At 55.6% G+C, this 55,398-nt stretch carries 60 protein-coding genes and 3 pseudogenes (2 of these 63 running past the window's edge); 15 read left to right on the top strand and 48 right to left on the bottom strand.

Annotated features, from left to right (window positions below; translation table 11 throughout):
• Nucleotides 1-125, top strand: the 3' portion of a protein-coding gene (locus C816_RS08460) for a helix-turn-helix domain-containing protein (RefSeq protein WP_016321970.1). 103 nt of this gene lie to the left of the window's left edge; only the last 125 of its 228 coding nucleotides appear in the window; the start codon falls outside the window, past its left edge; it ends in the stop codon at nucleotides 123-125.
• Between the two features lie 63 nt (nucleotides 126-188).
• On the opposite strand, the gene C816_RS22625 is transcribed toward C816_RS08460, so the two are convergent.
• The 5 genes from C816_RS22625 to C816_RS08435 form a co-directional block, all read right to left on the bottom strand.
• Nucleotides 189-2,363 (bottom strand): CHAP domain-containing protein, encoded by a 2,175-nt coding sequence (locus C816_RS22625; RefSeq protein ID WP_016321969.1) that lies wholly within the window; start codon nucleotides 2,361-2,363, stop codon nucleotides 189-191.
• Nucleotides 2,360-2,818, bottom strand: coding sequence for an XF1762 family protein (locus C816_RS08450; protein ID WP_016321968.1), 459 nt, complete (start codon nucleotides 2,816-2,818; stop codon nucleotides 2,360-2,362). The genes C816_RS22625 and C816_RS08450 overlap by 4 nt, the downstream gene beginning before the upstream one ends.
• Nucleotides 2,819-2,885: 67 nt before the next feature.
• A complete protein-coding gene (locus C816_RS08445) occupies nucleotides 2,886-3,794 on the bottom strand; it encodes a radical SAM protein (RefSeq protein ID WP_016321967.1) in 909 nt (302 codons plus the stop codon).
• Nucleotides 3,791-6,124: a VirB4-like conjugal transfer ATPase, CD1110 family gene (locus C816_RS08440; protein WP_016321966.1), complete on the bottom strand. Its 2,334-nt coding sequence runs from the start codon at nucleotides 6,122-6,124 to the stop codon at nucleotides 3,791-3,793. Before C816_RS08440 ends, C816_RS08445 begins: the two co-directional genes overlap by 4 nt.
• Nucleotides 6,117-6,482 carry a PrgI family protein gene (locus C816_RS08435; protein WP_016321965.1) on the bottom strand — a complete coding sequence of 122 codons (366 nt, stop codon included), beginning with the start codon at nucleotides 6,480-6,482 and terminating at the stop codon, nucleotides 6,117-6,119. Before C816_RS08435 ends, C816_RS08440 begins: the two co-directional genes overlap by 8 nt.
• Before the next feature lie 121 nt (nucleotides 6,483-6,603).
• Here C816_RS08435 and C816_RS08430 point away from each other — a divergent pair, with 121 nt between their 5' ends.
• The gene (locus C816_RS08430; protein WP_016321964.1) at nucleotides 6,604-6,858 is read left to right on the top strand and encodes an AbrB/MazE/SpoVT family DNA-binding domain-containing protein; all 255 of its coding nucleotides are present in this window, start codon (nucleotides 6,604-6,606) and stop codon (nucleotides 6,856-6,858) included.
• Between the two features lie 5 nt (nucleotides 6,859-6,863).
• Entirely contained in the window at nucleotides 6,864-7,262 is a 399-nt protein-coding gene (locus tag C816_RS08425) for a putative toxin-antitoxin system toxin component, PIN family (protein ID WP_016321963.1), read from the top strand.
• A 14-nt stretch (nucleotides 7,263-7,276) separates the two neighbouring features.
• Here the strand turns inward: C816_RS08425 and C816_RS08420 are convergent.
• The 8 genes and pseudogenes from C816_RS08420 to C816_RS08385 form a co-directional block, all read right to left on the bottom strand.
• Nucleotides 7,277-7,897 (bottom strand): annotated as a pseudogene (locus C816_RS08420) (hypothetical protein); the annotation flags it as partial.
• A 58-nt stretch (nucleotides 7,898-7,955) separates the two neighbouring features.
• Entirely contained in the window at nucleotides 7,956-8,432 is a 477-nt protein-coding gene (locus C816_RS08415) for an RNA polymerase sigma factor (RefSeq protein ID WP_016321961.1), read from the bottom strand.
• Nucleotides 8,433-8,513: 81 nt separating this feature from the next.
• Nucleotides 8,514-8,942 (bottom strand): hypothetical protein, encoded by a 429-nt coding sequence (locus C816_RS08410; protein WP_016321960.1) that lies wholly within the window; start codon nucleotides 8,940-8,942, stop codon nucleotides 8,514-8,516.
• A gap of 365 nt (nucleotides 8,943-9,307) precedes the next feature.
• Complete coding sequence (locus tag C816_RS08405; RefSeq protein ID WP_016321959.1) at nucleotides 9,308-9,571, bottom strand: hypothetical protein; 264 nt, start codon at nucleotides 9,569-9,571, stop codon at nucleotides 9,308-9,310.
• Nucleotides 9,571-10,206 (bottom strand): ABC transporter ATP-binding protein, encoded by a 636-nt coding sequence (locus tag C816_RS08400; protein ID WP_016321958.1) that lies wholly within the window; start codon nucleotides 10,204-10,206, stop codon nucleotides 9,571-9,573. Before C816_RS08400 ends, C816_RS08405 begins: the two co-directional genes overlap by 1 nt.
• Before the next feature lie 13 nt (nucleotides 10,207-10,219).
• Nucleotides 10,220-11,656 (bottom strand): ABC transporter permease, encoded by a 1,437-nt coding sequence (locus C816_RS08395; RefSeq protein ID WP_016321957.1) that lies wholly within the window; start codon nucleotides 11,654-11,656, stop codon nucleotides 10,220-10,222.
• A gap of 135 nt (nucleotides 11,657-11,791) precedes the next feature.
• Entirely contained in the window at nucleotides 11,792-12,889 is a 1,098-nt protein-coding gene (locus C816_RS08390) for a sensor histidine kinase (protein WP_016321956.1), read from the bottom strand.
• Nucleotides 12,886-13,551 carry a response regulator transcription factor gene (locus C816_RS08385; RefSeq protein WP_016321955.1) on the bottom strand — a complete coding sequence of 222 codons (666 nt, stop codon included), beginning with the start codon at nucleotides 13,549-13,551 and terminating at the stop codon, nucleotides 12,886-12,888. The genes C816_RS08390 and C816_RS08385 overlap by 4 nt, the downstream gene beginning before the upstream one ends.
• A 200-nt stretch (nucleotides 13,552-13,751) precedes the next feature.
• Here C816_RS08385 and C816_RS08380 point away from each other — a divergent pair, with 200 nt between their 5' ends.
• Nucleotides 13,752-14,123 carry a helix-turn-helix transcriptional regulator gene (locus C816_RS08380; protein ID WP_040655298.1) on the top strand — a complete coding sequence of 124 codons (372 nt, stop codon included), beginning with the start codon at nucleotides 13,752-13,754 and terminating at the stop codon, nucleotides 14,121-14,123.
• A 26-nt stretch (nucleotides 14,124-14,149) separates the two neighbouring features.
• Here the strand turns inward: C816_RS08380 and C816_RS08375 are convergent, their stop codons facing one another.
• Genes C816_RS08375 through C816_RS08365 form a run of 4 tightly spaced genes read right to left on the bottom strand, consistent with a single transcriptional unit; the run spans nucleotide 14,150 to nucleotide 16,554 of the window.
• On the bottom strand, nucleotides 14,150-14,449 hold the full coding sequence (locus C816_RS08375; RefSeq protein ID WP_016321953.1) for a hypothetical protein: 300 nt from the start codon (nucleotides 14,447-14,449) through the stop codon (nucleotides 14,150-14,152).
• A gap of 11 nt (nucleotides 14,450-14,460) precedes the next feature.
• Nucleotides 14,461-14,832, bottom strand: coding sequence for a TnpV protein (locus C816_RS08370; protein WP_016321952.1), 372 nt, complete (start codon nucleotides 14,830-14,832; stop codon nucleotides 14,461-14,463).
• Nucleotides 14,833-14,849: 17 nt separating this feature from the next.
• Nucleotides 14,850-15,008 (bottom strand): hypothetical protein, encoded by a 159-nt coding sequence (locus C816_RS24240; RefSeq protein ID WP_016321951.1) that lies wholly within the window; start codon nucleotides 15,006-15,008, stop codon nucleotides 14,850-14,852.
• Nucleotides 14,983-16,554, bottom strand: coding sequence for a recombinase family protein (locus C816_RS08365; RefSeq protein WP_081646299.1), 1,572 nt, complete (start codon nucleotides 16,552-16,554; stop codon nucleotides 14,983-14,985). The genes C816_RS24240 and C816_RS08365 overlap by 26 nt, the downstream gene beginning before the upstream one ends.
• A gap of 80 nt (nucleotides 16,555-16,634) precedes the next feature.
• Here C816_RS08365 and C816_RS25585 point away from each other — a divergent pair.
• A pseudogene (locus C816_RS25585) lies at nucleotides 16,635-17,167 on the top strand (helix-turn-helix domain-containing protein); the annotation flags it as partial.
• Between the two features lie 942 nt (nucleotides 17,168-18,109).
• Here C816_RS25585 and C816_RS08350 read toward each other — a convergent pair.
• The 4 genes from C816_RS08350 to C816_RS08335 all read right to left on the bottom strand — a co-directional run bounded on the left by C816_RS08350 (nucleotide 18,110) and on the right by C816_RS08335 (nucleotide 21,884).
• Entirely contained in the window at nucleotides 18,110-19,483 is a 1,374-nt protein-coding gene (locus tag C816_RS08350) for a sensor histidine kinase (RefSeq protein ID WP_040655130.1), read from the bottom strand.
• Between the two features lie 23 nt (nucleotides 19,484-19,506).
• Nucleotides 19,507-20,370, bottom strand: a complete 864-nt coding sequence (locus tag C816_RS08345) for a metallophosphoesterase (RefSeq protein ID WP_016321947.1) — start codon at nucleotides 20,368-20,370, stop codon at nucleotides 19,507-19,509.
• Between the two features lie 23 nt (nucleotides 20,371-20,393).
• Nucleotides 20,394-21,095: a response regulator transcription factor gene (locus C816_RS08340; protein WP_016321946.1), complete on the bottom strand. Its 702-nt coding sequence runs from the start codon at nucleotides 21,093-21,095 to the stop codon at nucleotides 20,394-20,396.
• 84 nt (nucleotides 21,096-21,179) lie between these two features.
• Nucleotides 21,180-21,884 carry a hypothetical protein gene (locus C816_RS08335; RefSeq protein WP_016321945.1) on the bottom strand — a complete coding sequence of 235 codons (705 nt, stop codon included), beginning with the start codon at nucleotides 21,882-21,884 and terminating at the stop codon, nucleotides 21,180-21,182.
• A 169-nt stretch (nucleotides 21,885-22,053) separates the two neighbouring features.
• Between C816_RS08335 and C816_RS08330 the strand changes: the two genes are divergently transcribed.
• The 8 genes from C816_RS08330 (at nucleotide 22,054) to C816_RS08295 (ending at nucleotide 27,823) form a co-directional block, all read left to right on the top strand.
• Complete coding sequence (locus C816_RS08330) at nucleotides 22,054-22,818, top strand: ABC transporter ATP-binding protein (RefSeq protein ID WP_016321944.1); 765 nt, start codon at nucleotides 22,054-22,056, stop codon at nucleotides 22,816-22,818.
• On the top strand, nucleotides 22,815-23,540 hold the full coding sequence (locus C816_RS08325; RefSeq protein ID WP_016321943.1) for an ABC transporter permease: 726 nt from the start codon (nucleotides 22,815-22,817) through the stop codon (nucleotides 23,538-23,540). Before C816_RS08330 ends, C816_RS08325 begins: the two co-directional genes overlap by 4 nt.
• 12 nt (nucleotides 23,541-23,552) lie before the next feature.
• Nucleotides 23,553-24,317, top strand: a complete 765-nt coding sequence (locus C816_RS08320) for an ABC transporter permease (protein ID WP_016321942.1) — start codon at nucleotides 23,553-23,555, stop codon at nucleotides 24,315-24,317.
• A 4-nt stretch (nucleotides 24,318-24,321) separates the two neighbouring features.
• Nucleotides 24,322-24,621, top strand: coding sequence for a hypothetical protein (locus C816_RS08315; protein ID WP_016321941.1), 300 nt, complete (start codon nucleotides 24,322-24,324; stop codon nucleotides 24,619-24,621).
• A gap of 512 nt (nucleotides 24,622-25,133) precedes the next feature.
• Nucleotides 25,134-25,559 carry an RNA polymerase sigma factor gene (locus C816_RS08310; protein WP_016321940.1) on the top strand — a complete coding sequence of 142 codons (426 nt, stop codon included), beginning with the start codon at nucleotides 25,134-25,136 and terminating at the stop codon, nucleotides 25,557-25,559.
• A gap of 4 nt (nucleotides 25,560-25,563) precedes the next feature.
• A complete protein-coding gene (locus tag C816_RS08305; RefSeq protein WP_016321939.1) occupies nucleotides 25,564-25,800 on the top strand; it encodes a helix-turn-helix domain-containing protein in 237 nt (78 codons plus the stop codon).
• 91 nt (nucleotides 25,801-25,891) lie between these two features.
• A complete protein-coding gene (locus tag C816_RS08300) occupies nucleotides 25,892-26,059 on the top strand; it encodes a transposon-encoded TnpW family protein (protein WP_016321938.1) in 168 nt (55 codons plus the stop codon).
• Nucleotides 26,060-26,146: 87 nt separating this feature from the next.
• Complete coding sequence (locus C816_RS08295; RefSeq protein WP_016321937.1) at nucleotides 26,147-27,823, top strand: recombinase family protein; 1,677 nt, start codon at nucleotides 26,147-26,149, stop codon at nucleotides 27,821-27,823.
• 48 nt (nucleotides 27,824-27,871) lie between these two features.
• On the opposite strand, the gene C816_RS08290 is transcribed toward C816_RS08295, so the two are convergent.
• The 14 genes and pseudogenes from C816_RS08290 to C816_RS08225 all read right to left on the bottom strand — a co-directional run bounded on the left by C816_RS08290 (nucleotide 27,872) and on the right by C816_RS08225 (nucleotide 38,274).
• Nucleotides 27,872-28,057: a recombinase family protein gene (locus tag C816_RS08290; protein ID WP_016321936.1), complete on the bottom strand. Its 186-nt coding sequence runs from the start codon at nucleotides 28,055-28,057 to the stop codon at nucleotides 27,872-27,874.
• Nucleotides 28,058-28,249, bottom strand: a complete 192-nt coding sequence (locus C816_RS08285; RefSeq protein WP_016321935.1) for a hypothetical protein — start codon at nucleotides 28,247-28,249, stop codon at nucleotides 28,058-28,060.
• Between the two features lie 63 nt (nucleotides 28,250-28,312).
• A complete protein-coding gene (locus C816_RS08280; protein WP_016321934.1) occupies nucleotides 28,313-28,537 on the bottom strand; it encodes a YdbC family protein in 225 nt (74 codons plus the stop codon).
• Between the two features lie 20 nt (nucleotides 28,538-28,557).
• A complete protein-coding gene (locus tag C816_RS08275; RefSeq protein ID WP_016321933.1) occupies nucleotides 28,558-29,412 on the bottom strand; it encodes a ParB/RepB/Spo0J family partition protein in 855 nt (284 codons plus the stop codon).
• Between the two features lie 5 nt (nucleotides 29,413-29,417).
• Entirely contained in the window at nucleotides 29,418-30,383 is a 966-nt protein-coding gene (gene mobV / locus C816_RS08270; RefSeq protein WP_016321932.1) for a MobV family relaxase, read from the bottom strand.
• A 328-nt stretch (nucleotides 30,384-30,711) separates the two neighbouring features.
• Complete coding sequence (locus C816_RS08265) at nucleotides 30,712-31,749, bottom strand: AAA family ATPase (protein WP_016321931.1); 1,038 nt, start codon at nucleotides 31,747-31,749, stop codon at nucleotides 30,712-30,714.
• Nucleotides 31,750-32,137: 388 nt separating this feature from the next.
• Nucleotides 32,138-32,371: pseudogene (locus C816_RS08260) on the bottom strand (hypothetical protein); the annotation flags it as partial.
• A 70-nt stretch (nucleotides 32,372-32,441) separates the two neighbouring features.
• Nucleotides 32,442-32,813 (bottom strand): hypothetical protein, encoded by a 372-nt coding sequence (locus C816_RS08255; protein ID WP_016321929.1) that lies wholly within the window; start codon nucleotides 32,811-32,813, stop codon nucleotides 32,442-32,444.
• On the bottom strand, nucleotides 32,810-34,630 hold the full coding sequence (locus C816_RS08250; protein ID WP_016321928.1) for a VirD4-like conjugal transfer protein, CD1115 family: 1,821 nt from the start codon (nucleotides 34,628-34,630) through the stop codon (nucleotides 32,810-32,812). The genes C816_RS08255 and C816_RS08250 overlap by 4 nt, the downstream gene beginning before the upstream one ends.
• Nucleotides 34,617-34,808: a hypothetical protein gene (locus C816_RS08245; RefSeq protein WP_016321927.1), complete on the bottom strand. Its 192-nt coding sequence runs from the start codon at nucleotides 34,806-34,808 to the stop codon at nucleotides 34,617-34,619. Before C816_RS08245 ends, C816_RS08250 begins: the two co-directional genes overlap by 14 nt.
• Nucleotides 34,809-34,820: 12 nt before the next feature.
• Nucleotides 34,821-35,705 carry a hypothetical protein gene (locus C816_RS08240; RefSeq protein WP_016321926.1) on the bottom strand — a complete coding sequence of 295 codons (885 nt, stop codon included), beginning with the start codon at nucleotides 35,703-35,705 and terminating at the stop codon, nucleotides 34,821-34,823.
• 2 nt (nucleotides 35,706-35,707) lie between these two features.
• The gene (locus tag C816_RS08235; protein ID WP_016321925.1) at nucleotides 35,708-36,583 is read right to left on the bottom strand and encodes a PcfB family protein; all 876 of its coding nucleotides are present in this window, start codon (nucleotides 36,581-36,583) and stop codon (nucleotides 35,708-35,710) included.
• A complete protein-coding gene (locus tag C816_RS08230; RefSeq protein ID WP_242832162.1) occupies nucleotides 36,525-37,913 on the bottom strand; it encodes a relaxase/mobilization nuclease domain-containing protein in 1,389 nt (462 codons plus the stop codon). Before C816_RS08230 ends, C816_RS08235 begins: the two co-directional genes overlap by 59 nt.
• Before the next feature lie 37 nt (nucleotides 37,914-37,950).
• A complete protein-coding gene (locus tag C816_RS08225; protein ID WP_016321923.1) occupies nucleotides 37,951-38,274 on the bottom strand; it encodes a plasmid mobilization protein in 324 nt (107 codons plus the stop codon).
• A gap of 27 nt (nucleotides 38,275-38,301) precedes the next feature.
• Here C816_RS08225 and C816_RS08220 point away from each other — a divergent pair, with 27 nt between their 5' ends.
• The gene (locus tag C816_RS08220) at nucleotides 38,302-38,565 is read left to right on the top strand and encodes an antitoxin VbhA family protein (protein ID WP_242832161.1); all 264 of its coding nucleotides are present in this window, start codon (nucleotides 38,302-38,304) and stop codon (nucleotides 38,563-38,565) included.
• Entirely contained in the window at nucleotides 38,558-38,992 is a 435-nt protein-coding gene (locus C816_RS08215) for a Fic/DOC family protein (RefSeq protein WP_016321922.1), read from the top strand. The genes C816_RS08220 and C816_RS08215 overlap by 8 nt, the downstream gene beginning before the upstream one ends.
• Nucleotides 38,993-39,051: 59 nt before the next feature.
• On the opposite strand, the gene istB is transcribed toward C816_RS08215, so the two are convergent.
• From istB to C816_RS08150, 13 genes are all read right to left on the bottom strand, one after another.
• Nucleotides 39,052-39,849 carry an IS21-like element helper ATPase IstB gene (gene istB / locus C816_RS08210; RefSeq protein WP_016320839.1) on the bottom strand — a complete coding sequence of 266 codons (798 nt, stop codon included), beginning with the start codon at nucleotides 39,847-39,849 and terminating at the stop codon, nucleotides 39,052-39,054.
• Complete coding sequence (istA, locus tag C816_RS23590; protein WP_016320838.1) at nucleotides 39,842-41,047, bottom strand: IS21 family transposase; 1,206 nt, start codon at nucleotides 41,045-41,047, stop codon at nucleotides 39,842-39,844. The genes istB and istA overlap by 8 nt, the downstream gene beginning before the upstream one ends.
• Nucleotides 41,048-41,109: 62 nt before the next feature.
• Entirely contained in the window at nucleotides 41,110-42,105 is a 996-nt protein-coding gene (locus tag C816_RS08200) for a hypothetical protein (protein ID WP_016321921.1), read from the bottom strand.
• A gap of 15 nt (nucleotides 42,106-42,120) precedes the next feature.
• Complete coding sequence (locus C816_RS21735; protein WP_016321920.1) at nucleotides 42,121-43,584, bottom strand: DNA cytosine methyltransferase; 1,464 nt, start codon at nucleotides 43,582-43,584, stop codon at nucleotides 42,121-42,123.
• A complete protein-coding gene (locus tag C816_RS08185; RefSeq protein ID WP_016321919.1) occupies nucleotides 43,581-44,171 on the bottom strand; it encodes a hypothetical protein in 591 nt (196 codons plus the stop codon). The genes C816_RS21735 and C816_RS08185 overlap by 4 nt, the downstream gene beginning before the upstream one ends.
• 5 nt (nucleotides 44,172-44,176) lie before the next feature.
• Nucleotides 44,177-44,356 (bottom strand): hypothetical protein, encoded by a 180-nt coding sequence (locus C816_RS08180; protein WP_016321918.1) that lies wholly within the window; start codon nucleotides 44,354-44,356, stop codon nucleotides 44,177-44,179.
• Nucleotides 44,357-44,358: 2 nt separating this feature from the next.
• Nucleotides 44,359-45,162 (bottom strand): phosphoadenosine phosphosulfate reductase domain-containing protein, encoded by an 804-nt coding sequence (locus tag C816_RS08175; RefSeq protein ID WP_016321917.1) that lies wholly within the window; start codon nucleotides 45,160-45,162, stop codon nucleotides 44,359-44,361.
• A 158-nt stretch (nucleotides 45,163-45,320) separates the two neighbouring features.
• Nucleotides 45,321-45,473, bottom strand: coding sequence for a hypothetical protein (locus C816_RS24235; RefSeq protein ID WP_016321916.1), 153 nt, complete (start codon nucleotides 45,471-45,473; stop codon nucleotides 45,321-45,323).
• A 106-nt stretch (nucleotides 45,474-45,579) separates the two neighbouring features.
• A complete protein-coding gene (locus C816_RS08170) occupies nucleotides 45,580-52,062 on the bottom strand; it encodes a SpaA isopeptide-forming pilin-related protein (protein ID WP_016321915.1) in 6,483 nt (2,160 codons plus the stop codon).
• 79 nt (nucleotides 52,063-52,141) lie between these two features.
• Nucleotides 52,142-52,978: a transglutaminase domain-containing protein gene (locus C816_RS08165; RefSeq protein WP_016321914.1), complete on the bottom strand. Its 837-nt coding sequence runs from the start codon at nucleotides 52,976-52,978 to the stop codon at nucleotides 52,142-52,144.
• 100 nt (nucleotides 52,979-53,078) lie between these two features.
• Nucleotides 53,079-53,903: a sortase gene (locus C816_RS08160; protein ID WP_016321913.1), complete on the bottom strand. Its 825-nt coding sequence runs from the start codon at nucleotides 53,901-53,903 to the stop codon at nucleotides 53,079-53,081.
• 6 nt (nucleotides 53,904-53,909) lie between these two features.
• On the bottom strand, nucleotides 53,910-54,845 hold the full coding sequence (locus tag C816_RS08155; RefSeq protein ID WP_016321912.1) for an LPXTG cell wall anchor domain-containing protein: 936 nt from the start codon (nucleotides 54,843-54,845) through the stop codon (nucleotides 53,910-53,912).
• Between the two features lie 90 nt (nucleotides 54,846-54,935).
• On the bottom strand, nucleotides 54,936-55,398 hold the 3' portion of the coding sequence (locus tag C816_RS08150; RefSeq protein WP_016321911.1) for a hypothetical protein. Its footprint extends 197 nt past the window's final position; 463 of the gene's 660 nt are visible here — the last part of the coding sequence; its start codon lies beyond the right edge, outside the window; its stop codon occupies nucleotides 54,936-54,938.

The raw sequence follows: 55,398 nt of genomic DNA, 5'->3' as shown, positions 1-55,398 counted from the left end.
GGCGGTCATGGTCGTATGTCTCTAAAATTGAAAGCCCCACGCGGGTCTTTGGCGTGTCGTTGGAAACGCTGTTTAAGATCGCGGATGTACTGGAAGTTCCCGTTTCAAAGCTGTTTGAGGAATGAAAAAAGCCGCCCTGGACGAACTGTTTCCAGTCAGTCCAGGGCGAAAATTATACGTCTGCGGGGTCAGTAGGCAGGTGTGCCGTATCCATAAATTTCATAATGGCCTATGGCGTAGCGGTTCTCCCGGCAGCTATCGCCGGAGTTGCCCTCCACGGTGTAGACAAGACCGTTCTCCACCTTCTCCACAATGCCCACATGGTCGGCAAGGCCGTCCTGGGGGCCAGAGTTGCCCTTGTTGTCCCAATCAAAGTAGATGATGTCACCGGGACGGGGTTCATAGCTGTTGTCCTGCCAGAGTCCCCGGTCTTTGAACCAATCAGAGCCGGAGATACAGCCCGCTGTCCTGGGGATCACGCCAGCGTCCAGATACCCGCACTCGTTGGCGCACCAACTGACAAAGCAGGCGCACCACTCCACGCGGGAGTTGAAGCCGTACCATGACCAATAGGGCTGGCCCCCCACGTTGCCGAGTTGGGAGAGAGCCACCACCACGATCTCTCCATCGCCTACGCCGATACCGTATAGGGCGCTGCTCCACATACTGCGGTTTTCTTCAGCCAGTAATTCCGCAAGCTGCGCCCGCTGGTCGGCAGTGAAGTTGTAGGCGTCCGCCATTTCATCGGCGGTCTTGTGGGTCACGGTGATATAGAGGGTCGTTGTCGTTACCTCAACTTCTTCCTCAATGATGTTGCCCGCCCCATCGTCGGTTTCCACGGTTTGGGTGGTGGTGGCGGTTTCGGTGCGGCTACTTATCTCGTTCATAGCCCAAAATATCTCTTTCAACAGCTCTTTTTTGCTGTCGTCCATCGTGGCGACTTCCTGGGGGTTGTTCGGGTCGGTGGTGGTCTTAACGGCGTATATTGCCAGCACCTCCGGCCAGACGGCGCGGGAGCCGGACATTTCAAGCGTGTCATGGGCGGTGCTGTTCTTGATCTCGTCCAGCTTGCCCTCATACTCTTGATTGATCTCCCGGACAACGGCGGGCATGGTCTGTCCCGTGCCGCTGTCCTCTCCCGAAAAGAAGATACCGAAGCAGGAGCCGACGATCAGGCCAATCAAGCAGATAATCACGATAGCAAGGATGGCAACCCAGCCCCCAGCGGCAATAGCGGCCACAAGTGCCTTGACGGATGCGATCATGGCTTTTACCGTAGCGGAAACGCCCTTTGCGGCGGCTTTCGCGGTGGCGGCGGCGGTCTTGGCCGTGGCACGGGCGGCGTGGGCGGTCATTTTCGCCGCCTTTGCGGTGGCCTGGGCCGTTTTCTGTGCCGCCTTTGCCGTATGGTCTGCGGTCTTGATGGCGGTTTTAGACGTATGCTGGGCGGTTTTCACGGTGCCCTTTGCGGTACGCTGTGCCGTCTTTACCGTCCGCTGGGCGCTCTTAACAGTGCCCTTTGCGCCCCTGCCGGTGGCCTTTGCGGTCTGCCCCATAGCCTGGGCGGGCCGTTTCGCCGTTTTTATGGGCGTTTCCAGGTTATTGACCGCTGTTTCCACCTGATGGGGCGCTTTGGCGGCGTCCTGGGGCTTTACCTGCGGTGGCCGGTCAGGCTGGACAGGCCGGTTTTTCACCTGCCGTTTCCGCTCGGCCCACTTTGCGGCCTGCTTCTTGGCAAAGGCCCGCCCACGCTCCACAATGGAGTTTGCGGTATCAACAGGGCGCTCAATGTCAGCGCGGGCCGGGGGCCGCTCCGCTGTGCGCTCATACCGTGGGAGGTGCTGACGCTCCGGGGCTGTCCCGGTTCGCTGGCGTGGGAGCCGTCTGTCCTGGGCGGAGCCGGTGCCCTGCCGGGGGCGCTGCCCATCCCTGGGCGGGTCGGTGCGCTGACGCGGGAGCCGTCCCTCCGGGGCTGTCCCGCTGTGCCGCTGCGGGGGCTGGCCCTCCGGGGCCGTACCCTGGGACGGTTCGGGGGCGGGAGCCTGTTCCGTGGGGGCGGTGTTTTCCCGGCGCTTCTCCGCCGCCCGTTTCTCCCGCTGGCGCTGGAACAGCTTTCGCCCCTGGCGTGCTGCCGTTTTCGTGCCAGACACCGCCACATTCGCCGTATCATGGGCCAGATCATCGGCAGCAAACTCCACCTTATCCTCGGCGTATTCGCTGGGAGTAGCCTGCCGGTCATCCATCAGCGCCGCCGCGTTCCGCTTGGAGCGGATAAAGGCGTTTTTCATGCGCTGGCCCACGACAGCGGATTTATCCAACACCTTAATGTCCTTACCCTTTTCACGGGTCTTGATCTTGCTCATGGCCGCTCACCTGCCCGTCTTTTCATCCAGCGGTGTTTCAGTTCGGCGGGGGCCACATAGTAGTCCCTGCGGCGCTGGCCTGTCCACTCCCGGCCCCCGGCCTCGCCGTCAAAGGCAAAGCCAGCGGCCCGCAAAGATGCTCCGTTCTCGGATGCCAGCGTATAGGTGACGATTCGCTCATAGCCCATCTCAAACCCAATGCGGCAGCAGGCCCCGTAGAGCTTGGAACAGGCGTTGTCCGTCCCATCCGTACAGCAGCGCAGGATTTCCAGGGTCAGCCCATCGTCCAGATACCGGGCGACGGGACGGCCACAAATGGCGACGCCGCACAGGTTGTCCCCATCATAACAGGCCACGGCGAACTTGCCGCCCACGGGCGGGATGCTGTGCCGGTGATACCGGCCCACATACTCCCTCGCGGCCCGCAGGTGGCAGGGCTTGATTTTCAATGGCATTTTCATCCCTCCATTCAAAGGGAGAGGGACAGGCTTCAAGCCTGTCCCCCTCCGGGTCTTATCCTGTTCACGGTCTGGCGCTCTTTTTGTTGGGATTGGGGATATAGTCGGCAAAATTCGGGACAACACGGAATATCCGCTTGTTGTTCACCCACCGGGCAAGCTGGCAGGTGATGGGCGGGGCGCTGGGTCGCTCGTAGATCATCACAAAGGGGTCGTAGCCCATGTCCCGCAGGGTTTCCACCCGGTAAAGGTCTTGTTCATGGGTGCTGCCATAGTTGGTCAGGACATACACACGCCGCCGCCGAAAGTCCCGGATGGAGGTCAGCTCCGAAAACCGCCTGAAACAGCCCGTCAAGTCCGTGTTGGGGTCGTCCCACGCGAAATGGAGCATTTTTGTCTTTACCCGGTTCAGCAGGGAAACATTGTCCGGGGTAATCAGGCGCACATCCAGCCCTTGGGTAAAGTCCACCCACGCCCCGCTTTCCGCAAGCTGCAAAATCAGCCTTTCATGGTCAGGACAGGCCAGCAGGTTCGCGTCCAACAGCTTGACCTCCTTTTGCCCGTCCCAAAATTCGGACAGGTCAGCGATGTGGGTACTGCGCCGCCCCTCTTTCTTGGACACAATGCAAAATCCGCAGTTCCGGGGACAGCCACGGGTCATAAAGCCGTAGGCCGTGCCGGAAAACTGCGGATATAAGGCGTAGTCCGGGCGGGTGTGTTCCACCTCGTCGGGCAGGTTGGGGCCGGGGCCATAGCCGGTGCCGCCCTTAATGACTTCACCGGCGTTGTCAACCGTGATCGTGTCTTTGGAATAGGTGTCCGTAAACACCCGGCTCTTATACACCCGGTCATAGCGGCCCTCCGGCATCCACCACTCAACATCATCCCCATGCGCTTTGTGGTAGGCAGACAGTTTCATCAGGCAAAGGTTGGGCCAGTTATGCCCGTCCACATCTATCAGGCCGATCTTCATGCCTGTCCCCCCGCAAAGCGGCCCTCACCGGGCCGGGTGGTCATCAAGCGGTACAGTTCGGTGTTAGAGGGGAAGCGGTTGACGAAGGGCACCAGGGCCGAGCCGTACTTGATAAGCCCGCACCCGGCGGGGGCGTTGGTGATGTGGCCCATCTGTTCCTCGGAGATATTCAGCAGGCGGGCCAACTTCTCCCGGTCGCTTGCCGCCTGGTTCAGCATGACAATAAACTCGGAGTTGGACAGCATGGTACTGGCCTGCACGGAGTCCAGAAGATACTCTACGTTCTGCGTGATGGCGGTGGGGTAGGCGTTACGCTTGCGGAACTGCCGCCACGCGGAGTTGAAAAAGGCGGCGGAAAACTCGTTCTCAAACATGACATGGAACTCGTCGATAAAGACGTGGGTGCGCTTGCCCTTCTTCCAGTTCAGGGTGACGCGGTTGAGCATGGTGTCGGTGATAACAAGGTGGCCGATGGGCTTCAACTGTTCGCCCAGGCCGTGGATGTCGAACACCACCACCCGCTTGTCCAGGTCAACGGTGCTTTCATGGCCGAAAATGTCAAGGGAGCCGGTGGTGAACAGTTCCAGGGCCAGGGCGATCCCCCTTGCCTCGCTCTCCGGCTGTTCCAGCAGCATTTCCCGGAGGGCTGTCAGCGTGGGAGCGGGGCCACCGTGTTTTGCGTTCTCGTACAAATCCCCCGTACAGCGGTCGATAATGGAGTTGTGCTGGGGGCCTACACCCTTGGGGTCAATGCGTTCCACCAGGGACATGATAAACTGCGATTTCACCACGATGGGGTTGTTCTCACCGTAGCCGTCCACCATATACATGGCGTTCAAGCGGTCTTTGCCGCCAGCGGCCACCCGGACAACGCTGCCCAGGCCATCCATCGCTTCAATGAGGGGGGCGTACTCGCCCTCCGGGTCTGCTATGAGAATATCATCGTCCGTGTTAAGGATCAGGAACGCGATTTCCTCTTTCACACTGAACGATTTGCCGGAGCCGGGGACGCCCAGCCGGAAGGACGACTGATTGAGCAGGTTCGCCTTGTTGCACATGATAAGGTTATGGGAAATGGCGTTCTCCCCGAAGTAGATGCCGCCCCTGTCCATGATCTCCTGCACCTTAAAGGGCATGAATACGGCAAGCGATTCCGTGGTCAGCGTGCGGAAAGCGTCGATCTTCCGGGTGCCGATGGGCAGGACGGTATTCAGGCCGTCAAGCTGCTGGTATTTTAGCACCGCCAACTGGCACCGCCCGGACAGGGAGCGCACCTTTTCCGTGTCGCTGTCAAGCTGCTGTTTGCTGTCGGCGGTGATGACAAGGGTGAGGACGGCCTGCATCATCCGCTGGTCGCGGGTGGTGAGGTCGGCCAAAAACTCCTTGCTCTCCTTGCGCTGCAACTCCATGTCGTAGGGGACGATGGCGGAGAAGTTGTTGTTCTGATTCTGGCGGCGCTGCCAGTTTGTGATATTGGTTTCAACCCCCAGCAGACGGTTCTCCACCTCCCGCACGGCCTCGTCGGTGGGCACGGAGAGGATGTCAATGGACAACATCATATTGCGGTTCAGGTCGGTCAAGTCCGCCACGATCTCGTCCTGGATATAGTTGGCGTAGTCCTTCAGGAACAGTATCCGGCAATAGCGGTCGCCCAGCTTCAAATAGTCGCTGTGCTTCTCAATACCATCCGGGCAGATATAGTCCTTGAAGTCGTGGCCCTTCCGGGCCATATCCGCCATATCGAAGTGAAAACTGCCCTCGTCCCCGGCCCGGTAGAAGTCGTGGAGGATACGCAGACGGTCAGCGGCGTCCAGCTCCACGCACTTGGAGCCGAGGGCGGCAAAGCGGGCGGTCAGGTCGGCCCCGATCCGGGTGAAGTAGGCGCGGGCGTCCTCAATATCCCGCTTGTAGACGGTCACGGTGACAAGTTTCTCCTGGATGATGCCGTTGGCCCCGGTCGCCTTGTCAATGAGCATTTGGTTGTACTCCTGGCGGTACTTGTCCAGGCCGTCCCCCCGCATAGCCATAAGGACAGACTGCTCAAAGTCCGCTTGGCTCTGGCGGCGGTTGCAAATAGTCAGCTTGGTGGTGGCGGCGCTGTCCAGGCCGTTCAACAGCTCCGAGTAGGCCAGGAACATGGTTTCCTTGTCCTCCCGGCTTGCCACCTTGTAATTGATGTCGGTGAAACGGTAGGTCTTGGAGAACTTGATGCCCACCTTAAAAATGCCGTCCGGCCAGACGCATTGAATGGGTATCACGTCCTGCACCCTGCGGGGGACGCGGTACGGCTCCCGATCCTGCCGCATGATGGTCTTGATGCTCTTAATCATGGCGCTTGTATTCCTCCTTTTCACGCTTTTCCATGCTGGACTTCAAAAGGTCGTAGTACAGCGTGGACGATTCAAAGCGCAGTTCCCTGGGTTCCAGCACCTCCGAGCGCAGCCACGCCCAAATGAACTGCTCCGCCGTCATGCCGTGGTAGGTGAAGAAGCCCAGGGCGGCAAAGGGGGCCGCGCCCACAATGCACATCCAGGACACGGTTTCCGTGCCGACGCAGGGTTTCAGCAGAAAGTACAGCCCCACAGCCACGGCCACCGCCAGGGCAGAAAAAACGAGCTGCCGCAGGGACAGCCCGAAAAACATACTCTCCGTGTAGTTGCGGATTTCTCGGTTAATTTTGACTTCCAAAATTTAGACCTCCTGACGTGATAAAATCAATGCGAAAATGGTTTACTTTTTCCTCTGTACCGCGTATAATAGATATGACTAAAGAATTCTTTAGATTTCAAGGACAGAAAGGATGGCAGTTATGAATTTAGCCAAACTCTCCGCCAATGGACAGATCACGGTTCCCGCAGAGATTCGCCGCCTACTCGGTTTGAAGTCGGGGGATAAGATTTTGTTCTTTCAAAATCAGGGCGGCGAGGTTGTTCTAAGCAACGCCTCCGCAACCGCTATCCGCAAGGCCCAGGCCGCGTTCGCCGGACTTGCGGAAGAACTTGGCGTGGCTAACGAGGACGATGTGCAGGCTCTTGTAGATGAAGTCCGCTATGGGAAGGAATAGGTGCGATGCGGATTTTAGTTGATACGAACATCCTGTTTTCCGCTTTGTTGTTTCCTCATTCCAAACCGGCGCAGGCCCTCTTGTATGCGGTCGATCACCATGAGATTGTACTTTGCGACCGCAATATTACGGAACTCCGGGATATTCTGAAACGCAAGGCTCCCAAGTATCTGCCGGATGCGGAAGTTCTGATTGCCGAACTGCCCTATGAGCTAATCCCAGCGGTAGACCATGCGGAAAAGCTGATCCGCGATGCAAAAGACCAGCCCATCCTGAACGCCGCTATCGTTGCGGATGTTGATGCGATACTGACCGGCGACAAGGATTTTTTAAGTCTTGAAATGGAACATCCCCGATGCCTGACGGCGGCACAGTTTTTAGAGGAAGAAGGAGTGGAGCTTTGACGCTCTGCTCTTTTTTACAGCCCCATCATTTCACGCACAACATGGTCGGACATTTTGACGCTGCCCACCAAGATAAGCATATGAAACACCAATTCCCCGATATAGCTCCACACCATAGAAGCCGCCGCCGCGTCCGGGTCAACGGCGGGCGGGGAACTGGCAAACACGGAGAAGATGATGCAGGCCAACACGATGACGGCCCCCTCCAGACAGACGGCGGCGTAGCTTTTCAAAAAGCTCTTGCCCACATTCTGGCTGGGTTCCCCGGCAAAGCTGGACAGGGGGATGGGGGCCAGCGCAGCGTACATATACATCTTGAAGAAGCGCCCGTAGACGCTCAAAATCATGACGAAGGACAGCACCCAAATGAACAGCCCGCCGATCAGCGTCACCGCCCATAGGGGTATGCTCTCAAAAAAGCCGCAGTCCTCAATGGCCGTCACGATCTCGGCGGGCAGGACGGTGGATTGCGGCGCTCCGAAGCCCGCCGCGTTCATAATGGACGACACGATACCCTGGATGATACTCAACAGGGCCAGCATCAGCTCCATACCATAGGTGATAAGGGCCTTTGCCAGCGCAAAGCGGACAAACAGCTTTAATGCGTGTTCCGGCTTTTTGACCTCAGTAAAATTCCATTAGAGAACATTTAGCAGATACCCCCATATCCAAAGATATGAGGGTATCTCAATATCACCCAGCCCGATACTTTTCTATCTCGGCCTTTATCTTTTCTCTGGCCCGAATAACCGAGTGCCTGATTGACTGCGGCCTACAATGCTCCATCTCACCAATCTGGCGGTAGTTGAGGTCATACTCATGGTAGAGCAGAAACCGCCGCCGCTGGATTTCCGGGAGCGCGGCAATAGCTTTATTGAGCAGTTCCCGCTGCTCTGCATCAAAAATCAATTCCTCAACACTTTTGGGAACTCTGAACGCCCGCTTATAGAGTGTTTCATCCCACAAATCCCAGCCCTCCCCATGCCGCCAATCGGACTGTTGGAGATTACGGTTTTTGCGCTCCATTTGACGAAATTCCATGAAGAAAGGCTCAGATACCTCCAAATCGTAAAACTCGCCTTGCCCATCCGTAAAGCTGATGAAATACGCTGTTCCGCCCTCGCTATGCACCTCTGTCCGAAGCGTGTAGACCTTATCCATAAACGTCATTTGCCCGTCCTCCTACGAAAAAACTGGGTGAGAGGACTTGACCTCTCACCCAGCAGCCCGTAGGGACGTGCGATTTTGGAGCTACCCTTGAAATTTCTTTAATTTCTTTTTCAGTACAGCGATCCGCTTATAAATGGCGTCCGTGGACAGGTGAATGAGTATGGCGATCTCATTGGCGGAGTACCCATTCATTTTCAGCAAAGTGATTTGCAGAGTGAGCTTGTCCACCATCAGCAGGGCTTTGAGCAGTTCCGCATTTTCAATATCATTCAGCAGATCCTCCACCGTGTAAATCTCAGTTGGCGCTTCACTCCCGGCAACACTGTCCAGGTATGTACCCGTATCCTGCAACTTCTCATAAAAGCGCCTGTCCGAATTGAACATAGCCCTGTCCCAAAGGCGAAGCTGTTCGATAGTGTTTTCATCCATGCTGCAGGCCCGCAGCACCTTTTCTTCAGCCAGTTTCCAACGCTTCCATCTGCGTTCTTCTTTGCCATGATTGTATGACATGGCCGTTCCCTCCCATCTGAATTTTTTGAAAATACAGATAGGAGGGCGGGGAGCGACAACCTGCTGAAAAGCCATGTATAAAAGCAACTGCGCCTATCTGTACGGGACAGATAAGAGCAGTTGCTTTGTTAAACGTATTGCTATGATTTAAGAGTTCATCATTAAAGGCAGGGTAGCTGTTATCAGTAGCCAGGATTTTTTTGACAAATCAATATTCAAATCTGGCAAGAACATTCTGCGATCCACAGCGGCTACCTCCCCAAGCCGCCCAGTTCAAAGACGGCGGCACTTTTTACCAAAGTACCGCCGCCATGTGGAACCTATATAAAGCCAATATGGAACCTGTGTGAAACGGGAATTTTTTCTTACTCCCTCGGCGTGACTACAATACCGTCCGCATTATCCGGGTCTTTGAAACTGTAAGTGTAGCCATCTGGCAGGGAAACATTGTCAGAGTTGTCCTCGGCACCCGGCTTTGTTCCGGCGTCAATATCAATATCCGTATCATCAATTTCCACGGAGTTCCCCAAATTTGTGTCCTGATCGCTGCCGTCTTTCTGATTGGTACAGCCGGTGAACAGCAAGAAGCAGACCACCATACACGCCAAAATAGCAGTAATTTTCTTCATCACATTTCCCTCTCTTTCAAATGTCCTCGTTTGATTTCCAGCACCACATCCGCCTGTTTTGCCACCTCGCCAGAGTGCGTTACGACCACCACGCACTTCCCGAACGTATGGGCGCTCTCTTTCAAAATCGCCGTGATTTCCTCGGCGGTGTCGGCGTCCAAGTTCCCGGTCGGCTCGTCCGCCAGAATGACCGGGGCATCGGAGGCCAGTGCCCGCGCAATCGCCACCCGCTGTTGCTGTCCGCCGGACAGTTTCAGCACATTCCGGGTGATCTCGTCCTGCTCCAGCCCCAGCCGTTCCAGAATGGGGGCGGCGTCCAGCTTGGCGGTAAGCCGCACATTTTCAACGGGCGTCATGTAGTCAATCAGGTTATAGCTTTGGAAAATCAGTGAAATATGGTTCCTGCGGTGGTGTTCCAGCCCCTTTGACGTAATGTCCTCGCCGTCAAACAGGACGCTGCCCTGTGTCGGCACATCCAGTCCGCCCAGCAGGGACAGAAGCGTGGTCTTGCCAGACCCGGACGGGCCGAGGATGGCGTACATTTTCCCGGTTTCCAGTAACCCGCTGACGTTCTGCAAAACTGCCTTTCCCTTTTCGTAGGCGTAAGAAACATTTTTCAATTCCAGTGTAGGCATGATAGTCCCTCCTTCAGCTCATTTTTGACAGGATTTCACGGGGTTTCAGCCGCATGACCGTGATAGACGATGCGCTGACCGCCACAATGATGATGGCAAATCCGATCAAGTAGAGCTGGGCAAGGTTATCCAGCCCAACCGATACCTGGATGCCGTTTTCAGTGGGTAAGGGCTTTTGCACGAGATTATCCGCGCCTATCTCAACGGAGGCGGCAACGGAAACAACATCGTTATCGTCCTCCGGCCCGGTCTGCATACTCTGCTCCAACAGGTGGTTGCCGATCTGCCCCGCTATGGCGTTGCTGGTGAAGTAGGACAGGCCAAAGGCGAGGACGGCAATCAGCAGCACCTCAATCAAATACTGCCCGATAATAGCCGATTTCCTGATACCCACAGACAGGAATACGCCGATCTCATGGATGCGGGTCTTTGTCCAAAGGGTCAATATCAGGGCCAGAATGATGGCGCTGACAACGATAATCACCACCAGCAGGGTCACGACCAATTCATTCAGCGTAGCCAGCGGAGCGGCGGCGTTTTCGTAGGTTTCATTGTCCACCTCCACGGTAAAGGCTTTCCAGTCAATACCCGGCAGGGCCTTGACTTCGGCCACCACCCGCGCCATGTCCTGCGGGTCGTCTATGGTAACGTGGAGCGCGGAAAAGCCGTAGTTGATTTCTCCGCCGTCAAATTCTTTTGAGGACTGCAAATCCACAAATACACGGTTCTGGATTTTGTCGTAGGTGGTGACGGTTTCCCCAAACTGCTCCACCGCATGAGGGGTAAACAGTCCAATAATTTGTATCCTGATTTCCAGCCCGGTAAAGCCCTGATCTTCCACGCTGTAACTGTGGGCGGTGAGATAATCCCCGATCTTCAACTCGTTTCTTTCCGCCAAGTCCTGGCTGATGATTGCCACATGGGTATCGTCGGTGGTAATATGCCGTCCCTCTGCCAGCGTCAGTGTGCCGGTGGTGAAAAGTTCATCATCTTCCGTGTTGCAGACGCCCAGCGCCTTTGTGTAGCCCTGATACTTCGCATCGGTTGCGATTGTCCCAGGGAACAGGGAAAGCTCGTCAAATGGGAGAAGACTGTCCTGCCTTGCGCTGCAATACTTGACCCCGGAAACGCCTTTGATGGCGGCGATGTTCTCCGGGGTAAATTGTACGGTGGAATACATGAGAAAGCTGCTTGATGTTTTGCCGGTTTCCTCGTCCACTTCATCTTTGACGGGTTCTTTCACTACATAGGGGCTGTTGCTCCAATCCACGAAAACGTCAAATTTGCCGCCCAAGCTCTGCCGCAGGTCAAGCTGCGCGGCTTCCGACGCTTTCCAGATGGAGAGGCCCGTCAGGACAAAGGTTGCCATAATCAGCAGGATGGCGAACAGGAGAAGTGTTTTCCCCCGTTTTCGCGTGACGTATAAAAACGCCCTTTTGAAAATGCTCATGGTCGATACCTCCATATTGTTGTGCTGTTCTTCTGAACGCACTCGCAGAATAGCATCCCAATGTGGAATGGGTATGAAACGTATATGGAATTTAGGCAGAAATGAAAAACTCCCCAGCCGGGGAGTTTTCCGCATTTATAGCTGAATGGTAAAACACATCCCAGTCGGGGACTTCATCGGCTTAAAAGAATAGGGAACGTCCATAGAGGTCAAAAGCGTGTCCACGATATAGAGGCCCAGGCCGTTGCCTCCACTCTCCCGGCTCCGGGAGAAATCTGGACGGTAGAACGGCTCAAACAGACGGCGAATTTCATCGTCAGGGATAGGCTGGCACTCATTTTCTACCACGAGGCTGCGCCCCTCCATGTAGACGGAAACCACTTTCCCGGCCTCCGTATAGGCAACAGCGTTTGCGAGAACATTTGATACCGCCTTACTGAACGGGCCAGCCGGAAGTGTCGCGGGGAATTGTACCGGCAGGTCAAGAGAGAACGTAATTTGATGTGCCGCCGCAATCAGTTGGTAGGGTTCGCACAGTTCCGCCAGCAGTTCAGACACATCAACCTGTTTTGGCGCTTCGGCAGTCAAATTCAGCTTGGAGGTTTCCAATATTTCATGTATCATACCGGAAAGCTGCTCTACCATTTCCTTGCACTCCGGGAGGTATGTTGCGTAGTCCTGATACTTTCCAACGCCTAAAATCATGTTTTCCAGTGTGGCGTTCAATGCGGTCACAGGTGTTTTCAGTTCATGGGACGCCGCCCGCAGGAAGTCCACCTTGGCCCGCTCCATATCACGCACAGCGTCTTTTTCCCGTTCTAAATGTTCAATGGTAGACAGCAGATTAGAGTACAGATCATTGACGTTCTGCGCCAGTGTACCAATTTCATCCTTTGTATGGATAGGGCAGCTTGCTCCGTGGTCTAATTTCATCATCTGCTCGGTTGACGCAGAAATTTTCTTGATAGGGTCGGCAATCGCTTTGGAAAACAGGAGGGAACAGACAACGGAAATCAGCAGGGAACAGCTTAACGAGATGGGCAGGGCTTTTTCTACTGCCTCGGTCACAAATTGCTCCTGTCGGATACTGACAACAACATCTTCCTGGGTACTCACCGCAAGCTGCAACCGTGGGGCAAGCAGATAAATCAATCCATGCGTGACAACAATGACAAAGAGCATGATGCTCATGGTATAGAGGAATATTTTTGGAAACAGTTTTAATCGTCTCATGGCTGTACCTCGTATTTATAACCGATGCCCTTGACCGTCACGATACAGTCAAGCCGCAGCTTCTTCCGCAGATTTTTGATGTAGGTGTCCACGGTTCGGTCGATGATCGGATAGTCAGCGCCCCACAGTTCGTCCAAAATCTGCGAACGGGTCAACACCAGCCCTTTATGCTCCACCAGCAGCCGGAGCAAATCAATTTCCTTTGGCATGATGTCGATTTTCCCGGCGCTGTCGTTGGCGGTGTAGCCGGAGAAATCAACAGTCACGTCCCCAAAGGTGATTGTTTGGGGTAACGGGGCCTGCCCGCTTCGACGCAAAAGGGCGGTAATCCGCCTCCCCAGCAATACCATAGAAAAGGGCTTTGTCATGTAGTCATCGGCCTGCTCGTCAAAACTTCTGACTTGGGTATATTCGTCCTCAATAGCTGTGAGCATCAGAATAGGTGTTGCGTTTGTTTGCCGTATCTCATGCAGGACAGACAGGCCGCTGACGTGGGGCAGCATAATGTCCAGCACAACAAGGTCGATGCTGTTCTCACGGAAAAGCTGTAACGCTTCTCCACCGTCGTATGCTGGGATAACCTTGTGGCCCGCTGGCTTTAGGTATTCACAAATTGCATCGTTGGTTTTGCAGTCGTCCTCGACAATCAGCAGTGTTGCCATCAGCGCACCTCCTTTTGGATGCAGTGTAGCACACAAATGTGGAATGTATATGAAATTCTAACAGCAAAAATATGTACGGTCAATTAAATGTGATTAAATCATTCTCCCAGCAATGGGAATTATTAAAGCTAAAGAATAGAATTATATAGACATATCTAAATCAAGAGATGAACAGTAGAATGTAACAGGGTGATATGAATATGGCAAAAAGGCCTGTACCACGATATGATTTCAAAGCGTTTGGGGCGGCAATCAAAGCGGCGCGGCTGGAACGTAAAGAGAGCCGGAAAAAGGTATGTGACGAGATGTACTTATCCCCGCGCTATCTTGCCAACATTGAGAACAAAGGCCAGCACCCAAGTCTGCAAATCTTTTTCGAGTTAATGCTGCGCTACAACATATCCGTTGACCAATTCCTTTTGGAACGGCCCACAGGGAAGAACACCCAGCGCCGCCAGCTTGATGTTCTGCTGGATGGTATGGGTGATGATGGGCTGCGGATCGTGACCGCAACAGCAAAAGAAATCGTGCAGATTGAACAGGCCCAATCAAACGGAAAGGAGGACGCTTAACCGCGCCCTCCCGTTTCGCTTTGCCGCTATTTGCTCATGCACTTGGCCCGGAGCAAATCACACTGTCTTTTTATCTCGTCGGTTTCCTGTTCGGTCAAATCCCGCTCATTGTCGGTTATCTGATCTTCCATGAAATTTGCGTAGGTATCTAACAGACTATCCATCAAAATTTCCGGGGTTTCCATATATCTGGCCTTGTACCAGTCGTTCCTTCTCGGTTCCCAGGCCATCAGCGTATAGCCGTGGCTGGTGGTGATGACCTCATAGAGCGGGTCTTGTTGCAGATAATCTCCGAAAACCTCTAATACCTTTTCAAATGTCAACATAGATAATCCCCCTAAACATAAATCAATTCCGCCAGAATGACTTCCTCCGCCTGGGCCTTGCAATTATTCATCCGGCCTACCCATTCCATTTGATTTTCAGCCTTTAACCGCTCCGTTATGCCCTGCCGCTGGGCGTAATCTTTTACCAACTGAAAGAACATTTCCTCGGCCTGCCGGTCAATGTCGGCGAGATAATCATGCAGCCCGCCGCCCATCCAGAGGGCCGTGTAAAGGGCCTTGCGGTGCTGCCTGATGTACCGCAGGTGCCGCTGGCCCCATACCCCTACCGGCTTTTCTTCAGCCGGTAGAGCAAGGCAGGGGAGCCGGTAATCGCCCCGCATTTCATATGTACCGCCCATCCGCTCAAAAAGAGATTTTTCCATGATAAATACCTCCATCATCATATTTTTACTGTCTTTGCGCTGATTGTCTTTACCAGCAATTCATCCATGCAGTCGGTGTAGCGGCCCTGGGCGATCAGCTTGTTGCGGAACTCGTTCAGATAGAACACCAGCCGCCGCCACTCCGCTTCATCAAGATACAAGTAATGCTTTTTCATCGTCCGCCCCCCTCTTTCGGGAGGGATGTTTCAGCACCCTTGCCCTGAAACACCGCTCCCCTATGTAACCGCCGAAGCGGTAACAGATACGGATGGTCTGCTCCACTCCGTCATCTGTCGCCGCCCGGTCAAAAACCTCAATACGCTCTACAAGGAGATTGAGGTTTTCGGCGGTCAATTCCTGGATACCGGCGTACTCCGCCATCAGGTCGGCCCACTGTACGGCGTTCTGCCGGGTATCCCTGACCTCCTGCATGGCCCGCTCCAGCGCGTCGATCTGCTCCAGAAGCTGGGCCTGCTCCGCCTGATACTTGTCCACCAGCCGGGTGAAATTGTCGTTGGAGATACGCCCGGACAGGGAATCCTCATACAGCCGGTCGAACATCCTGGTCACTTCATCATAGCGTTTCCGGGCCTGCTTCAGCTTTCCCTCGCTGCTTTTTGCCCTGCTGCCCTCCGCTTTGTCGTTCATCCTGATTGCCAGGGCAACGGCCTTGTCCCTGTCCTCATAGGCAAGCTGGGCGTGGTACTGGATGTCGGCCAAAACCGCGTCGTACAGGTCATCGTAAAAAATGCGGTGGTCGGTACACGCTTTCGTGTTATGGGCATAGGTGGTACAGACGTAAACCCTGTGCCTCTTTCCCGTCCAGTAGCGCAGGCCCAGCGCCTTCCCGCACGTCCCACACTTCACCAGCCCGGAAAAAATAGATACAAAATTATCCGTAGTGTCACGCCGTCGGCTCAAAATTTTAGCATTTGCCCCGTCAAAGACTTCCTGTGACACCAGCGGCTCATGGGTGTTGTCCACCCGTATCTGCTCGGTTTCTGGAACTTTTTTGTATTTTCCGACCTTAAACACGACCTCTGTTTTGCACATCACTGTATGGCCGAGGTAAACGGGATTTCCGATGATACCCCGAATTACAGTGTGCGACCACTCATATTTATTAGCCGGATTTTCAAAGCGTTTCTGATACTGTTTCTCCCCTCGTTGATGGAGCCACCAGGAGGGACAGGGCACTTGCTCTTGACGGAATAACGTGGCGATTTTGTTCGGCCCCATACCAGCATTGGCATACTCGAATATCCGCTTCACGATCCATGCCGTTTCCTCGTCCACAATCAGCTTATTGTGGTTATCCGGGGCCTTGCGGTAGCCGATGGGATTAAAGGATGAACGGTAAAGCCCTGCCTTTGCCCTGGCCCGTATGGACGAACGGATTTTGCGGGAATTGTCCCGGCTGTAAAACTCGTTCATGACGTTTTTCAGCGCCGCTATGTCGTTGTTCTTGTTGGCGGTGTCCACGCAGTCGTTGACCGCGATATAGCGGACATTCTTCATCGGAAAGTAAATTTCTGTAAAATGCCCCACCTTCAAATGGTCGCGGCCCAGCCTGGATAAATCCTTTGTGATGACCACATCAATTTTGCCCGCTTCGATGTCGTCCAGCATACGGTTAAAATCTGGACGGTCGAAAGGCGGCGTTAGATAACGATACTTCCAAAAACATAGGAAAATCAATGGGGATGGGCGGCAGGCAAGCATGGTATGTACGAAAACACAAAAGCGGTGTTCTCTGCCCAATCTGGTCGAGGGCACCGCTATATGCGCTGAAAGGAGCAGAAATGACAGTATTTCATATCGCAAAGAACACAAATTACACAGTCATGTCCAACCACCATCTGCGGAACCGGGAGTTGTCCCTAAAGGCCAAGGGTCTGCTGTCGCAGATGCTTAGCCTCCCGGAAAAGTGGGACTACACCCTGCAAGGGCTGGCCTATATCAACCGGGAGCAGATTGACGCTATCCGCCAAGCCGTTCACGAGCTGGAACAGGCTGGATATATCGTACGGACAAGAGAGCGGGACAGCCGGGGACGGCTGCGGGGAGCGGAATACACCATCTACGAAGAACCCCAGTTGCCGTCCGATTAACCGGCATTGGAATAACCTGCGTCGGGAAAACCAATGTCGGAAAATCCAACGTAGGTAAATCCGACGCAATAAAATAAAGATAGAAGTAAATACAGAAAAATCAATTAAAGATTTATCAAGTACCCATTCCTTTCCTATCCTTTCCCTTACCCCCCTCCCTGGGGAAATGGGCGGCAAAGCCGCCGGAAAGGAATGGAACGGAAGGGAGAAGCAGAGCGGTCATATAGCAGCAGGGGTTATCATGACCGTTATCTGACCCGCTGGAAGCGTACAGACGCGAAGCGGGTGTACGCTTCCAGCGGGTGCCGCAAGAGGGCCGCGGCCCTCTTGCGTGACAGCACAGCTTTGCAGATCAGAATAAGCCAGGACAGAAGCGCCGGGGTGTCGGCCTCCTGTCCTGGCTTTTTGCCCGTTTGTACGCCGTTAGAGGCCCGTTTTGACAGGTTCAAGTCAAATCGTATTGCCTCCCTATTGACCACAGCCGGAAACCCTTGCAATAACAGGGCCGTTTTGCTCCTAAAGCGTTACATAGCAGCCCTATATTGGCCGCAGGGCTTTCCTCTCCCGTTTCTACGCAGTTAGAAGTTCATTTTCGAGGGTGCAGGTCAAATCGTATTACCCCCTATCTGACCGCCACCTGGAAGCCCTGAAAACAGGCCGCTGGACAGGGCCTAAATGCGTAGGCTGGTGAGCTTGTTTAGGGCTGTCAGTCAAAGTGCCGGAGGGGCTATGTAGAAAGAGTTACCCCAATTTTCGGGGAAACAGATATAAACACCTCGCCACTCTCCGACACCCACGAAAAAAATCTGTGTTTTCAATACCTCCGGGAGTTGCTTTTTCTACGCCTGACCCATAAATTTTTCCTCTTGCTGTTCTCGGGTCTTGATGCAGATTTTTTGGGATTACCCTGACGAAAATACATCGTTGCATCCGCATTATTTCTGTGGTTGCCGTTTACGTTCTTCATAAGGGTTTGGGATTATCCCAACAAGCAAAAACGGACACGGCCCGACAGGGGCCGGATTTGGCCGTTTTTCGGGAGTGTGGCCACACTCCCTATGCTTGCTACGTTAGCGTTTTCCCGTTTCTCCGTCCTGCTCTCAAAGCGTTTTCGAGAAATAAAACACTCACCAGAAGCAAGTGTTTATGATTATTTGTAAAATACATCACTTGAGAGAACGCGGCCAGCGAAATGTCAAAATTGTTTTATATCCACTTTGCGGCGTACTTTCGATCTTCATTATCCCATCGTGCGCCTCTACGATTTGCCGTACAAGCAGTAGCCCCAGCCCATGCCGTAAGTCCAGCCGTTCATCGGTGCTTTCCATATAGTGTGGCTTTTCTTCCAATTCCCGCAATTTTTCAGCGGACATACCCACGCCATTGTCCGCAACTGTGATTGAAACATCTTCCGATGAACAATCAAGGGACAGGAAAATATCGCACCCCTGCGGATTGTGGTTGATGCTGTTCTGCACCAAGTTACCGATAGCCCGCGAAATCAAACGGGCGTCACACTCTATAACTGCGGTTTCCGCTTCGGAAGAAACATCAACCCCAATAGAATGTTTCTCACCGATACCTGCATTAAGCAAATCCGCCGCATAAGAGCGCAACAGTTTGGACAGGCGTACCGGCTCTTTATGGAGCGGCTGCATTTCATATTCCAACTGCGACACTAAATTCAAGTCCTGCACCAAGTCTTTGATTTTTGCGCTCTGCGCCCGGATGATTTCTGCCTCCTGCTGAATATTCCCACTGGCCCCGTGATCTCCGGCAATCCGCTGGGCGTATCCCATAATCATAGAGAGCGGTGTACGGATGTCGTGAGAAACGCCGCTGATCCAGTTGGCGCGGGCCTGGTTTTGTCTGCTCAACACCTGGGATGCCTGATTAACGCTATCCGCAATTTCCGACAACTCGCCCCGAATGGACAGATCAACAGGTTTGCCAGCGGACAGTGTTTTAATAGAGGCCATAATCGGCTCCGTATTTTCTGCAATTCTTCTTTTTGAGAAGTAGTAGACCAAAAACAGAAGCACGATGTCTATTGCCAGGATGCCGGTTACAAAGAGCGGGAAAATCCTGATTGCCCGTATTGGGAAATAGTTTCCTGTCAGCTTCATAAAGCTGTCTTTTGGGTAGCCCAACACCAACAGACCATTATCTGTGTTCCGCACAAAAACAGGATAGTCTTGCAGATAGCCTTTCGAGAACACGGCCACATTCTGAATGGTGTACTGTGTCGGTATTTCTTCCGGCAAAGATACCTCCCAAATACAGCGCCCGCTTGCATCCAATAGCATAGCCCAAATCTGATTGCGGTTTAATTCTTGCAACCTTTCTTCCGATATGCCGGATGCTGACAGATCAGCGGCCACGGCCTCTAACATATTTGCCGGTGATGCCGAACCGTATTCCCTGAATACGATACCTCCGAACGTCAAAGCAAACGCCAGAATGTTGACAAGCAGGAGCACCAGCGCAAAGGCAAAAAAGGAGAGAAGATATTTTGCGATATATTTTCCAAATGCTTTCATCGGTTATTTCACCCCTTTGCCTGTCAATCTGCCGTAAGCTCCACTAATACGATTTCAGGCTGATTATTGAAACGAAGCGGTATGATACTGTTTCCAAGACCACGGCTGACAACCATATTTGTGCCGCCGTTTGTATATAGGCCAGCATCGTACCTTGGGAAAAATCCCTGATTGGGCGCAACCAGCCCGCCAATCAGCGGCAGCCGAAATTGCCCGCCGTGTGCGTGACCGCTTAAAACTAAATCAACACCACAGCTTACATAGGTATCAAACAATTCCGGCCTGTGTGAAAGCAAAATCGTATAGCCAGCCTTATCTTCCATCAGGTCATTCAACTTGGTGCTTATAATAGCGGGGACTTCATCGAAGATATTACTTTTGATTGTAAAATTAGGGTCTGAAAGTCCCATCAAAGTGACAATACAGCCATTGTGTTCAAGCTGTATTGCTTTGTCCTCAAGAACGATCACGCCAACGGCTTCAAGACCTGTTTTAAGCTCACTGTACTGTGACAGGCTGGCTTCGTGATTGCCCGTCACATAATAGACCGGCGCAATTTGAACCGCCTTTTCAGCAAAAGAAAGAGCAACATCTATGTTCGTATGCTGTGCATCTACCAGATCGCCCGTTATTGCAATCATATCCGGCTTGCTCTCGGAAAGGCTGTTTAATAAATTCGAGTTTTCTTCTCCAAATTCAGCGTTATGCAGATCAGAAATCTGTGCAATTCTAAACCCGGAAAACTCCGAGGGTATCTGATTGCCGGAAAGAGTAATTGAATTTGCCATTAGCGCTGTATTTCCCCAAATCGTCCATACGATCAAGGCAAGCAGCATTGTTATCAGGACATAGAAAAGCAAATGTGTTTTGGAATGGCTTTTTTTCATGGCCCTTGTTTATCCCCCACGCATTATTTCCTCGCCAGCAGCTTATAGCCCAGCCCTTTGACTGTCAGCAGGGAGACTGGCTTTGACGGGTCTGCCTCGATTTTCTCCCGGACGCGCCGCACATGGGCGTTCAAGCTGTTTTCATAGCCAAAAGGATTGTCGCCCCATAGGGCCTCGCAAAGCGTGTCCACGGTCACAATGCGACCCTCATTCTTCGCAAGAGTTTCCAGCAGCCTATGCTCCATCGCTGTCAAGGGAAGTATCTCACCGCCCTTATCCACTTCGGCCCGGCTGAAATCTACCGTACAGCTATCCAGCTTCAAAACGGCTGCGTCCTCTTTGTAGCACCGGCGCAGAACGGCGTAAACCCGCAGCAGAAATTCCTGGGGCAGAAAGGGTTTTGCGATATAATCGTCCGCTCCAAGGCCCAGCCCCGCCAGTTTGTCCGCCGCCTCGTCACGGGCCGTCAGAAAAATCACGGGAATATCCGTCCACGCGCGTATCTGCTCCATCAGGGAAAAGCCGTCGCCGTCCGGAAGCATCACATCCAAAATCGCTAAATCAGGTTTTTCCGCTTTGGCGGCGGCAATTCCCTCTTTCACATTGGCGGCGGTCACAAGGCGCGAAAAACCCTCGTCCGCTAAAATAGCTGATACCATTGTCAAAAGCTCCGGCTCGTCATCGACCAGCAGGAGCTTTTTGCTGTGTAAAAAAGAATTGTCCATCGTAGTGTCTCCCCAATAAACGGAAAATTGACATCATTTCTCACGCATGATAACACTTTTCTTTCCGCTATTTTCACTCGTTTCTTAATCATATTCCGCACAGATAAATTTGAAATCCTCCGTCTTGTGTAACGCTTCCAAAGCATATTTCTCAATATGCTGCGACATGATTTCTATGGCATACCGAAAATTTTCTGACGGATGCCCCTCGGCACAGCGCACCATCGTAATCAGCATCCTATCGTCGCCTTCCATATATTCAGACGAGTAGTTGCCGGAATAGTCGCAGGAATCCTCATAAAGCCCTTTCTGTCTTACCTCCTCCATTTGCGCCGCAGTGCCAACCACTGCATGGTAATCCATGTTATCGCTGTCACAGTAGTAGTCGATAAAAAGCCTTGCTATAGCATCTGTGCATTGTTGAATCTGCTCGATTATGACATCTGCATTTCGGATAGCAAATTTCCGAATTTTCTCCTTAGCATCCTCCTCGCTTTCATAGCGGATGTATAAAAGTGTTTCGCAGCCCTCAAGCACAGCTGTGATCTTCTGAAGTGTTCCATCCTTGTCATAGACGGCACGCAGCGTCCGAATGAATTCATCCTCCGGTACGCTGTACAGAGTCATCTCACGCCGCTCTTTCCCAACAGGAATGTCATATTCAAGCATTTGATACTGTGTGTCATAGTCAAAGGAGATAACGCCATCTCTGTCAATGTCCTTACTAAAATCAATCACACGGTACGTACCTTCTCTGTAGGTGAGTGGTATATCGTACAATTCCAGCATTTCAGTCTCCTCCTTATTATTAACTCCGATTTGTCAACTTGCAACTTGATTATAACACGGCCCACCCGCTTTGTGAACGCCATTATGAAAAAGTAAGGTAAAAGTAAGGACGCGAGAATGTAGAAGTCAGGTTGATGCTGTACCATAGGGGCAGAAAGGAGATGTGTCTATGGACTATATCATCGCCACAGAGCAGTTGACGAAGAAATACAAAAGTTTCACCTCCGTCAACCATGTTTCTATCCACGTCCGCAGGGGCAGTATTTACGGTTTTCTCGGCCCAAACGGAGCGGGCAAATCCACCACCATGAAGATGCTCCTGGGGCTGACCGCCCCCACAAAGGGCCGTTTCATCATTGATGGGAAGCAGTTTCCCAACGACCGGCTGAAAATTCTGCGGGAGATCGGCTCTTTCATTGAGGCCCCCTCGTTCTACGCCAACCTGACGGGCCGGGAAAATCTGGATGTGATACGCCGGATTTTGGGCCTGGGTCAAAACACCGTGGAGGACGCCCTGGAGCTGGTAGGGCTGTCCGAATTTGGAGATCGCCTCGCAAAGAAGTATTCCCTGGGTATGAAACAGCGGCTTGGCCTCGCCGGGGCGCTGCTGGGCCGTCCGCCTATCCTCATTCTGGACGAACCGACCAACGGCCTTGACCCCTCCGGCATCCATGAAATTCGCAATCTGGTAAAATCCCTGCCTGATCTGTACGACTGCACCATCCTCATTTCCTCTCATATGCTGTCGGAAATTGAGCTGATGGCGGACGACATCGGCATCCTCAATCATGGACGGCTGCTGTTTGAGGGCAGCCTGGACGATCTGCGGCACAGCGCAAGGCAGGCAGGAATGTCCGCCGATAACCTGGAAGATGTGTTCCTCTCCATCGTGGAACAGGACAACGCCGCCAGAAAGCAGAGGGCAAAGCTATGAGGGCGCTTGTAATCGAACTGCGGAAAGAAAAGCGGACAGGGGTGATCCCGGTGCTGCTGGCTGTCGGTATTTTAGGCGCGGCCTATGCCTTTGTCAACTTCCTTGTCCGAAAAGATACGCTGCTCAATCTTCCGCTGGCCCCGATGGACGTACTGCTGACCCAGCTTTACGGCATGATTATGATACTGAACCTGTTCGGTATCGTTGTCGCCTCCTGCATGGTCTACAACATGGAGTTTAAGGGCAGCGCAATCAAAAAAATGTATATGCTCCCCATGAGCGTACCGGGGATGTATCTCTGCAAATTCCTGATCTTGACCGTCATGCTCTTTGTGGCGGTAGCTCTGGAAAATCTGGCGCTCATGAAAATCGGTATGAGCGATCTGCCGCAGGGAACATTTGAAATGGGAACGCTGCTCCGCTTTACGGCCTTTTCGTTTATCACATCCATGCCGGTGCTGTCCTTTATGGTGCTGATTTCCTCACGCTTTGAAAATATGTGGGTTCCTCTTGGCGTGGGAGTTGCCGGTTTTTTGAGCGGGATGGCCCTGGCGCCGTCAGCCGCAACGGTTCTGATGGTGCATCCGTTCATTGTGATGTTTAAGCCTGCGGTGGCTATGAGCGCACAGCCGGATATGCTGGTGGTGCTGTTTGCTCTAATCGAAACGCTCCTTTTCCTCGGTGTTGGACTGTGGATGGCAAAAAATCTGCGCTATGAGTAAGGGAGGATCCGCATGAACTTTTTAGATTTGCTTGGCATTGAGTTTATGAAAGTGAAACGCTCAAAGATCGTTCCGCTGATTTTTATTGCCCCGCTGCTGGTAGTGGCTTCCGGGGTGGCGGCGTTAAGCCGGTATTTCACGCCGGAGTACACCAACGCATGGCCCGCTATGTTCATTCAGAGCGCCTTGGTCTACGCTTACTATCTGCTGCCATTCAGCATGATCGTGGTTTGCGTGATGATTGCAGGGCGGGAAACACAGAACAATGGCATCCTGAAAATGCTGGCCCTGCCAGTCAGCGGTCAAGCCCTTTCCCTGGCAAAGTTTTGCGTCCTGATGTTCTATCTGTTCATGGAGATGGTCGTTTTTCTGGCAGTATTCATAGTCGCTGGCATGGTGGCGACTTCAACACTGGGTGTTACAGAAACTTTACCTGTTCTCTACCTTTTGAAATGGTGTGTCGGGCTGTTTCTGACGATGCTCCCCTGCTTGGCGACGATGTGGGCGATTACAGTGCTATTTGAAAAACCTCTGCTTTCCGTAGGACTAAATCTGTTGCTGGTTATTCCCGGCATCCTGGTTGCCAACACACCGCTCTGGATTGCTTATCCCTACTGTTACAGCGGCTATCTGGTGTCCTGCTCCCTGCATGATTTTACAGCGGAAACCTCTGACGCCGCATTTGATTTGATACCGTTCCTACCCTGTGCAATCGCTGTATTCGCTGTCCTGCTTGCCCTGTCAATCACACAATTTGGAAAAAAGGAAATGAGGTAATCGTATGGAAGTCACAAAAAAACTTCAAAAGCTCAGTCTGGCGGCGCTGATTGTCAGTCTGCTGCCGCTGGCAACCCTTGTCCCGGTGTTTCTGAAAATCACTCTGCCGGATGGAGTACGCATGGTTTGGGCGGTCTGCAACATCGTCCTTGCGCTGGCGGGCCTCTTGCTCTCCGTGATCTGCGTAAAGAGCGAGGAAAGCCGGAGCGCCGTCAATATCATGTCCACAGTAATCAGCGTGGCGCTGGTGCTGATGATGCTGGGGATTGTCGCCCTTGCCCTGGTTCTCAACTTTTTGCAGTAATATCAGATTGGAAAACTGCCATATAGCCAATATTTGAAAAACTGCCGCACGACGGCAAAAGAAAAAAAGCCGTCGTGCAGCAGTCTATAATCACGCTCATTTGCGAACGACGGCTTACAAATCAAAGCCGCCGTTCTTTTATCACCTAAAATAATGACGCGGTAACGCTGGAAAGTGCGGCGGCTGACAGGAGGCAGCCGCCATGAAATATGCAGCTATTCGACACAATCTGACAGCTCTTGACTTGTCAAAAAAAGCCCGTCCCCCGCCTGGGGGAATTGCGGCCACGAGATTATACTATACAGTACAAATAAAGTAAACTATACAGTGCAAATCGCCCGGTGGGTCTATGACCTGCCGGGCGGTTTTTGTCGTTTCCTGCGGCCCGGAAATTTTTCTTTGATTTTTTCTCTGCGGAAAGCGGTTTTGCGCGCAAAACCTGTGCCGCTGAACGCTCTGTTAGCGGAAAGGGAAAGTACCACCACCATCCCCAAACGAAAGGGGGTGAGAAGATGGAAACCAACCCCCGCGACTATGGCGAACGGTACAGGTTTGATGCCTTTTGCAAGACCGTATTGAAGCATGAGGCAATCGACTATATCCGGGAAATGAAGCGGCGGGCCAGCCGGGAAACGTCGTTGGAGCGTCTGCCTCAAACGGCGATGGACAAGCTGTGTTCGGCTGACGACTACCCCAGCGACAGCTATGTGTTCTCTTACTGTGGCTGCGACCTGCCGATCAGAAGCCAACAGGTGGCCGACGCCTTTGCCAGTCTGCCGGAGCAGGAGCAAAGCATTTTAATTTTGCGCCTGGTTTTGGACTTGACGGACAGCGAGATCGGCGAGGCCCTGGGACTGTCCCGGAGTGCCGTCCAGCGGCGCAGAACAAAATCGCTGAAGGTCCTGCGGACAAAATTGACAGCGAGGAAAGGAGGTTAGCACTATGAAGCGCCGTAACTACAAAGGCCGTGAACTGCTGCCGCTGGCGGTGAGCGATGCGGCCCGCGCCGGGGACGCCGATGCCGTGGAGCAGGTCTTGCGGTACTATGAGGGCTACATAAGCAAGCTCTGCACCCGAACGGTCTACGACGAAAGCGGCTGTCCCCACGCCTGCCTGGACGAGTACATGAAAAGCCGTCTGGAAAACAAACTAATCCGCGCCATTCTCGGCGTGAACTGATAACCGGCCCCGGTGGGAGGAACAGCTTACCCTTTCCCTGTTCCTCCCCCCCTGCGGGCCTTGTCCTGCGTTTTGGAAAGGGGGAACACCTTTGCCGAAAAATCAGCGTGAAGTCACCTTGACGGAGTATCAAATCGGCAAAACGACCTATCTTGTTTGTGCCTCACCCAGCGACCGGGCCACGGACAGCCTGGACAGGAAAATCCGCAAACTTATCAAAAAGGACATGGAACAAAGCAAAATATTTGATAAACAGTGAATTTTTGAGCTGACACGGGCGGCGGTCTATGGTAAAATGGCATCAGTACATAACCATGCTTGCCTGCCGCCGGAAAGGAGGACTACCATGTTGCAGGCAGGCAAAATCACCGCCCTCTATTGCAGGTTGAGCCAAGAGGATATGCAGGCTGGGGAGAGCGAGAGCATCCAAAATCAAAAGCTGATTTTACAACGGTACGCTGATGAACATTTTTTCCTGAACACCCGCTTTTTCGTGGATGATGGGTTTTCTGGGGTCAGCTTTGAGCGTGAGGGGCTTCAAGCCATGCTGCGTGAAGTTGAAGCCGGAAATGTGGCGACGGTCATAACAAAAGACCTTTCCCGCTTGGGCCGGAATTATCTGAAAACCGGGGAGCTTATCGAAATCATTTTCCCGGAGTACGATGTGCGCTATATCGCTATCAATGACGGTGTGGACACGGCAAGGGAAGATAACGAGTTTACTCCGCTGAGAAATTGGTTTAATGAGTTTTACGCCCGCGATACATCCAAGAAAATCCGGGCTGTCAAGCAGGCCAAGGCCCAGCGGGGAGAGCGTGTCAACGGGGAAGTTCCCTATGGGTATATCGCAGACCCGAACGACCGCAATCATCTTATTCCCGACCCAGAAACGGCCCATGTTGTCAAGCAGATTTTCGCCATGTATGTGCGGGGCGACCGTATGTGTGAAATCCAGAACTGGCTGCGGGATAACGAGGTTTTGACTGTTGGCGAACTGCGCTACCGCAGAAAAGGCGGAAAGAAATTTCCTCGCCCCCAGCTTAACGCCTGGTATACTTGGCCGGACAAAACGCTGTATGACATCCTCACCCGGCAGGAGTACCTGGGCCATACCATCACGGCGAAAACCTGCAAGGTGTCCTATAAGTCCAAAAAGACACGGAAAAATCCAGAGGACAAGCGGTATTTCTTCCCCAACACTCACGAACCGCTGATTGATGAAGAAACCTTTGCCCTTGCTCAAAAGCGTATTGCTACCCGCCACCGCCCTACCAAGTCCGAGGAAATCGACTTGTTTTCCGGGCTGTTGTTCTGCGGGGACTGCGGCTACAAAATGTATCTCCAAAAGGGAGCTGGAACGCCGGAGCGGAAACACGCTTATACCTGCGGCAACTACCGCAACCGGGCCAGAAACGATTTTCTCTGCACGACGCATTACATCCGCAAAAGCGTTCTGAAAGAGCTTGTCCTTGCCGATTTACAGCGGGTTTTGGCCTATGTGAAAGAGCATGAGCAGGAGTTTATTCGTACTGCCGCCGAGTGCGGGGAGCAGGCCACGAAAAAGGCCCTTTCCCAGCAGCGGAAAGAACTGGATAAGGCAGAACGCCGGATGGATGAACTGAACCTGTTGTTCCGTAAACTCTATGAGGACATGGCCCTGGGCCGCTTGTCAAATGAGCAGTTTGCGCTTCTGACCTCCGGCTATGAGGACGAGAAAGCGGCGTTGACGAAACGGACTGCGGAGTTGCGGAAAGAGATCGACACCGCTGCGGAGCGTGGGGCGGATGTGAAACGGTTTGTCGCCCTAGTGCGCCGCTACTCGGAGATCAGCGAACTGACCTATGAGAGCGTCCATGAGTTTATCGACCGCATTTTAGTCCATGAGCTGGACAGGGAAACAAACACCCGAAAAATCGAAATCTTTTACAGCTTCGTGGGCAAAGTGGACAGCGGTGAGGAACCGACGGAAAGCATATCCTATTTCCGGCAGATTGGCGCTGATGTCAAGAGTTTTGCCGTCTGATAATACAAAATGCTGGGGTAAGACAGCGCACCATCTTTTGTGGTTACGCTATCTTACCCCAGCAAAATTAAGGCCGCTCCATCCATCGTCCACATAGACCTCTACCACCAAAAAATTATGCTCCCTGGCGTATTGGGTCAGCATGGCCTTTTGCGTTTTAATGCTCTCGCTGTCCCCTTGGGCCATGTCGTCTTTCGACAGGCGGCAGTAGAGGGCTGTCCGTAAAACACCCATTCAGATGACCTCCTTTTCCTGATTTCTGCCCTTATTGTATTGCGGTTCTTTCAAATTCTCAAAGGTGCGAACAGGGCATTTTCCCCGCCGCACAGCGTCCACCAGCAGGGAGATGAATACCTCCCGCATATCCGCGCCGCCCGAATAGACCGGCTGTACCTTTATCTTCGGGCGTGTGACCTTTTTTGCCATAGCCGTATATCCTCCCATCAAGCGCAGAGGGGGAGCGCCCGCAGGCGTTCCCCCTCGTAAACATCATTCAGACAATACTTTTTGCAAGGCAAGAAAGAGATTTTTTACTTCGGCCTGCGTCAGCGTAATACCCTTGCCGCATTTCTCCCTCCCCGGCGACCAACTGCGAATATCGTACTTTGGCTCCGCGCCATTCCACGATACCAGGTTGATTTCCTTGGTGTAGCCGCTGCCGCTGACAGACAAAACGGCGAGTTCTTCCGTGATTTTTATATCAATATTCTTCATCATCAGACCACCCTTTTTAATTACCGGCTCTCCCGGTTCCGCTTGCGCCGCAATTCCCGTTCCAGAAGCCGGATAATGGTTTCCTCCATCTGCTGGGGCGTTGTCCCCCTGGGGAAATACTTCCGCAGCTTGTCCATGCCGATTTTGACGGTTTCTTTCTGATTGCCCTTTTCCTCCGTCATAATGGCGAAAATGGCGTCCATATCAAGCTGTCCCGCCTGGCTCAGTTTCTTCATGCGCTGGGCCTGGGCCAGCGAGGGCGTGGCATCCTCGCTCTCCATCGTGGTGAACAGATTTTCCTGTTCCTCCAGGGTCAAAAAGGACAGCTCCGCCCCCGGCGTGAGGGCGATCCTGCCCTCGTCCACCATCTGCAAAATAGGCGGCAATAACTCGGTCAGACGGATAAAGCGGTGTACCGTGGACTTGCTGACACCAAAGCCCTTTGCCACGATTTCATCCGTCCGGGACTTCGTACCAACTTGGGACAATGTTAGATCGGTGCGGTAGCCCTGCCGCTTCATGGCGTCCAGTTTCATCTTGTAGGCAAAGGCCTGCTCAGACGGGAGAATGTTCTCCCGCTGGATGTTGCTGTCCACAAGGGTGATGATGGCCCGGTCACGGTCTATGGGCAGAACAAAGGCGGGGACGCTCTCAATCCCCGCTAACTCCGCCGCCCGGACACGCCGCTGTCCCGATATGACCTCGTAGCCGCTTTTGTCATCCGTGGGCCGGGTGAGGATGGGCGCGGCCATGCCAAATTCCTTGATACTCTCCGATAACTCCATAAGCTGTTCATCCTCCACCAAATGAAAGGGATTGCCCGGAAATGGGCGTAAATCCTCTATTTTCAGCACAGTTAATTCCTGCTTTTCCATCGTGCTTACCTCCCTCGCGGCCTATCCCTGCCGCTTTTTTGCAGTTCCGCCAGCACTTCGGGCGGTATCAGCTTCACCAGCCGTTCCAACTGCTGATTGGTGCGCTGCAACTCAAAAATACGCTTGTTGGCCTCCTGCACCTTTAATTCCTCCGCATAGCACCCATCCCGCAGATGGTCGGCGTACTGCTCCGACTGGCTGACCCGCTGTTTCAGGCTGTTGATATAATCGCTCTGCTTCTGGATTTCCCGTGAAAACCGCTCCATGTCAGGCAGCCATGCGGACAGCAGCGCCAGCGCCTTGTCCCGCTTCTTCCCGGCGTTAAAGGCGTTGATGTCGGACAGGGCCTTTACGATCTCGTCATGCTGCTTGTCCAGCCTGCCGCCCAGCTTGAACAGCCATGTGGGGATGTGCTTACGCCTGGTTATCATAGAGGACTCCCCGCGCTCCAACTCCGGCCACCTGGCTGACATATGGGCATGGTAGGCCGTCTGCCACTCCGACAGGCTCCTTTGGTTGCCCAGCATGGTTTTAGCCGACAGCTTGCCCTCCTTTGTGATGGGGACAAAACAAAGGTGCATATGGGGCGTTGTCTCGTCCATATGCACCATGGCGGATATGATATTCTGTTTTCCAACACGCTCAGAAATAAAATCCAGCGCCGCCGCAAAATAGGCCCTCTGCTCCGCCGGTGGTAGACTGTTCATAAACTCCGGGGACGCTGTGATGAGCGTTTCCACCAGCATCACACTGTCCCGGCGCACCCGGCACCCCGCCGCTGCCGTCATGCGGTTGATCTCCTTTTTGTAGGTGTACCGGGGCGGGGCCACAAGATGATAATTCTCCCTGGAACGCTCCATGTCAATATCCGGGTTGCTTTTGTACGCTTCTTTCTTCCGCTCGTTGTGGCGCTCACAGGCCGCGACGGAACCGGCCTTGCGCTTCTGGAAGCGCAATATCGCATAGGGCATGGTCATCCCTCCAATCGAAATGTGCGGGCAGACCGGGGGCGCGTCCGCCCATCAGGTTGACAGCGGTGACGGCGGTGACGGTTATTTTGGGATGCCCCCCGCCGCTGTCACCCTGACGGGAGAACACCCCGGAAACGCATGGTGCAGGGGCGGGTCTTTCCTCGCGCCACGGCTCGGAAAGCGCCACCCCTGCGGCCGAAAAAATCTCCGATTTTTCCGGCTGCGTTTCCAGGGTGTAACACACTACACCTTGCAAGCAAGGCCGTGTGCCAGACGTTCCCTCTGGACTCCCTTTTTGGGGGGGCTGCGCCTCGCGTGACCCTCCGGGTCACAGGACGGGGGTGACGGTTGTTTCCTGCGGTGACGGCATCCCAAATAAGCCGTCACCGCTGTCAACGCCGTCACCCCGCGAAAGAACGATGCGCCGCCCCGTCTTGGTGCGGCGGTACACATAGCGGACGTTGTTCTGGCGCAGGACGGTGGCGTGGTACTCGTTCAGCAGCTTTGTGATGACGTTGGGCGCGGTGTCCGTTTCCTCCATCTGCGTCAAAAGCTCGGTGGCCGTCCCCGACCACTCCCGCCGCCCCTCCATAAAGGCCACCAGCCGAAAAAGAATAGGCGGCACCTCCGCCGCCGCAAGCTGTTCCTGGGATTTCCGTTCCACCAACTCCCAACTGCAATCCCGAAAACGCAGGGTGAACTCCTGGTACTCGATGTCCCTGCCGATGGCGTAGAGGGAAGCGGTGTCCGATGCCCGGTGTTCCTTTTCCAGCACAAAGGTGGCGTCGGCGCTGCCGGTCAGCCCCGTTGTCCCCGATACCCGGTTGAACACGTCGCTGTCCCCCTGCTTGCGGATGTGGTGGACGACCACCACCGCCAGGGCGTGCCTGTCCGCAAAATCCTTGAGCAGCGATATGTCCCCGTAGTCGTTGGCATAGGCGTTGTCCTTGGACGCGGTGCGTACCTTTTGTAGCGTGTCAATGACGATAAGCCGGGTGCCGGGGCGCTCCTTGAGATAGTCCTCTAACTGGCCCACCAGCCCGTCCGTCAGCTTGCAGCTTGCCACGGCGAAGCGCAGGCGCTCACTGGCTTCATCTGTCAGCCGGAATAACCTGTCCTGGATGCGGTAAAAGGTGTCCTCCAAACACAGGTACAGCACGTCCCCCGGCGCGGTAGGAAGCTCCCACAGGGGCCTGCCCTCCGACACGCACAGGCACAGCTTCAGCATGAGCCAGCTTTTCCCGATTTTCTGTGCCCCGCAGAACAGGGACAGGCCGGTGGGGATCAGGCCGTCCACCACGAAGCTGGGCTTGTCAAGCGGCTGATACAGCAGCGTGTCCGCGTCCACAGTTTTCAGCTTCTTCACGGCGGCACCTCCCCCGGCGTTTTTTCCTGATATGATACATAGGCGTTTTCCTCCTTTGAAAATTCACACCCCGCGTTTGCGGGATATGTAACGCAGACCGCCATACGGTTCCCCGCCCAGCTCTGGCCGGGTTTTCTCTGCCGGCGCTGTGCGCTGATTGAGCAAAGGGCGCGCTCGTATCGTGGCACACTATCCTTTGCGGCAGGTATCTCTCTGACGGCTGCTATTCAGTTTTCAAAAGAGGAATGTAGTTCCGCCTGTTTACTCACGAATAGCCGGTTTTGAAAGTCCACACCGCAAAATTTCCAGAGGATATAGAAAAAGCGCCTACCCGTGGCCGTAAAGCCAAAGGCAAGCGCCTGTTTCCCGTTTATGTTCTCTAAAAAAGTTTTACATCTACAAAACTGCCGCAGGTCTTGACCACGCCCACCACAAAGAACAGCACCAGCAGGGCGTAGCCGATAGCCTGCAACGCGCCGTGGATGTCCACCACCACGTTCCAGATCGCGCCGCCCTTGAAGTCCTGGGGGGATTGCGTAATGAGTTGCCATATCTCGCTCAACTTGCCGTTCCAGACCTCCAAAGCGTTCTCCAAATTCTGGACTACCCAATTATCCGACACGCAAAGCACCTCCTTTTAGGGGCAGACCCGTCCTTGCGGGTCTGCCCCCGTGTCAGTGGATAATGAGTGCTTATGCGCCGGTGATAAGGGTCAAAATCTCCTTGGCAAAAGTGATAATGACGCCGCCCGCCAGGGTCAGGAAGCCGTTGGAACGCTGGGAGGGGTCGTGGCTCTGGAGGGAGAGGCCCACCTGGACAATGCCCCAGCCCAGCAGGATCAAGCCCACGGCGCGGATCAGGCCGAAGATGAATTCAGACAAATTGTTGATAACGGTGAGGGGGTCGCCGCCAGCGGCGGGGGCGGCAAAGGCCGTCATGGTGCAGCAGCCCATCAGGGCCACCACCGCCACCAGGGAACAGTACCAGCGGTAGCCCCGCTTTACCTTGTTGAGCATGGGCAGGCGGTTGTCGTTCTTCTTTTCGTTTTTTTTGAAAATGCTCATTGTGTGTTACCTCCATGATTGATGATATATTCCTCCAATTCTTCCTCAGTGAGAAGAATGAAGCGGTGTTCTCCGGCGTCCTGTTCGTCCGATTTCGCCGCCTGCTTCAGCAGTTCCTCGTCAAATTGGATGGACGCGATGCTGTGGGTGTCCTCGCCGTGCCGGTACGGTTCGGCCCCGCCGTCTGTGGTCAGTTTCACGTTGGGGTGTTTCAGAATGTCGTACTTGAAGTCCTGGATGGGCCGCTCCCCACGGATAAAAAGAAGCGCATACTGGTTGTCCAGCATACGCACTTCATCCGGCATAAGCAATTCGCGGCCCGCTAATTGCCAGTTGGTGGAGTAGCTGCCGCTCCGCCCCCTGGACTGTCCGTAGGTGTTCGTGTCGATTGTCTCTTTCCCCAGCAGTTTGGAAACGTACTCGTGGGTTGCCTGCTCATTTCCACCCAAATAGATAAACTCGTCGCAGTTGCCCACGATGCTCTCCCACTGTTTCTCAAAGAGGGCCTTTAGCTGGGCGAGGTTCTGGATGATGATGCTCACGGAGATCTCCCGGCTCCGCATGGTAGCCAGCAGCTTGTCAAATTCATCGGGCAGGGCGACGTTGGCGAACTCGTCCATGACGAAGTGGACGTGGACGGGCAGACGCCCGCCGTGTACCACGTCCGCCTGATAGTAGAGCTGCTGGAAAAGCTGGGTGTAGAGAAGCCCCACGATGAAGTTAAATGAGCTATCATTATCTGGAATGACGGCAAAAATGGCCGTCTTTTTCTCGCCCAGGCTCCATAGCTCCATCTCGTCTGTCTGCGTCATACCGGCCAGGGATTCCAGGTTGAACTTTTCCAGCCGGGACACCAGCGTGATCTGGATGGATTTCAGGGTCTTGCCGCTGCCGGAGCGGTAATTGCGGTAGTATTTCAGGGCGATATGCTCCGGGTTCCTCATTTCCAGACGGTCAAAGAGTTCATCCAGCGGCGATTGAAACTCGTCGTTGTCCTCCCTGACTTCCCCGGCCCGTATCATTTCCATGACCATCGGGAAGTTCTGTTCATCAGGCGGGGCTTCATAGTGGAGATAGAACACCAGCGCCAGCAGGAGCATTTGTGCCGCCTGATCCCAAAAGGGGTCTTGGCTCTGACTGCCCTTGGGCGTGGTGTTCTTGAACAGGTTCGTCACCAGCCGCTGGATGTCGTTGTCGCTGCGGAGATAGACAAACGGGTTGTAGCAGTAGCTTTTCTCCATGTTGATAAGGTCGATCACCTTAATGTCGTACCCCTTGGCTTTCAACAGGTTCCCGGTGTCCCGCAGCAGTTCGCCCTTGGGATCGAGGCAAACAAAGCTGGTGTTGGCGTTCATAATGTTGGGCTTTGCGAAAAATCTCGTCTTGCCCGCGCCAGAGCCACCGCACACCAAAATATTGAGGTTGCGGCGGTGTTTGCGTCCGTCCAGCCCTATGGCTACGTTCTGCGTCAGTATCTTGTTCTCGGTCACTTTCCTGTCGGCGTACTTCTTCCTGACGGCCTGGGCGGTGCCCCACTTGGCGGAGCCGTGTTCCTCCCGCCTGCGGTAGTTGCGGTCGGTGGAGAAGTAGATACCGATGCCCAGCCCATAGCACAGCAGAAAAACGAGGACAGTTTTCAGGCTGTCCCTGCACAGTACGATGTGGAACGGGTCGTTCAGCGCCGCCCCGCCGTACTGCACCAGCCCCAGCAGACCGCCGCCCACATAGGGGGCCAGCAGCAAGGCCAGCCAGACCACGGGAATGATGCCGCAGGCGTAGAGGGTCAGGTGGGCCTTGGAAAACTTATCTTGCCTCACGGTCAGCCCTCCGTTTCTCCCGCTTGGTCGGCGCGTCAATGACCTTGAGAATGAGGTCGTCCACATCCTCGGTAGGCTTGCCGTCCCGGAGGGCGTCGTTGCGGAAATCGGTCAGGCCCGCCACCATAAGCCGCTGCTCGAAGCCGTTCAGCGTGACCACACGTTTTTCATCACGCATAGAGCGCCCCCCTTACCTCGCGCCGCCGTCCCGGTTTTTCTGCGCTTTCTCCTGGGCGGCAAAGAGCCGGTTCATATCGGCGGTGATGGTGCCAGCCACGTCCCGCATGATGCCCGCCTCGGCCCGGAGCGCCTTGGCGTCCATCATGGCATAGCTCTCCGGCAGGCGGTCAAAGGAGAAGCCCTCCACCGATACGCCGCTGCGCTTGCACAGCATATAGGACACGCTGTATGCCGTGAAGTCGGGGCTTTCACAGGCGATCCCGCCCTTGTCCATGTGGGCGCGGGCCAGCTCCTGGGCCACTCCCCGGAAGATGGTGGGGGCGTCCAGCCCTTGCCGCACATAGATCACGCTGTTCTGCGGGTGATAGGCCACGTTGACGCCCTCCGGCAGTTCGTTGGAGATGGAGAAGCGGCAAGGGGCGTTGTTCATCAGGGCTTTCAGCAGAAGCCGCTCGTCACGGGCCACGGCGGGGGCGGGCCGCTGGTTGGCCCTGGTCTGAGAAATATCAAAGACCTTTTTCACGTTGTAGGACACGCCCACACTGCCATCGTCCTTTTTGTACTCCTTGCCGGGTTCCAGGATGGTGATGGCGTCCTGGCCCCGCTTGACGTACACGCCGTCGGCCTTCCAGGTGTCGAAGTCGGACAGCTTGGTGGCCTCCGGGCATTGGGCGGAAATCAGGATGGCGTTGCTCACGGAGTAGAGGTCAAAGCGGGCCTGCACGTCCAGATAGGTTTGGAACACGCCGCCGTCCACCCCCATGTCGTGAACATAGTTGTCGATCATGGCGTAGACGCCCTCGCGCTCCGCCTGCTTTTTCGCCGCCCATGCGTCTTTGTCAAATTCCTCCTGCGGGGCGGGCTGGCTGGTGAACAGATCATCATAATTCGGCATAGTTATCGCTCCTTTAACCGTTTGGGTTTATACTTTCGCGGGGCCTTGTGTTTCGGCCCCTTGGTGGGCTTGGACTGCTCCCTGCCCTTTGCCGCCTTTTCCCTCTGTTCCGCCTTGATGTCGTTCAACTCCTGCCGGACAGAACGGCGGGAACGCTCCTGCGGTTCAGAAGTACCCGGTGCGGTTGGCTCTTTGGGCTTTGAGGTAGGCTCGGACTGACGGGATTTCTCGATCCGGCCCTCGGTGGGGTTTTCGGTCTGCCCTTCCTCCCTGGTGGGGGAAACGCCCAACACCGCCTCCCAAAAATCATCGTTGTCTTGTTCGGGGGCGGTGCGCTCCGGGACGGGCAGCTCGCCCTCCTGTTCCGGGGCGGGGGAGAGCATAGCGTCCAGCAGATCGTCCACCTCCTGCTCGGTCATCGGCTCTGCCGCCGCTGGCGCTTCCGGGGCGTCGTTCTGCTGTTCCTGACGGCTCTGTTCGATCTCCCGCCTGACCTCGGCCATATCCACGGTGGCAAGGCCGAACCGCTCAATGATGCGGTTGATCTTGCTGGCGTCCTCCGCCCGTACCATGATGTCGGTCAGCCCGTCCGTGGCGTCCCGGTCTTTCAGGACGCAGTAGAGGACACCGTACTTCTTGGCCTCCCGGCAAAAAAGCTGAAGATCGCTGTCCTTCACGGCGAACACCTTCAGCTCCTTGCCGCTGCGGAGCATATTGGTCAGCCGGGTCTTGCCCTTGGTTTTCTTCTGCTCCCGCAGGATGGCGTACAAGAGGATGGCAAGCTGTTTGGCACCCTCACCGGCCAGCTTCACCGCCACTTCACCTGTTTCCAGGGACAGCCTCACGACCTGCTCCGCCGCGTCGCCTGAATAGCTCATGCTGTGTCAACTCCTTTCGTTCGGTTTCCTTTTGCTCTATCAGCCGTTCCAGCTTTTCCTTGACCTGCCCGGAACGCTGGGCGATGCCGTCACATAAGACCACCTCCTTTCGTGCCGCCCTGATCCGGGTGGAGAGGGCGCTGATCTTCTGCTTCACCTCATCCACGGCCAGGGGGTCGCCCTGCCGATTCAGCCGCCGCAGTTCCTTACGGAGTTCCTGCCGCTGGGAGGTCAGGGCGTCCACCTCCGCCGACGCCGTTTCCCGGTGGGCGGTCAGCTCTCCGATGGTGTCGATGTGCCGTTTCCCTAAAAACCGGGTTTCTGCGTCCAGCCTGTCCAGCTTGGCGATGTCCTCCCGCAACAAAAAAGACACCCGCTTGACGGATGCCGGTCGTTTGACGATAATGTGAAGTTCGTAACAGTAACGGAAGTACAACGCCCGCAAGCCAGTGACTTTCTTCCTCGGCTTGCCCCGCACCCGGTAACGGCGGGGCGGACGATGCACCGCCTCCGGGAATGGGACTTGTTTTTGGAGGTTCTGCAAAATGCGTTCCTTGATCTGCTCCAACGAGTAGCCCTCGCCCAGCTTGTGGAAGCGGAAGTAGCCGCCAGCATCGGGCGGTTTCAGCGCCGGGTATTTCAAGGTCTTGCCGCCCTTGCCCCTTGTTTTGAGCTGGTAGCCCATTTCACCCATCACCCGCAGAAAGTCGCGCTCGGTGGTGGAAGCGCAGATGGCCCGATCAATGTCGGCCCGGATGGTGCCCCGGTGGGTGGGTTTGCCGTTCTGCTCGGCCTGCCATTCGGCGTAGTGCTTGGCCCGCCCGCCGTGGTTCTCTATCACGGAAATGGCGTACTCCCGGCAAAGCCGGTCTGACGCCTCCCGCATATGGGCATAGTCGGCGGGGGAATTGTAGAATTTGTAGCCGTCCGCCCAGGACACTGAATTTATCACAAAATGGGTATGGTAATGGCCGGTGTTACAGTGGGTGGCTACCACCACCTCAAAGCGGTCGCCCCACAATTCCTGGGCCAGCTTGACGCCGATCTCATGGGCGGTTTCCGCCGTTACCTCGTCCGCCTGAAAGGACTGATACCCGTGGTAGCACACCCGGCCCCCCAGCTTGCCCCATAACCGCTTTGTCTCCATGAATTGGGCGGCGGCGGTGTCCTCCCGGCAGTTCAGGCAAGACACATAGGAGCGGCGCTCCGTTTTCATATCATCGGCGGCGTACTCCACCACATTGTCAACAGCATGGAGGGACGCCAGTTCCTCATAGCTGGCCTCGGTGGTCTTTTCCGGGTTCCGGGCGTAGTTTATCACCCTGTCCACGCGCCCCTTGATGGGCCAGATAGAGGTCACGGCCATATCAGTCAGAGGGGGTGGTGTAGGTGTCCACGATCATCTTCTCCACGGCCCGGTTGTCCTCCAGGGCCTTGCGGAGCTGGGGCACGTCCAGCAGGCCGATGGAGTTGGCCCGCTTCAAAAGCTGGTCGATGTTATAGCCCACACGCCGCACCTCCCGGATCAGCAGCGGCAGCTCGGCGGGCGGGGCCTCCTTCACAACTGCGCCGTTGAGGATGCGGCGGCAGTAGCCCTCACGGGACAGGCCGCTCTTTCTGACCTTTTTTGTCAGAGTTTCCAGTTCGGTCTTGGTGAAGTAAATCTCCACCCTGCAATTACGTTTTCTCATATTGCCTCCTTAATCATTTTTCAGTGGTTGGAAAATCGTCTTTTCTTTTCGTCGATTGTGTGCTATCCTATAAAAGAGGTGGTCGATATGACAGCAGCACAAATTCGGCGGAGAATTGCGGCAGTAAAAACGGCTGACGCCATCAATGCCATTGAAGGTGTGCCGGTTTCCCGGTATGCCCAAGTGCTTTCCCGCAGTTGGGCAAAAGGCGAGATCACGGGCGAACAGATGAAACAGGCGCTCTTGGCTTCTCACGCAAAACTGGCCGCACAGGTACGAAAGCATGGCTGATCCTTATCTCTATGATGATGTTCCTGTCCTGCGGAACGCACTTTCCATCAAAGATGAAAAGACGCTGGATTTGATCGAGGCAGAACAGTCCCGCGCAAATATGATGCTGCTCTACGAACAGGGCTTCCACGACTTTACGCCGGAGGGCCTGCAAAGCATCCACCGCTTTTTGTTTGGCGACCTTTACGATTGGGCGGGCCAGTTTCGTATCATCAACATTGAGAAACGGGAACGGCTTCTTGCGGGCCGCAGCGTGTGGTACAGCAATGATGAAGCGATCAGTGATGATTTAGCGTCTGTCTTTCAGGATATTCACGCCCAGGATTGGAACGCTCTTTCAAGAGGAGCCTTTGTGCCAGCCGTGTCCCGGTGCTTTGCGAAAATTTGGCAGATACACCCCTTTCGTGAGGTGTCAACGCCAATTTGAAATTGTAAGAAAACGCCGAAGAAATTTTGTAGTTTTTCGGCGGGGGGGGGGTAACAGAATCAGTTATTTCCTTGCAGGAAAAGAGTATTTACGATTTGCTGTTTCTGGCGCATAAATTCCTTGCGCTCCTTCAGGCGGTAAGACTCACCCTTGATGTTGATAACGGTGCAGTGATGCAGTACACGATCCAGGATGGCGGAGGCGATGGTGACGTCGGCAAAGACCTCGTTCCACTGGGAGAAGGTTTTGTTGGAGGTGAAGACGGTGGATGTTTTCTCGTACCGCCTGGCAATGAGCTGAAAGAACAGGTTTGCACCCTGGATGTCCATGGGGAGGTAGCCGATTTCGTCGATGATGAGCATCCTGTACTTGGCCAGAACCTTGAGCTTGTCCGGCAGACGGTTCTCAAAATGGGCCTTCTTGAGCTGTTCAATGAGCTGGTGGCAGTTGATGTAGTAGGTGGAGAAACGGTGCTGTGCCGCCACCAGGCCCAAAGCGGAGGCCAGATGGGTCTTGCCCACGCCGGGCGGGCCGAGGAAGACCACATTCTCCCCGTTTTCCAGGAAGCGCATGGTAGCCAACTCATCGATCTGGCGCTTGTCGATGGAGGGCTGGAAAGAGAAATCGAAGTCGTCCAGGGTTTTCTTAATGGGAAAGCCAGACATCTGGATCTGCTTCTCATAGGCCCGTCTCCGCTTGGATTTGGCTTCTTCTGAGAAAATGTGATCCAAAACCTCCACAATGTTGAGCTTGTCCGCCACCGCCCGTTCCAGGTAGTTGTCCAGAATCTCCAGGGTGTTTTTCATTTTAAGGGCTTCCAGGTTTTCCCTCAGCCTGTCCATAGTAAATTCAGTCATACAGCACCTCGTCATATCTGGATAAATCGGAGGGCTTCAAGGGGAAATCTATTACTTTGCCCTGTTCCAGCAGAACATTTTCCGCATCTATTGTCTGTTTCAGCGTAATCCTTCTATAGTGCTGAGGATTGACAACCATGTCCTTCCTTTGATACGATATTCGATGCAGAGCGATCTGCTTTCCCTCATAGTAGGCGGCCAGCATACTGTCGAGGGCCACGACTGCCACATCTTTGCCGATGTACTCCGCTGGCACGGAGTACTGATTCCCGGCGTATGAGATGAGGCAGTCTTTTTGTACCCGCCTAAGGTTGATCTTGTCGATGATGTACTCACGGGAAAGAGGACTCAGCCCCTCTTTTTGCAGCCGCTCAAAGGGAATCTCGTTGGTGGTGGCATGGACTTTGCCATTGACCTTATTACACCAAGCCAAGGCTTGTCCATTCAAATCTGCCAGGCTGTTGTACTTGATCCCGACCATGAAGTTGTCCCGCACAAACTGCACCGTCCGCTCCACTTTTCCTTTCGTCTGACCACGATATGGCCGGCACAGGATGGGTTTGAATCCATAGAATCCCGCGAAGTCCTCAAACTGCCGGTTTAGTGTGGAGTCCTCCTGCTTCAAAAGCCGCTTGATGACTACCTGCTTCATGTTATCGTACAGAATCTCCTCCGGGTAGCCTCCGAAATACCGAAACGCGTTCTGATGGCACCGTATCAACGTGTTTGTGCTCATATCTGTGACAAATTCGATGTACCGCATCCTTGAGTACCCCAGAATCATGAGAAAGCAGTACAGCTTCTTCCACTTTCCGTCCTCGTATACCAGGTGATCCTCGAAGAATCCCCAGTCCATCTGCCCTTGCTTTCCTGGCATCGTCTCAAACCGCACCGTTGCTTTCTCATTCAAGTCCATCTTCCGGCTGCTCACATACGCCTTGACAATACTGTAACCTCCGTCAAACCCCATCTCCCGCAGCTTCTCCAGTATCCGCAACGCTGAATACGGCGCCTCTTCCAGCCACTCGTCCACGATCTGCTTGTACGGGTCCATCTTTGTTGGCTTGGGTTCGCTCAATGTGTACTCCGGCTTCTGCGGCGATTCCGCGTACCGCTTTGCCGTCCGCGGGTCCATGTGGTACTTCCGTCCCAGCTCCACATAGCTCAGCCCTTTTTGTCTGTCGCTTCGGATATCCATCCACTGTGCTCCTTTCATTTTCTGACTCCCTTTCCGGGCTCTTTCTCGCCCTGATTGGGAGTCTATCTTTTTCCCTTCACCTCCGCCACTAAACTACATTTTTTCCTCGGCGTTTTCTTACATTTTATCACTGGCGCTGACATGGGCTTGATAGGCTGGCCCTGCTCGTCGTAGTTCTTCGGGTCGGCGGCGGGGTCGGCCCAGCCCCGCATGACCCCGGCCAGCATCGCTGCCGCCTGTGCCTTGGTGACACCCAACTCGCCGTTCAGCTCGTCAACCAGCTTCTGGCTGGTGCGGCCCTTTGTCGCAAAGGACGCGGAGCGGTAGCCATCAAAGCCCCGCTCAAACATTACGATGGCCCGCTTCTCCGGCACCTTGCCGTAGCATACCGCTGGCAGGGAGCTTCTGAGGGGGATAACGGAGTTGCTGTTGCGCTCCATTATCTCGGCAAACTGGCAGATGTGGTAGAGTTCGTTGCCGATTTCAACGTGGCAGTCATCAATATAGCGGCATACCCGTTCAAAGTCTCGCCCATCAAACCGCCTGATCCGTACCTTGTCGCCGTCCGCAACTCTGAATTTTTCCTCATAGTGCGGAGTAATGAAGCGGATGCCCTTTTCAGCCTGTTTCATGTGGCGGTCAAGCCAGTCCCGGCGGTAGCAATAGATGAACAGGTTTTCCTCCCCCTTGTAGGGTTGCAGCCGTATCAGGTAGGCATACTGCGCCGTGTCCGCCCGGAAGCCGAACGCAAAGCCGTCGTTAAAGCCGCTCTCCGGGTGCCCCTGGCAGAAGTCCCGCATGGCGTCCCGGCTTTTCAAAAAGCCGCCGTACTGCTCGTCGCCCACCAGGGCCTCCATGACGCCCTCCAACTCCTGCTGAAATTCCTCGGTGTCCAGGTTCTCACGGTGACTGCTCCACTTGGGGAAAAAGCCCATGCCGTCCCCGCCCATGTCGGCCCGCAGGTGGCCGATGCTCCCGGTCTGGCCCGCAATCTGCGTACTCTGACGGGCGGTGTAAAGCCGCTCCGCAGGGGTAGCGGTCTGGAATGTCAATTCCATAATGTCACACTCCTTTTACTTGCTCAAAAAAGACCACCATTCATCCTCCCGCACCTGAAAAGCGTCGCCTAATTGGATGGTGTCAGGGAAGTTTGATTGGGTGGTCTTGATGGCGTATTTGTCGATCTCGGTGGCGTAGTAGCGGAGAACAGTGGCCCCCAGCTTATCCAGGGCAAGGTGGCCGCAGCTCATGCCGTCGTACATGGACAGCACTTCCAGTGGCTTCACGGTGATGCCGGGACAGTAGGACAGGATGTGGGCGATCACCTCCACCGTCCAGCCGTTGCCCAGCATCTTATACGCCTGGGTGTCCGACACGGGAAACACAAAGCCCTCCGGCACCGTTTGGAGGCGCATACACTCCCGCACCGTCAGCTTGCGGATGATATAGTAGCCGTCCACCAGTTTGATGGGGTACTGCTGGCCCTTTATCGTGATCTGGCCGTCCCGGACATCGTAGATGGGCCTGTCCAGCGTCCCGCAATACTGATAATACTGGCAGGAGGTGGTCAGGCAATTCGCTTTTTCCCTCATGGCGCGGCCCTTGCGGGTCTTGCTGTTGGGTATGGTCAAGTCAACGCACTCGCCGGGAAGAATGTCGGTGTACCCTTTTGCGGTGGCCTCCGCCACCCGCAGAGCGGGACAGCCGGTGGGGACGGTGTAAAGCCCGGTTTTCGCCCCGGCTCCGCCGCCGTTCCCACAAAGGGTCTTGCTCTTGCCGTCCGCTGAATATACCCGGTGGCCCTGGCCCTCGGAGCCGGTGCCGCTCTCTATGGTGCCCACGCGGATGGGGAACATGGGGATATGCCCGCCGCCCATTCCCGCCGATGCGGTCAGGCAGGGGACTTTTCCATCCACATCAAACACGCCCCAGCGGGTATGCTGGCCGTAAAGACCACCCAGCCGGTTGACACTGACCGCCTCGGCCACACAGGTCTTGCGGTCTATGGTATTGCCCACCATATTGCGGATGCCGTCTTTATAATAGGTCGCCCGCAGGCATTGGGCCTTCCCGTCTGCGGTGATATTCACCGGCTCTATTGCCATAGGCGCGGGGAAGTGCCCGCCGTCCAGGGCGTTCACGGCGCTGGCCCTGCTGTAATTTGCTTTCAGCGTGTAGCCCTTTTCATGGAGGGGTAGGCCGCTTTCCAGAACGTCCAACAGGATAAGGCCCCGATCCTCCGGCAGTTCCACGCCGGGGATATTCGTCCAGTAGAGCCGCTGACGGCTTTGGGCGGACACAAGGGCGGAGTTTATCAAAATAGGTTCCACACCCAGCTCCGCCGTGATCTGCGCCCGTATCGCCGGGGCCATGCTCTTGTTGTTCTCGTATAAATAGAAGTCCGGCCCGTACCGCTCCCTGGCGATCAGATAGTTGCGAAACAGCTCCCAGCCCAGGCCCTCCGGCTGTGTTTCCCGGTTCCGGGTCTGCGCTATGCTCCAATGGGTGTAGGGGGAGCCGCCCAGCAGAAGTTTCATCGGCTGTCACGCCCCTTTTCCAGCGCCCGCTCCCGCTGAATGACCTGCAAATGGTCGTTTGCCCACTGTGGCATACACTCCGGCCTGACTTCGCCCAAAACGTCCCTGCGTTCCCACCGGCCATCCCTGCGGCCCGTGAACACGTTGACGCCATAGACCGATGTGCCCCGTGAATACCCCCGCGCCCCGCTGCCATTCGTTACAAGGATAAGCTGGCAGTCTGCCCGCCGGTACTCATAGCGGAGAGAACTTGGCTTGACCGCCACCACCTTGCCGGTGATGTCGTCGATGTCGTTCAGCGGAAAACACTGTTCACTGTTCAGTAATTCCAGCGGGATATGGAGGGTCTTACGCTGGGCCTGCAAAGCCGCCACCTGCCCTTTCAGCCTGTCCGTGTAAAGCTCCATGATCTCCAGGTAGTCGTCACTTGCCATCGCCTCGGCGTAATACTCGTTCATCCCGTCCTGGGTGCAGAAGCAGCACATGAACTCCTGTTCCGGGCTGACGCCCACCACCACCTCACGCGCCCCGATCTGGAGCGAGTGGATGACCTCAAAATTTTCAATCATCCGTTTTTTGTCCGGCATTTCCGTCACCTCTCCCGGTCGTCACGCGGCCTGCGCTTCTTCTGTCTGGCCTTTTCCTGCTGCTCCTTCACATGATCTGCCAGGGACTTGGCGGGCTTATCGTCAAACGAGATCATAATGTTTTGCGGCGGAACGCCCCGCAGCATCCCGGACAGCTCCTTATCCATGTCTTTTCCTTTATCCATGATTATCGCTCCCCTCTGACAGAAAGGTCGATTTGCCTGTCCTCGTTGGCAAATCGACCTTCTAACTGTTCCACTGTCCAATTTTTTGTGAATTGCCCCAGGGGGTTTTGACCAAACTGCGCGATAGCCCGTCTGTCCATCTCCCGGAGCCGCGCCCATAATTCAGGGTGATGGGCACGCAGTTTTTTCAGCTCCCCGATTCGTTGGAGGGGACAGCACCAGCAGGAGCAGCGGTTGTATATCCGATACAGACCGCCCCAATCAAAGCCCCGGTCATAGCTGATCTGCAAGGCTTCGGCTTCGGTGATACCCCAATCCACTAGGGGATATTGGTCGTCCTTGATGCGCTTCGGCTCGTCGGCGGCGATCCCGACATAGTGCAGGGCGTTCCGCTCTTTTTTCAGCCGGTTCACTTCTTTGTGGATAAGATGTGTTTTTAACTGACCCGTACACCAGCGCACACGGGCACCGGGCCAGCCGTTCCCATAGAGGGACACCCCCAGCCTTTGCCGGTTTTCAATGCTGGACTGCTTCACCTTCGGTTCCTCAAACATGAGCCATTCAAAGCCCCTGGGGTGCCGCAGGGTGGTGATGTGGATGCCGCGCTCCCGGTAGAGCAGGTCGTCCAGCTTTTGCATATGCTCGTACATCTCCGGGAACTCCATGCCGGTATCGGCGGTCAGCACTACGTCAATAGGCATATCCCGTTCGATCATCAGCAGAAGCATGGCTGTCGAGTCCTTGCCACCTGAGCAGGAGACAGCGTGGAAATTGCCCTCTATGGGTTTCTTGCCGTCAGCGTTCATGCTCCCGCCCCCTCTCCCGGTCAGGCGGTTCCTCGTAAAGCCGCAAACTGTACTTAATGCTCAATGTTGGTTCCTCCTTGTCCAAAAATTTACACCGCCCCATGTCCAGCAGACAAAGAGCGGTGTATGTACGATATATATGGAGGAACGTGGTTTTATCAGGCCATCAGTTTTATCAGAAGCTCGTTCACTGGCCCAGCGTCCCGGCCCTGGGCGGTCAGCTTGTTCCGCCAGTCCATCAGGTACTTCCGCACAAGCCGGTATTCCTTATCCGTCAATTCAAGATAGACCTTCTTTTCCCGTTTGAACATTTGAAACAGCTCCCTTCCTTATCCCCATAGTACAGGAAAAAGCAAGCAGTTTCAAATGTGCGAATGGGTATGTAAGTGGCCCGCTGTGCGGGCCACGGGGAAATGCTTAATACCCTGTCCGGGGGAGGGTCGTGGGAGGTGCGTAGACCTTCGTCACCCAGCGGGTGGTAGCCATGATCCACTGGCCGTTGTAGACGCCGCCCACGTCCGCCTGGTTCACAAACTGACTGCCGCCCTTGGCCCAGGACACAACGGTGCAGTCAATTTTGGGGGCTTCCACCTGCCGGAAGTTGGCGGGAACGACGCCGAACACGAACATCATCTCTGTGACGTACTCGTTGGACGCCAGCCGCAGGGCCACGGGGGACGCCTCCAGCACATAGTTCTGCTGGGTGTTCAGGCTGTCCGCCAGCACACGGTAGTCGGCCCCGGAGAGATTGGTCTTGTAGACGATCTTGTAGCTGCCAGCGGCATTGTAGGTGCCGGTGGTGATCTTCGCCAGCCGAACCGCCTCCACGGGCAGAGTGTCCCTCCAATAGAAAGAGGTGAGCGCCGTGGTGGAGTTGTTGCCGATGCCGCTGAACGTGTAGCGGATGTTCTGACCGGGCATGACCTCTTTATAGCCGGTTTTCTCAATGGACACATTGGTGTAAAGGCTCTTGTTGGTCATAGCCGCTTTGACGATCTGGCCGGCGTGTTCGATCTCCACGTCAATGGGGGTCTTGTCCAGGGCGTAGAAGTCCGCCGCCTGGGATTCCACCACCTTGTACCGGCCCAGGGGCAGGGGCTTGGACACGGCCACGCCGTTTTTGTCGGTGCGGATGGTGTCAACAAGGTTCCCGGTGCGGTAGTGGTAGACCTCAAACACGGTGCCGGGGATGGGGGTGCCAGCGGGCCAACCGTTCATGCTGTTGTAGTCGGCGCTGGTCTTGGTGATCTGAATTTGCCCGGTGACGGCGGTGTTTTTCCAGGTGATGGTGGTACAGCCGCCGTACTCCACATAGATGGTCTTGGGCTGGGTGTCCAGGATATAGCCTTCCGCGCACTCGATCTCCCGGACGGTGTACTTGCCGTCCGCAAGCCCGCCGTCCACATAGACATACCCCTCATTGTCGCTCTCATAGGTGCCCACGGGGTTGCCCTTGGCGTCGGAAAGCAGGAACTTCACGCCGAAAATGCCCTTGCCGGTCACGCTGTCGATCTTGTGGATGATGGCGCTGCCGGTCTGCCGGTTGGTGATCTCCAGGGTGGCGGTGCCGCCGTCCTTCACCTCGATCTGATAGGGCTGGCTGTCCAACTGATAGCCCTTGGCGGCTTTCAGCTCCGTGACCTGATACCAGCCTTTTTCCGCTTCGGGCAGGGAAATGACGCCGGAGCGGTCGGTGGTGTAGGTGCCGACGATCTCCCCGTTGAGCTTGCGGATTTCAAACTGGACGCCGCTGATACGCTCCCCGGTTTCCTCGTCTGTCTTGATGATGGTCAAACCGCCCACCTTTGTGTTGTAGACGGTAATGGTTTGGGTGTCGCTGGCGTTCACCTTGACGGTCTGTGTCCTGGTGCCCTCGTCCATGACGTAACCGGGCAGGGGCTTGGTTTCCGTGATGACCAGCGTACCCACCACGCCGGAAATGCGGATTTCGCCGTTGGCGTCGGTCTTGTAAAGGCCCTTGCTGGACAGGTGGCCGTAGTCGTCGTCCAAGTAGCTCCCGTCCGAGTAGGTGATCTGGAACTCCACCCCGGCCAGCGGTTCGCCGGTCTGCTTGTCCAGCTTCTTCACCACGATACAGCCCTGCTTGGCGTTGTAAAAACGGAGGGTCTGAACTTCACCTGCCTTAATCAAAATGGATTTAGGCTGGCCGTCCAGCACATAGCCCTCCAACGCCTTGACCTCCCGTGCGGTAACGGTGGTGCCGGGGGTCAGGTCGTTCAGAACGATGCGCCCGTTCTCGTCAGTGATGAACTCGCCGTTGGAGTTGCCCACTACCGCGCCAGAGCTGTCGGTGACAAGGAACGTGACGCCTTTCAGCGGTGTGGTGGTGCCCTCAATATACTTCTCAATTACAAGGGTCGTGCTGGGGGTGTTGGTGAAGTGGAGGGTCTGGGTGTCGTTGGGGTTCACCACCACCGTCTGCGTCCGGGTGGCCTCGTCGATGGTGTAGCCGGGAATGGTGGCCGTTTCCGTCACTACCAGCGTACCGACAACGCCGTTAATGGTGATCTTGCCGTCCTTGTCGGTGAAGTACAAGCCGTTGCTGCTGATCTGTCCGTTTTCAGCCGGTACGAACTCCCCTGTGGAGGTAGTCACCTTGAAGGTGACGCCTTGCAAGGGCTTCCCGGTGAGGGCGTCCCGTTTGTCGATCACCAGCGTACCCGCCTTGGAATTGGTGACAACAACGGTCTGCGTGTCGCCGCCCTGCCCGATGACGACATTGGTGCTGGCCCTGTCCATCACATAGCCGGTCGGGGCCTTGATTTCAGTCAGGACGTAAGCGCCGGGGGCGAGGTTGGTGATCTTGATCTCACCCTGGGCGTCGGTGGTGAAGATGCCGTTTTGGGTCAACGTAGACGTACCGATCACGCCGTCCAGCCCTACCTCACAGCCTGCGGCGGTGGTCACGCGGAACTCGGCCCCGCTCAAAGGCTGGCCGGTGGCGCTGTCCCGTTTCTGGATAATGATGGCCCCTTTCGGCTGGTTTTTGAACGTCAAGCTGACGGTACGGCCCTCCTTGATCTGGACGGTCTGGCTCTGCGTGTCCAGAATAAAGCCAGCGGGGGCGCGTGTCTCGGTGACAACGACGCTCTTACCGGGGGTCAGGCCGGTGATGCGGATTTCCCCCGCTTCATCCGTTCTGAAAATGCCGTTGCTGTCGCCCACAACGGTGCCGTCCGCATACAAAACCTTAAACTCGGCGTTCTGCAAGGTGACGGAGGGGTTCACCGAACAGACCTTGCGGATAAGCAAAATTCCGTCCGGGGCGTTGGAAAATCTGACAGTGACAACGCTCTGCTCCCCACTGTCAGCCAGCATGATGGTTTCGGAGGACTGGATAATGTTGTACCCGTCCGCAGCGTCTACTTCCTCCAGCACATACGCGCCGGGGTTGAGGCCCGTCCACATGGCGGTGCCGTTCTTCCCGGTAACTTTGGTGCCGATGACGGTGCCGCCCGTGCCGCTGGTGCCGCCCAAATACCGCAGTTGGAACGTGCAGCCGGGGAGGGCCGCGCCGGTCACGCTGTCATATTTCTCAACGATCACAGCATTTTTCGGGACATTCTCAAACGTGATAACCTTGCTCTCGCCGCCCTTAATATAAAATTCCTGGGTGGCGGGCTGCTTGATGGTGTACCCAGCGGCGGGTTCCAGCTCCGTCACCTTGTACCAGCCGTCCCGCAGCAGGTCAACGAAAAATTGGCCGTTCTCGTCGGAGAAGAAGGTGCCCAGGCTGTTCAATTCGCCGGTGGTCGTGTTGTTGGAGCCGTACCAAACCTCGAACTTGGCCCCCTTGATAGGACTGCCGGTGATGCTGTCCACCTTGTTCACCGTCAAGGTGGGCTTCTTGTGGTTCTCAAAATAGATGGTGTGGTCGCGGTTGGGGTAGAGGGTCACAAGCTGGCTGGGGGCGTCCATGAGCCAGGGGGCCGGGACGGACTTCTCGCTTACCTCGTATACTCCGGGCAGAAGGTTGTCCAGCGTGGCCTTACCCTCGCTGTCCGTCTTGATCTCGTCAACGGAGTGGCCATCTGCCGCCTTTACCAAAAAGACGGTGTTGGGAATGGGGTCGCCGGTGTCGGCGTCCTTTTTGTAGACAATCAGGTTGGGCCTGCGCTGGTTCTCAATGGTGATGGTGCTGGTCTGGCCGGGGAACAGCTCCACATGGTACTCCTGCAAGTCCAGGATGTGGTCGGCAACGGTGGCTGTCTCCTTGACGGAGTACACCCCCGGTTCCAGGTTGGAGATGTTGATTTCGCCGTTATCGTCGGTGATACGGTCAAGGTAGTGGGTGCCGTCCTCAATGCGGGCGATCCTGAAATGGACGCCGCCCAGCCGGGTGCCGTCCGAGCTGGTCTTGATGAGCCGCAGGGCGGGCTTGGGGGTGTTGGGGAACACAAAATTGGCGTTCTCGTCCGGGTTCACCTGCACCACACGAACGGCGTCGTCGATCAAATATCCGTCCGGGGCCTCCAGCTCCCGCACCTCATATGCGCCGGGGGTCAGCTTGGACAGGTCGATCTCACCATTCACATCGGTGGTGAACTCCTGCCGGTAGCTGCCGCCCACCAGCTTGAACTCAAAGCGGACGTTGGGCAGGGATTTCATGGTGATGCTGTCCACCTTAATCAAGTGGATGCCCGGTTTCAGGGAATTGAAAAAGACCAGCTCCCGCGTCTGCGTGTCGCCTGCCTTTAACTCGATCTGCTGAGGGGTGCTGTTCACCACATGGGCGTCGTCCGTGGCTACCTCTTTCACAAGGTAGGTGCCCGGTTCCAGGTCATACAGGAAAATCTCGCCGCTGGCGTTGGTGGTGTACTCCCCGAACAGGTCGCCGTCGTGCCAAACCTCAAAGGTCACATCAGGCATGGGGGAATTGCTGGTCAGGTCGTATTTGAGGATGCGGAGGGCGGGCCTCGCCCGGTTGGTGACGGTCAGCACGGGGTCGTCCTCGGTGGCGGGGTCATACGGGTCAATGTGGATGCCGTGAGGGGTCTTATCCAGCACATACCCGGCGGGGGCGGCGGTTTCCATAATTTCGATATACGCCTCTTTTTGGATGCCGGTCACGCGGGCCTCGCCGTCGTCGTTGGTGGTGACGGAGGTAATGAGCTTGCCGTCCGCGAACACATCAAAGCTGGCGTTGGGGAGGGATACGCCCGTCTGCTCGTCCACCTTGATGATGGTCAGGCTGATGTCCCGCACGTTCTCCCAGGTGATAAGCACGTCCTTGGTGCCGTCCCACTCCACCGTTTCCACACGGGTGGACTTCACATAACCGTCCGGGGGCGTCTGTTCCGTCACGCGGTAAGAGCCGTAGGGCAGCTCGTCACCCTCAAAAGAGATGGTGCCGTCAAAGCCCGTGATGCCGGTGGTCATATAGGAGCCGTCGATCTGCTCAAAGCGGAACACGGCCCCCTGCAAGCTGCCCTTGTTCTGTGCGTCCACCTTCTTGATGGTAAAGCCATGCTCCACATCATCGGTGACAGTCACATACTCGGTGCGGCCAGGGGTCAGGGTGACATTCATGGGGGCCACGATCTGATAGCCCTCCGGGGCGGCGGTTTCCGTCAGGGTAAACTTTTCGTCGGCAGGCAGGTCACGCCATACGATCTGGCCGTTACGGTCGGTGGCGCCAGTGACAGTGGTTCCGCCGCTGCCAGTCAGGGTGAACTCGGCCCCCTCCAGGGGAGCGCCGCCCGCCCCGGCCTTGATTACCTGCAAGCTGGCGGTGTCGGTTTCCTCCGTACCGCTCCACTTAAAGGGGATTTGTGCGTCCAGATTGGTATAGCCGGGGTCGGAGATGATATAGGACTGCTCCGACGCGGAGGGGTTGTAGGCCAGATAAAGGTTATACTGCGCCACGCCGCCTGCGGCCTTGATGGTAAAGTTGCCCTCGGTGGGCACATTGTCCACAGGGAGGCAGACCTTGAACGTGCCGTAATACTCGCTGCCGTTGGAGTTGAGGTTTGTGCTGTGCTGTCTGCTGGTGTCCACCAGATAGCAGGTGGCCCCGTTCTCCTGCGTAGTTTCCAGCGGGGAGTTATTTTCGGCCACAAAGATAGTGCCCTGGGGGGCGTCGGTGGAGTACACCTTGGTCTTGCGCCCGTCGATCCAGGTGGAGGTGGCGGAGGCCAGATACACCACACGGGTATAATACTCCTTGCCGTTGATGCGTTCCAGCTTGATACCGTCGGTGCCGTCCTCGGCTGCGCCCTCCAGACCAAACTCATTGACGACCTCGATGCCGCGAATATCCTTGTTTTCCTCGGCCCGGAGGGACAGGCCGGTGTGGAGGGGCTGTGTCCAATGCTGGGCCAGCTTTACGATAGCCTTGGCGCTGTCGAAGATACGGATTTTCTGTGCGTCTGCGGTGGGTTCAGCGAGGGTGTCGCGGCCTGCCGTAAAGGAGGTGCCGGGGATGGCAAGCTGGCCGCAGGAGGCCCAGATCGCCAACTGCGTGGCGTACTTGTACTCGTCCTCGGTGAGTGCGTTCACGCCCCGCACGTCATCCTGGTGCAGCTCCTTGAACTGTTCCAGCGTCCTGTTGGGGTAGCCGCCCGCAAACACGCCCATCGTCTGCGGGTTGCGGTTATAGGGCTGGACGGTCAGGGCCTTGGAGGGGGATACCCCTTTCAGCCCGTGATTGACACAGTAGGCGGTGCCGGTCAGACCGTCGTTGCTGGTGTACTTCCAGTAGCCGCCGCCGATGGTTCCGCCGTTCTTCTTGGACAGGTAGTTGCCATATCCGGCCTGCTTGATGGTGACGGTGCCGCTGTCGCCCAGCGTGGCGGCGCTGGCGGGGACGGCCAACAGGCCAAACAGCGTAGCCACCACCAGCAGCATGGACAGCAGGCGGTTGAAATGCTTGTGTTTCATGGGTTCTCCTTTCTTTCCGGGCATAAGAAAAGGCAGGCTGCTTTCACAGTCTGCCTATCCAATGCGGTGTTCGGTTGTCTTACTTGGTGCTGCCGGGGACAAACAGCTCTTTCAGGAAAGCCGTCTGCTCCGGCGCTCGGTCTGGATGATTGGGGTAGGTTTCCCGAAGCAGCATGGAATGGCTGTTTGTCAGGTCGTTCAGGGACACGTCCACATGGAGCCACTGGCCGTCCGCGTAGACCATATTCCAGGTGTGATTGCTGGTGCTGATGGTGAAGCAGGGGATGCCAGCCGCCCCGCACAGGAATTTGAACGCTCTGGCGTAGGAGCCGCAGGCCGCTTGAAGTTCCCCGCTGTGCTGGGTAAAGGTGCGGGTCACGCCCGCCGTCTTGCCCTTTTTGTAGGCCAGCAGGGTACACAGGTAGTCGTTCAGGTACTCCACCTTTTCGCTGTCCGTGTCCAGCTCCGCCGCTTCTGCGATGATGGGCTGGATGAAGTCAAAGGGCGCTTGGTAATTCTCCGGCATGGCGGCGGACACAGCGAAATAGTCCAGGTGCTGCCAGTAGTTGGTGAAGTTCTCCGGGACGTGATGCTCATACCGCACAACGCCCTCCATCCGGGCCAACAGGTTCTTGACGGCGCTGTACTCGCTGTCGCCCACCATCGTGTAGGCGGGGGCGGTGTCGCTGGTGCCGTCCACCAACGTCTGCCGGATGGCGTTGTAGAGCGCCCGGTCATAGGTGGCGGTGAATACGTCCGGGTTGGCGTCCTGGGAGAAGTCCTCCCGGCTCCATTGGGCGGCCTGGATGGTATAGGCTTCCGGCTGGACTTCTGCGGCGTGGGCCGGGACACTCAGACCGGCGATAAGGACGGTGCAAGCGATTCCGGCAATCAAACGGTTCAGACTGTTTTTCATATGAACGATCTCCTTTGTAATATGTTGGGGTCTTTGCTTGTCCCAACAGTACCACAAAGGAGGGAAACAGTCTAAGGTGCGAATTTCTTTTCAGCGGGTGTCAGACCTCCACGGCCCGGACAGCCCAGCGGTAGGCGCTCTGATTGCGAACACAGGTGAACAGCGTCACGCAGTTTTCAGAAGTGGGGGCCAGCAGGGAGTTGTCCGTTTCGCTGATCTTGTTCACGCTGGTAACGGAGTAGGTGCGGGTGCCCAGCCGGGTGGTCAGGGTGATGGTGTCGCCCACATTCAGGGTGTGGATGTCGCCAAAGTAGCAGTTGGCCCCACGGTTGTGACCGGCGATGGCGCAGTTGCCGTCCCAGATGCTGGTGTCCTCAAAATGGCCCGCCCCTTTCGCCAGGACGGAGCTGCTTGTGCCCTCGTACACCTTGACGTTCACATTCAGGCTGGGGATTTTCAGGGTCGCCAGATAGCCGCCCTGGTAGTAGAGGTCGGATGTGACCTCCGTGAAGCCGGTGGAGGGGGTGGGGGTGGCTGTACCCCCGGTATTGGTGCCGCTGCCGGATACGATGCTGCTGGGGATGGTGTTGAAGTCGGGCGGGGTGACGGTGACGCCGGTATTGCCGTTGATAACGGCTCCCTCACCCAGCATATAGCCGGGGGCCAGATTGGGGGTCAGGGGGTTGCCGGTGTTCAGGGTGTAGGCGGTGGGGCTTCCGAACGTGGGCGGGATCAGGGCCGCGTTCTTGCTCACATCCACGTTGGGCAGCTCGCCCCGGTCAGCCGTGACCACCGGCTCGATGGAAGTGGACTTGCCGTACTCCGGGTCGCCGGGGCCGTCGATATTGTACTCAAGGGCGCTGGCGGGGACGGTCAGGGCCAGGGTCAGACACAGAACGGAAAAAAGCATGGTCAGTTTCTTCATGGTAGTTTACCTCCTGCGTTTGATGAAGTAGAACACGCCGCCGCCCAGCAGCACCACTACGACAACGGCCACCACGGGCAGGACGCTGTTCTTCTCGCCGGTGGGGGCATCCTGGCCGGTGGGGTCAACGGGAGCAGTGGGGTCGGCAGGGTTGGTCAGGTCAGGGCTGGGGGTGTCGCCGGGTTCCTCTGTGGGGGCGGGTTCCAGGGCGGTGCCCTCGAAGATCGCCACATAGCGTATCTTATTCAGGTTGATACGGCTGACGGTGCCCGCATAGTCGGCAGTGACGGTGTAGCCCTTCACATAGGAGCTGGTGGCGGAGCCGGAGTAGGTCGCCACAGCGGTAAAGTGGCCGTCCCCCTCGGTCTGCCAGTTGACGGTCTGGAGTGTCAGGGAGTGGCCGTTGTCGGTGATGGACTTGGGGATATACTGCGTGTCCTGGTCGGCAAGGCCGGGGTAGGTGCGGCTGGCGGTCAGGGTCTTGGTGGAGCTGCCATACCCGGCCACCTCCACCTTCACCGTGTCCAGCTTCAGGGCCAGCGTCCCGGCAAGGCCGTCCTCGGTGACAAACTCCTTTGTCTGCGGCAGGAGGGCCAGCACCGCGCCCATGTCCTTGCTCTGGCTGGGCACGGACACGGTTTCCGTGTGCTGACGGCTCTCATTGGCGGGAAGCTCCTGTTTCAGCAGGTCGGTGAGGGTGTAGTGGTAGCCCTCCTGCTCGAAGTCGGAACGGGGGATGCCAGCGGGGTCGTCCTCTGGCCCCAGGTCATACATCTTCCTGATCTCGCCGCCGTCCTCGCTCCGGGTGACGGCGGTGGGGTAACAGGGGGACGGCTGGGCGGGTTCAGGCGGGTCGGCGGCAAAGGCGGCGGTGGTCATGGTCATGGCAAGGGCCAGGACGCACAGCAGCCGAGCCGCATGGGTGATGGTTTTCCGCTTCATAGAAAAAATACCTCCATGTTGTTGATTTTGGGCGCAAAAAAAGCCCGTGGCGCTCCACGGGGTCAAAGGTTTTACCGGCTGAAAAAAGTTTTACCTGCCCATATCGCCTTGCCTTTCAAGAGAACGGATACGCTTGGCGGGATCATCCATATTGGGTATTTGCCCCACATGGATACCATGATAAAGCTGGGTAGGTCTGAACTGAGAGAAGAAATCATTTACTGTGGTCAAAAATGGTTCGATTGCGCTTTCATTCATCTCCGCGATTACGTCCTGTTCCAGCCTTGTTAAGCGCACTATGGGCAGATACTCGTTGTGGGCTAAAACAGACAGGGATAGGATGGCAAGCCTTGGCGAATAACAATCCATCGCCGCATACACGTTGAACGGAAGGCGATTCAGGGCCGTAGTAGGAACACATACGTCAAATCCATCCCAAAGTCCAGTAGATTGATCCGGCAATATGATATTTGTGAGGTAGTCCGGCACCTGTACTTCCAATACAAAAAGGTTTTGAGATAGGCTGTTTGTGATTGCAGCGGTAGTAAATGCG

This window comes from Oscillibacter sp. 1-3 (genome assembly GCF_000403435.2).
Lineage (GTDB): Bacteria > Bacillota > Clostridia > Oscillospirales > Oscillospiraceae > Oscillibacter.
Note: the sequence above shows the minus strand (reverse complement) of the source record. Positions and strands in the feature narration are given on the sequence as shown.

Coding starts and splice junctions, on each gene's coding strand:
- C816_RS24240 (WP_016321951.1), bottom strand. CDS start 15,008: ATGAAAAAGCATTACTTGTATCTTGATGAAGCGGAGTGGCGGCGGCTG.
- C816_RS08430 (WP_016321964.1), top strand. CDS start 6,604: ATGAATTTAGCCAAACTCTCCGCCAATGGACAGATCACGGTTCCCGCA.
- C816_RS22625 (WP_016321969.1), bottom strand. CDS start 2,363: ATGAGCAAGATCAAGACCCGTGAAAAGGGTAAGGACATTAAGGTGTTG.
- istB (WP_016320839.1), bottom strand. CDS start 39,849: ATGACTGAATTTACTATGGACAGGCTGAGGGAAAACCTGGAAGCCCTT.
- C816_RS08385 (WP_016321955.1), bottom strand. CDS start 13,551: ATGGCAACACTGCTGATTGTCGAGGACGACTGCAAAACCAACGATGCA.
- C816_RS08405 (WP_016321959.1), bottom strand. CDS start 9,571: ATGAAGAAAATTACTGCTATTTTGGCGTGTATGGTGGTCTGCTTCTTG.
- C816_RS08410 (WP_016321960.1), bottom strand. CDS start 8,942: ATGTCATACAATCATGGCAAAGAAGAACGCAGATGGAAGCGTTGGAAA.
- C816_RS08350 (WP_040655130.1), bottom strand. CDS start 19,483: ATGAAAGCATTTGGAAAATATATCGCAAAATATCTTCTCTCCTTTTTT.
- C816_RS08295 (WP_016321937.1), top strand. CDS start 26,147: ATGTTGCAGGCAGGCAAAATCACCGCCCTCTATTGCAGGTTGAGCCAA.
- C816_RS08200 (WP_016321921.1), bottom strand. CDS start 42,105: ATGGAATTGACATTCCAGACCGCTACCCCTGCGGAGCGGCTTTACACC.
- C816_RS08340 (WP_016321946.1), bottom strand. CDS start 21,095: ATGGACAATTCTTTTTTACACAGCAAAAAGCTCCTGCTGGTCGATGAC.
- C816_RS08380 (WP_040655298.1), top strand. CDS start 13,752: ATGGCAAAAAGGCCTGTACCACGATATGATTTCAAAGCGTTTGGGGCG.
- C816_RS08305 (WP_016321939.1), top strand. CDS start 25,564: ATGAAGCGCCGTAACTACAAAGGCCGTGAACTGCTGCCGCTGGCGGTG.
- C816_RS08440 (WP_016321966.1), bottom strand. CDS start 6,124: ATGATTAAGAGCATCAAGACCATCATGCGGCAGGATCGGGAGCCGTAC.
- C816_RS08225 (WP_016321923.1), bottom strand. CDS start 38,274: ATGAGAAAACGTAATTGCAGGGTGGAGATTTACTTCACCAAGACCGAA.
- C816_RS08275 (WP_016321933.1), bottom strand. CDS start 29,412: ATGGAAAAGCAGGAATTAACTGTGCTGAAAATAGAGGATTTACGCCCA.
- C816_RS08395 (WP_016321957.1), bottom strand. CDS start 11,656: ATGAGCATTTTCAAAAGGGCGTTTTTATACGTCACGCGAAAACGGGGG.
- C816_RS08375 (WP_016321953.1), bottom strand. CDS start 14,449: ATGTTGACATTTGAAAAGGTATTAGAGGTTTTCGGAGATTATCTGCAA.
- C816_RS08170 (WP_016321915.1), bottom strand. CDS start 52,062: ATGAAACACAAGCATTTCAACCGCCTGCTGTCCATGCTGCTGGTGGTG.
- C816_RS08240 (WP_016321926.1), bottom strand. CDS start 35,705: ATGCCGAATTATGATGATCTGTTCACCAGCCAGCCCGCCCCGCAGGAG.
- C816_RS08255 (WP_016321929.1), bottom strand. CDS start 32,813: ATGAGCATTTTCAAAAAAAACGAAAAGAAGAACGACAACCGCCTGCCC.
- C816_RS08415 (WP_016321961.1), bottom strand. CDS start 8,432: ATGACGTTTATGGATAAGGTCTACACGCTTCGGACAGAGGTGCATAGC.
- C816_RS08160 (WP_016321913.1), bottom strand. CDS start 53,903: ATGAAGAAACTGACCATGCTTTTTTCCGTTCTGTGTCTGACCCTGGCC.
- C816_RS08345 (WP_016321947.1), bottom strand. CDS start 20,370: ATGAAAAAAAGCCATTCCAAAACACATTTGCTTTTCTATGTCCTGATA.
- C816_RS08335 (WP_016321945.1), bottom strand. CDS start 21,884: ATGCTGGAATTGTACGATATACCACTCACCTACAGAGAAGGTACGTAC.
- C816_RS08320 (WP_016321942.1), top strand. CDS start 23,553: ATGAACTTTTTAGATTTGCTTGGCATTGAGTTTATGAAAGTGAAACGC.
- C816_RS08215 (WP_016321922.1), top strand. CDS start 38,558: ATGGCTGATCCTTATCTCTATGATGATGTTCCTGTCCTGCGGAACGCA.
- C816_RS08310 (WP_016321940.1), top strand. CDS start 25,134: ATGGAAACCAACCCCCGCGACTATGGCGAACGGTACAGGTTTGATGCC.
- mobV (WP_016321932.1), bottom strand. CDS start 30,383: ATGCCCTATGCGATATTGCGCTTCCAGAAGCGCAAGGCCGGTTCCGTC.
- C816_RS08330 (WP_016321944.1), top strand. CDS start 22,054: ATGGACTATATCATCGCCACAGAGCAGTTGACGAAGAAATACAAAAGT.
- C816_RS08400 (WP_016321958.1), bottom strand. CDS start 10,206: ATGCCTACACTGGAATTGAAAAATGTTTCTTACGCCTACGAAAAGGGA.
- C816_RS08280 (WP_016321934.1), bottom strand. CDS start 28,537: ATGAAGAATATTGATATAAAAATCACGGAAGAACTCGCCGTTTTGTCT.
- C816_RS08390 (WP_016321956.1), bottom strand. CDS start 12,889: ATGAGACGATTAAAACTGTTTCCAAAAATATTCCTCTATACCATGAGC.
- C816_RS24235 (WP_016321916.1), bottom strand. CDS start 45,473: ATGTTCAAACGGGAAAAGAAGGTCTATCTTGAATTGACGGATAAGGAA.
- C816_RS08165 (WP_016321914.1), bottom strand. CDS start 52,978: ATGAAAAACAGTCTGAACCGTTTGATTGCCGGAATCGCTTGCACCGTC.
- C816_RS21735 (WP_016321920.1), bottom strand. CDS start 43,584: ATGAAACTTCTGCTGGGCGGCTCCCCCTACACCCATTGGAGCATAGCG.
- C816_RS08245 (WP_016321927.1), bottom strand. CDS start 34,808: ATGCGTGATGAAAAACGTGTGGTCACGCTGAACGGCTTCGAGCAGCGG.
- C816_RS08290 (WP_016321936.1), bottom strand. CDS start 28,057: ATGGGTGTTTTACGGACAGCCCTCTACTGCCGCCTGTCGAAAGACGAC.
- C816_RS08175 (WP_016321917.1), bottom strand. CDS start 45,162: ATGAACGCTGACGGCAAGAAACCCATAGAGGGCAATTTCCACGCTGTC.
- C816_RS08445 (WP_016321967.1), bottom strand. CDS start 3,794: ATGAAGATCGGCCTGATAGATGTGGACGGGCATAACTGGCCCAACCTT.
- C816_RS08425 (WP_016321963.1), top strand. CDS start 6,864: ATGCGGATTTTAGTTGATACGAACATCCTGTTTTCCGCTTTGTTGTTT.
- C816_RS08180 (WP_016321918.1), bottom strand. CDS start 44,356: ATGGATAAAGGAAAAGACATGGATAAGGAGCTGTCCGGGATGCTGCGG.
- C816_RS08365 (WP_081646299.1), bottom strand. CDS start 16,554: ATGCTTGCCTGCCGCCCATCCCCATTGATTTTCCTATGTTTTTGGAAG.
- C816_RS08370 (WP_016321952.1), bottom strand. CDS start 14,832: ATGGAAAAATCTCTTTTTGAGCGGATGGGCGGTACATATGAAATGCGG.
- C816_RS08235 (WP_016321925.1), bottom strand. CDS start 36,583: ATGAGCTATTCAGGCGACGCGGCGGAGCAGGTCGTGAGGCTGTCCCTG.
- C816_RS08315 (WP_016321941.1), top strand. CDS start 24,322: ATGGAAGTCACAAAAAAACTTCAAAAGCTCAGTCTGGCGGCGCTGATT.
- C816_RS08155 (WP_016321912.1), bottom strand. CDS start 54,845: ATGAAGCGGAAAACCATCACCCATGCGGCTCGGCTGCTGTGCGTCCTG.
- C816_RS08285 (WP_016321935.1), bottom strand. CDS start 28,249: ATGGCAAAAAAGGTCACACGCCCGAAGATAAAGGTACAGCCGGTCTAT.
- C816_RS08325 (WP_016321943.1), top strand. CDS start 22,815: ATGAGGGCGCTTGTAATCGAACTGCGGAAAGAAAAGCGGACAGGGGTG.
- istA (WP_016320838.1), bottom strand. CDS start 41,047: ATGGATATCCGAAGCGACAGACAAAAAGGGCTGAGCTATGTGGAGCTG.
- C816_RS08185 (WP_016321919.1), bottom strand. CDS start 44,171: ATGCCGGACAAAAAACGGATGATTGAAAATTTTGAGGTCATCCACTCG.
- C816_RS08450 (WP_016321968.1), bottom strand. CDS start 2,818: ATGCCATTGAAAATCAAGCCCTGCCACCTGCGGGCCGCGAGGGAGTAT.